At 60.7% G+C, this 55942-nt stretch carries 54 protein-coding genes, 1 other RNA gene and 2 pseudogenes (2 of these 57 cut by a window edge); 34 read left to right on the top strand and 23 right to left on the bottom strand.

The window, feature by feature from the left end:
• A protein-coding gene (locus tag ACXX83_RS23795; protein WP_458549752.1) for a sterol desaturase family protein crosses the window boundary here: on the top strand, positions 1 to 594 show its 3' end. Its footprint begins 642 nt before the window's first position; the window shows 594 of its 1236 coding nt (coding positions 643–1236); its start codon lies beyond the left edge, outside the window; the stop codon is at positions 592 to 594.
• Here ACXX83_RS23795 and ACXX83_RS23790 read toward each other — a convergent pair.
• A complete protein-coding gene (locus ACXX83_RS23790) occupies positions 575 to 1207 on the bottom strand; it encodes a DedA family protein (protein WP_015097318.1) in 633 nt (210 codons plus the stop codon). The two genes, ACXX83_RS23795 and ACXX83_RS23790, sit on opposite strands and share 20 nt — an antisense overlap.
• Positions 1208 to 1414: 207 nt before the next feature.
• On the opposite strand from ACXX83_RS23790, the gene hemB reads away from it, so the two are divergent.
• The gene (gene hemB / locus ACXX83_RS23785; RefSeq protein ID WP_458549751.1) at positions 1415 to 2428 is read left to right on the top strand and encodes a porphobilinogen synthase; all 1014 of its coding nucleotides are present in this window, start codon (positions 1415 to 1417) and stop codon (positions 2426 to 2428) included.
• An 18-nt stretch (positions 2429 to 2446) separates the two neighbouring features.
• Positions 2447 to 4669 carry a polyphosphate kinase 1 gene (gene ppk1 / locus ACXX83_RS23780; protein WP_015097316.1) on the top strand — a complete coding sequence of 741 codons (2223 nt, stop codon included), beginning with the start codon at positions 2447 to 2449 and terminating at the stop codon, positions 4667 to 4669.
• 179 nt (positions 4670 to 4848) lie between these two features.
• Here ppk1 and ppx read toward each other — a convergent pair whose 3' ends face one another.
• From ppx to ACXX83_RS23755, 5 genes are all read right to left on the bottom strand, one after another.
• On the bottom strand, positions 4849 to 6351 hold the full coding sequence (gene ppx / locus ACXX83_RS23775) for an exopolyphosphatase (protein WP_458549750.1): 1503 nt from the start codon (positions 6349 to 6351) through the stop codon (positions 4849 to 4851).
• Between the two features lie 241 nt (positions 6352 to 6592).
• The gene (locus tag ACXX83_RS23770) at positions 6593 to 7330 is read right to left on the bottom strand and encodes an amino acid ABC transporter ATP-binding protein (protein ID WP_007978870.1); all 738 of its coding nucleotides are present in this window, start codon (positions 7328 to 7330) and stop codon (positions 6593 to 6595) included.
• Entirely contained in the window at positions 7317 to 7967 is a 651-nt protein-coding gene (locus tag ACXX83_RS23765) for an amino acid ABC transporter permease (protein ID WP_102699652.1), read from the bottom strand. Before ACXX83_RS23765 ends, ACXX83_RS23770 begins: the two co-directional genes overlap by 14 nt.
• The gene (locus ACXX83_RS23760; RefSeq protein ID WP_007978873.1) at positions 7964 to 8632 is read right to left on the bottom strand and encodes an amino acid ABC transporter permease; all 669 of its coding nucleotides are present in this window, start codon (positions 8630 to 8632) and stop codon (positions 7964 to 7966) included. The genes ACXX83_RS23765 and ACXX83_RS23760 overlap by 4 nt, the downstream gene beginning before the upstream one ends.
• Before the next feature lie 22 nt (positions 8633 to 8654).
• Positions 8655 to 9440, bottom strand: coding sequence for a transporter substrate-binding domain-containing protein (locus tag ACXX83_RS23755; protein WP_407800067.1), 786 nt, complete (start codon positions 9438 to 9440; stop codon positions 8655 to 8657).
• 256 nt (positions 9441 to 9696) lie between these two features.
• Between ACXX83_RS23755 and ACXX83_RS23750 the strand changes: the two genes are divergently transcribed.
• The 6 genes from ACXX83_RS23750 (at position 9697) to ACXX83_RS23725 (ending at position 15937) form a co-directional block, all read left to right on the top strand.
• Positions 9697 to 10404, top strand: a complete 708-nt coding sequence (locus ACXX83_RS23750; RefSeq protein ID WP_102673512.1) for a FadR/GntR family transcriptional regulator — start codon at positions 9697 to 9699, stop codon at positions 10402 to 10404.
• Positions 10405 to 10525: 121 nt separating this feature from the next.
• Positions 10526 to 10855, top strand: coding sequence for a thioredoxin TrxA (gene trxA, locus ACXX83_RS23745; protein WP_003206727.1), 330 nt, complete (start codon positions 10526 to 10528; stop codon positions 10853 to 10855).
• A 247-nt stretch (positions 10856 to 11102) separates the two neighbouring features.
• Positions 11103 to 12362 carry a transcription termination factor Rho gene (rho, locus tag ACXX83_RS23740; protein ID WP_003206716.1) on the top strand — a complete coding sequence of 420 codons (1260 nt, stop codon included), beginning with the start codon at positions 11103 to 11105 and terminating at the stop codon, positions 12360 to 12362.
• A gap of 141 nt (positions 12363 to 12503) precedes the next feature.
• Positions 12504 to 13970, top strand: a complete 1467-nt coding sequence (gene ubiD / locus ACXX83_RS23735; protein WP_015097311.1) for a 4-hydroxy-3-polyprenylbenzoate decarboxylase — start codon at positions 12504 to 12506, stop codon at positions 13968 to 13970.
• Positions 13970 to 14938: a CDP-6-deoxy-delta-3,4-glucoseen reductase gene (locus ACXX83_RS23730; protein WP_015097310.1), complete on the top strand. Its 969-nt coding sequence runs from the start codon at positions 13970 to 13972 to the stop codon at positions 14936 to 14938. Before ubiD ends, ACXX83_RS23730 begins: the two co-directional genes overlap by 1 nt.
• Before the next feature lie 330 nt (positions 14939 to 15268).
• A complete protein-coding gene (locus ACXX83_RS23725; RefSeq protein WP_007978886.1) occupies positions 15269 to 15937 on the top strand; it encodes a gamma-glutamylcyclotransferase in 669 nt (222 codons plus the stop codon).
• On the opposite strand, the gene glpT is transcribed toward ACXX83_RS23725, so the two are convergent.
• Complete coding sequence (glpT, locus tag ACXX83_RS23720; RefSeq protein WP_407800065.1) at positions 15913 to 17262, bottom strand: glycerol-3-phosphate transporter; 1350 nt, start codon at positions 17260 to 17262, stop codon at positions 15913 to 15915. The two genes, ACXX83_RS23725 and glpT, sit on opposite strands and share 25 nt — an antisense overlap.
• Positions 17263 to 17589: 327 nt before the next feature.
• On the opposite strand from glpT, the gene ACXX83_RS23715 reads away from it, so the two are divergent.
• Complete coding sequence (locus ACXX83_RS23715; RefSeq protein ID WP_458550226.1) at positions 17590 to 18207, top strand: energy transducer TonB; 618 nt, start codon at positions 17590 to 17592, stop codon at positions 18205 to 18207.
• A 41-nt stretch (positions 18208 to 18248) separates the two neighbouring features.
• Here ACXX83_RS23715 and ACXX83_RS23710 read toward each other — a convergent pair whose 3' ends face one another.
• Positions 18249 to 19226, bottom strand: a complete 978-nt coding sequence (locus tag ACXX83_RS23710) for an NADPH:quinone oxidoreductase family protein (protein ID WP_095964288.1) — start codon at positions 19224 to 19226, stop codon at positions 18249 to 18251.
• Positions 19227 to 19376: 150 nt separating this feature from the next.
• Here ACXX83_RS23710 and ACXX83_RS23705 point away from each other — a divergent pair, with 150 nt between their 5' ends.
• Positions 19377 to 19784: a flagellar basal body-associated protein FliL gene (locus ACXX83_RS23705; protein ID WP_095964287.1), complete on the top strand. Its 408-nt coding sequence runs from the start codon at positions 19377 to 19379 to the stop codon at positions 19782 to 19784.
• A gap of 157 nt (positions 19785 to 19941) precedes the next feature.
• Here the strand turns inward: ACXX83_RS23705 and ACXX83_RS23700 are convergent, their stop codons facing one another.
• On the bottom strand, positions 19942 to 20394 hold the full coding sequence (locus ACXX83_RS23700; RefSeq protein WP_458549749.1) for an EVE domain-containing protein: 453 nt from the start codon (positions 20392 to 20394) through the stop codon (positions 19942 to 19944).
• A 195-nt stretch (positions 20395 to 20589) separates the two neighbouring features.
• Between ACXX83_RS23700 and ACXX83_RS23695 the strand changes: the two genes are divergently transcribed.
• Positions 20590 to 20745, top strand: a complete 156-nt coding sequence (locus ACXX83_RS23695; protein ID WP_007978897.1) for a hypothetical protein — start codon at positions 20590 to 20592, stop codon at positions 20743 to 20745.
• 35 nt (positions 20746 to 20780) lie between these two features.
• Here the strand turns inward: ACXX83_RS23695 and ACXX83_RS23690 are convergent, their stop codons facing one another.
• From ACXX83_RS23690 to ACXX83_RS23675, 4 genes are all read right to left on the bottom strand, one after another.
• Positions 20781 to 21386, bottom strand: a complete 606-nt coding sequence (locus ACXX83_RS23690; RefSeq protein ID WP_007978899.1) for a 5-formyltetrahydrofolate cyclo-ligase — start codon at positions 21384 to 21386, stop codon at positions 20781 to 20783.
• Positions 21387 to 21472: 86 nt separating this feature from the next.
• A non-coding RNA gene (gene ssrS / locus ACXX83_RS23685) (6S RNA) lies at positions 21473 to 21651 on the bottom strand.
• A gap of 30 nt (positions 21652 to 21681) precedes the next feature.
• Positions 21682 to 21999 (bottom strand): cell division protein ZapA, encoded by a 318-nt coding sequence (locus tag ACXX83_RS23680; RefSeq protein WP_007978902.1) that lies wholly within the window; start codon positions 21997 to 21999, stop codon positions 21682 to 21684.
• Positions 21996 to 22205: a TIGR02449 family protein gene (locus tag ACXX83_RS23675; RefSeq protein WP_007982902.1), complete on the bottom strand. Its 210-nt coding sequence runs from the start codon at positions 22203 to 22205 to the stop codon at positions 21996 to 21998. The genes ACXX83_RS23680 and ACXX83_RS23675 overlap by 4 nt, the downstream gene beginning before the upstream one ends.
• 194 nt (positions 22206 to 22399) lie before the next feature.
• On the opposite strand from ACXX83_RS23675, the gene ACXX83_RS23670 reads away from it, so the two are divergent.
• The 9 genes and pseudogenes from ACXX83_RS23670 to gcvH all read left to right on the top strand — a co-directional run bounded on the left by ACXX83_RS23670 (position 22400) and on the right by gcvH (position 31622).
• Positions 22400 to 22957, top strand: coding sequence for a YecA/YgfB family protein (locus tag ACXX83_RS23670; protein ID WP_015097303.1), 558 nt, complete (start codon positions 22400 to 22402; stop codon positions 22955 to 22957).
• 27 nt (positions 22958 to 22984) lie between these two features.
• A complete protein-coding gene (gene pepP / locus ACXX83_RS23665) occupies positions 22985 to 24319 on the top strand; it encodes a Xaa-Pro aminopeptidase (RefSeq protein ID WP_458549748.1) in 1335 nt (444 codons plus the stop codon).
• On the top strand, positions 24316 to 25503 hold the full coding sequence (gene ubiH / locus ACXX83_RS23660) for a 2-octaprenyl-6-methoxyphenyl hydroxylase (protein ID WP_458549747.1): 1188 nt from the start codon (positions 24316 to 24318) through the stop codon (positions 25501 to 25503). Before pepP ends, ubiH begins: the two co-directional genes overlap by 4 nt.
• Before the next feature lie 37 nt (positions 25504 to 25540).
• Positions 25541 to 25651: pseudogene (locus tag ACXX83_RS23655) on the top strand (tetrameric acyl-CoA thioesterase); the annotation flags it as partial.
• 9 nt (positions 25652 to 25660) lie between these two features.
• A complete protein-coding gene (locus ACXX83_RS23650; RefSeq protein WP_458550225.1) occupies positions 25661 to 26878 on the top strand; it encodes a 2-octaprenyl-3-methyl-6-methoxy-1,4-benzoquinol hydroxylase in 1218 nt (405 codons plus the stop codon).
• Positions 26879 to 27124: 246 nt separating this feature from the next.
• On the top strand, positions 27125 to 28129 hold the full coding sequence (locus ACXX83_RS23645; RefSeq protein WP_015097299.1) for an extracellular solute-binding protein: 1005 nt from the start codon (positions 27125 to 27127) through the stop codon (positions 28127 to 28129).
• 204 nt (positions 28130 to 28333) lie between these two features.
• Positions 28334 to 29950, top strand: a complete 1617-nt coding sequence (locus ACXX83_RS23640; protein ID WP_458549746.1) for an ABC transporter permease — start codon at positions 28334 to 28336, stop codon at positions 29948 to 29950.
• 156 nt (positions 29951 to 30106) lie between these two features.
• A complete protein-coding gene (gene gcvT, locus ACXX83_RS23635) occupies positions 30107 to 31189 on the top strand; it encodes a glycine cleavage system aminomethyltransferase GcvT (RefSeq protein WP_458549745.1) in 1083 nt (360 codons plus the stop codon).
• Positions 31190 to 31238: 49 nt separating this feature from the next.
• Positions 31239 to 31622 carry a glycine cleavage system protein GcvH gene (gene gcvH, locus ACXX83_RS23630; RefSeq protein WP_116579697.1) on the top strand — a complete coding sequence of 128 codons (384 nt, stop codon included), beginning with the start codon at positions 31239 to 31241 and terminating at the stop codon, positions 31620 to 31622.
• 131 nt (positions 31623 to 31753) lie between these two features.
• Here gcvH and ACXX83_RS23625 read toward each other — a convergent pair.
• Positions 31754 to 31891: pseudogene (locus tag ACXX83_RS23625) on the bottom strand (DegT/DnrJ/EryC1/StrS aminotransferase family protein); the annotation flags it as partial.
• 147 nt (positions 31892 to 32038) lie between these two features.
• Here ACXX83_RS23625 and gcvP point away from each other — a divergent pair.
• A complete protein-coding gene (gene gcvP / locus ACXX83_RS23620; RefSeq protein ID WP_458549744.1) occupies positions 32039 to 34912 on the top strand; it encodes an aminomethyl-transferring glycine dehydrogenase in 2874 nt (957 codons plus the stop codon).
• A gap of 174 nt (positions 34913 to 35086) precedes the next feature.
• Here gcvP and ACXX83_RS23615 read toward each other — a convergent pair whose 3' ends face one another.
• The 5 genes from ACXX83_RS23615 to ACXX83_RS23595 form a co-directional block, all read right to left on the bottom strand.
• Positions 35087 to 35404, bottom strand: coding sequence for a DUF2388 domain-containing protein (locus ACXX83_RS23615; protein ID WP_085723777.1), 318 nt, complete (start codon positions 35402 to 35404; stop codon positions 35087 to 35089).
• A 68-nt stretch (positions 35405 to 35472) separates the two neighbouring features.
• Positions 35473 to 35922: an NfeD family protein gene (locus ACXX83_RS23610; protein WP_095964278.1), complete on the bottom strand. Its 450-nt coding sequence runs from the start codon at positions 35920 to 35922 to the stop codon at positions 35473 to 35475.
• A gap of 8 nt (positions 35923 to 35930) precedes the next feature.
• Positions 35931 to 36851: an SPFH domain-containing protein gene (locus ACXX83_RS23605; RefSeq protein WP_007978923.1), complete on the bottom strand. Its 921-nt coding sequence runs from the start codon at positions 36849 to 36851 to the stop codon at positions 35931 to 35933.
• A gap of 84 nt (positions 36852 to 36935) precedes the next feature.
• Positions 36936 to 38720, bottom strand: coding sequence for a type IV pilus assembly ATPase TfpB (gene tfpB, locus ACXX83_RS23600; RefSeq protein ID WP_126048201.1), 1785 nt, complete (start codon positions 38718 to 38720; stop codon positions 36936 to 36938).
• A gap of 90 nt (positions 38721 to 38810) precedes the next feature.
• On the bottom strand, positions 38811 to 39149 hold the full coding sequence (locus ACXX83_RS23595) for an ACT-like domain-containing protein (RefSeq protein WP_458549743.1): 339 nt from the start codon (positions 39147 to 39149) through the stop codon (positions 38811 to 38813).
• A gap of 126 nt (positions 39150 to 39275) precedes the next feature.
• On the opposite strand from ACXX83_RS23595, the gene ACXX83_RS23590 reads away from it, so the two are divergent.
• A complete protein-coding gene (locus ACXX83_RS23590) occupies positions 39276 to 39740 on the top strand; it encodes an Lrp/AsnC family transcriptional regulator (protein ID WP_008015415.1) in 465 nt (154 codons plus the stop codon).
• Between the two features lie 108 nt (positions 39741 to 39848).
• Here ACXX83_RS23590 and ACXX83_RS23585 read toward each other — a convergent pair whose 3' ends face one another.
• Positions 39849 to 41216, bottom strand: coding sequence for a CYTH domain-containing protein (locus ACXX83_RS23585; RefSeq protein ID WP_015097290.1), 1368 nt, complete (start codon positions 41214 to 41216; stop codon positions 39849 to 39851).
• 157 nt (positions 41217 to 41373) lie between these two features.
• On the opposite strand from ACXX83_RS23585, the gene argE reads away from it, so the two are divergent.
• On the top strand, positions 41374 to 42543 hold the full coding sequence (gene argE, locus ACXX83_RS23580) for an acetylornithine deacetylase (RefSeq protein WP_458549742.1): 1170 nt from the start codon (positions 41374 to 41376) through the stop codon (positions 42541 to 42543).
• Between the two features lie 244 nt (positions 42544 to 42787).
• Positions 42788 to 44086: an amino-acid N-acetyltransferase gene (gene argA / locus ACXX83_RS23575; RefSeq protein WP_150716308.1), complete on the top strand. Its 1299-nt coding sequence runs from the start codon at positions 42788 to 42790 to the stop codon at positions 44084 to 44086.
• Between the two features lie 92 nt (positions 44087 to 44178).
• Here argA and tauA read toward each other — a convergent pair whose 3' ends face one another.
• Positions 44179 to 45168, bottom strand: coding sequence for a taurine ABC transporter substrate-binding protein (gene tauA / locus ACXX83_RS23570; protein WP_458549741.1), 990 nt, complete (start codon positions 45166 to 45168; stop codon positions 44179 to 44181).
• A 364-nt stretch (positions 45169 to 45532) separates the two neighbouring features.
• Here tauA and ACXX83_RS23565 point away from each other — a divergent pair, with 364 nt between their 5' ends.
• The 9 genes from ACXX83_RS23565 to ACXX83_RS23525 all read left to right on the top strand — a co-directional run bounded on the left by ACXX83_RS23565 (position 45533) and on the right by ACXX83_RS23525 (position 54560).
• The gene (locus tag ACXX83_RS23565; RefSeq protein ID WP_458549740.1) at positions 45533 to 46864 is read left to right on the top strand and encodes an OprD family porin; all 1332 of its coding nucleotides are present in this window, start codon (positions 45533 to 45535) and stop codon (positions 46862 to 46864) included.
• A 407-nt stretch (positions 46865 to 47271) separates the two neighbouring features.
• Positions 47272 to 48612, top strand: coding sequence for an OprD family porin (locus ACXX83_RS23560; RefSeq protein WP_095964269.1), 1341 nt, complete (start codon positions 47272 to 47274; stop codon positions 48610 to 48612).
• A gap of 291 nt (positions 48613 to 48903) precedes the next feature.
• Positions 48904 to 49542 carry a peroxiredoxin gene (locus ACXX83_RS23555; protein WP_015097285.1) on the top strand — a complete coding sequence of 213 codons (639 nt, stop codon included), beginning with the start codon at positions 48904 to 48906 and terminating at the stop codon, positions 49540 to 49542.
• 318 nt (positions 49543 to 49860) lie between these two features.
• Entirely contained in the window at positions 49861 to 50454 is a 594-nt protein-coding gene (ssuE, locus tag ACXX83_RS23550; protein WP_458549739.1) for an NADPH-dependent FMN reductase, read from the top strand.
• A 106-nt stretch (positions 50455 to 50560) separates the two neighbouring features.
• The gene (locus tag ACXX83_RS23545; RefSeq protein ID WP_102699625.1) at positions 50561 to 51526 is read left to right on the top strand and encodes a sulfonate ABC transporter substrate-binding protein; all 966 of its coding nucleotides are present in this window, start codon (positions 50561 to 50563) and stop codon (positions 51524 to 51526) included.
• 41 nt (positions 51527 to 51567) lie between these two features.
• Positions 51568 to 52716 carry an FMNH2-dependent alkanesulfonate monooxygenase gene (gene ssuD, locus ACXX83_RS23540; RefSeq protein WP_015097281.1) on the top strand — a complete coding sequence of 383 codons (1149 nt, stop codon included), beginning with the start codon at positions 51568 to 51570 and terminating at the stop codon, positions 52714 to 52716.
• Positions 52717 to 52725: 9 nt separating this feature from the next.
• Positions 52726 to 53508 (top strand): aliphatic sulfonate ABC transporter permease SsuC, encoded by a 783-nt coding sequence (gene ssuC, locus ACXX83_RS23535; RefSeq protein ID WP_007976348.1) that lies wholly within the window; start codon positions 52726 to 52728, stop codon positions 53506 to 53508.
• The gene (gene ssuB, locus ACXX83_RS23530) at positions 53505 to 54311 is read left to right on the top strand and encodes an aliphatic sulfonates ABC transporter ATP-binding protein (RefSeq protein ID WP_458549738.1); all 807 of its coding nucleotides are present in this window, start codon (positions 53505 to 53507) and stop codon (positions 54309 to 54311) included. Before ssuC ends, ssuB begins: the two co-directional genes overlap by 4 nt.
• Before the next feature lie 33 nt (positions 54312 to 54344).
• Entirely contained in the window at positions 54345 to 54560 is a 216-nt protein-coding gene (locus tag ACXX83_RS23525; RefSeq protein ID WP_007967989.1) for a TOBE domain-containing protein, read from the top strand.
• Positions 54561 to 54735: 175 nt separating this feature from the next.
• On the opposite strand, the gene ACXX83_RS23520 is transcribed toward ACXX83_RS23525, so the two are convergent.
• Entirely contained in the window at positions 54736 to 55374 is a 639-nt protein-coding gene (locus ACXX83_RS23520) for a TetR/AcrR family transcriptional regulator (protein WP_458549737.1), read from the bottom strand.
• A gap of 223 nt (positions 55375 to 55597) precedes the next feature.
• On the bottom strand, positions 55598 to 55942 hold the final stretch of the coding sequence (locus ACXX83_RS23515; RefSeq protein ID WP_015097275.1) for a glutamine synthetase family protein. It continues 1032 nt past the right edge of the window; the window shows 345 of its 1377 coding nt (coding positions 1033–1377); the start codon falls outside the window, past its right edge; its stop codon occupies positions 55598 to 55600.

The following is a 55942-nucleotide window of genomic DNA, read 5'->3' as shown; positions in this document are numbered from 1 at the left end:
CAGGAAGAAGACGACAACGAGCCGGTGGTCTTTGGCGTGACCACGCCGCTGGCGAGCTGGAATCCCCTGTGGGCGAACGTGCAGTTCTACGCGCAGTTGTGGGCCGATGCGCGGCGTGCCGAAAGCACCTGGGACAAGCTGCGGATCTGGTTCATGCGCACGGGCTGGCGCCCGGCGGACGTGGCGGCCAGATACCCGATGAACAAGCCGGACCTGAGCCAGTTCCGCAAATTCGAGGTGCCGCTGGACGGGCGTCTGCAGCGCTACGTCCTGTTGCAGTTCTGCGTCTATATCGCACTGGGCAGCTACTTGATGAATCTCGAACCGAAGCTGTCAGTCACCGCCCTGGTGCTGGGCTGGGGAGCGGTGGCGTTCGGTCTGTTTGTGCTGGGCGTGGCCCTGGAGAATCGCCCGTGGGCGTTGAAGCTGGAGCTGGTACGGCTGGCGTCGAATCTGCCATTGGCATGGCTGGCCCCGATGGTGGGGCTGTGGCCGGCCAGCGCCGTGGGCTGGGTCGGCCTGCTCAGTTACAGCCTGTTGAGCGGCATCGGTCTCTACTGTTGCAGAAACCGCATCACTCGGTTGGCGTCGTAGGGCCTTCGGTATTGGACCGCGCAGCTTTCAGGGCCTGCTCGTCGGCATAGACCTGCTTGGCCAGGCGGGCATTCTTGAAGCGCCGGCGCAGCCACAGCACGAGGCCCAGGACCAGCAGGGCGCCGAGCACCCAAAGTTCGTACTTCTTCACACTGCCGAGCATGCCTTCGAGCACTGCGCCAAAATGGTAAGCGGCCGCTGCCAGGGCTGCGGCCCAGATCGCCGCGCCAATGCCGTTGAGCAGCAGGTAACGGCCCGGCGGATAGCCCGACAGCCCGATGGCCACCGGCATGACCGTACGTAAACCGTAAACGAAGCGGAAGCTCAGTACCCAGATGTCCGGATGCTTGCGAATGTGCTCCAGCGCCCGATCACCCATCATCTGCCAGCGCGGCTTGCGCGCCAGCAGTTTTCGACCGTGCTTGCGTCCCAGGAAATACCACAGCTGGTCGCCGGCATAGCTGCCGAAGAAGGCCACGACCACCACCAGGTTGATGTCCATGTATCCACGGAACGCGAGGAAACCCGCGAGTACCAGGATGGTTTCGCCTTCGAAGAACGTGCCTAGAAAAAGGGCAAAGTAGCCGAAGTCATGCAGAAATTGTTGGAGCATTGTCTGGGTGCTGGCGAAATGAACGCGCAGCCTAACCCTTCGGACACATTCAGGAAAGTGTCCAAATGTGTCTCGACGTGAACATTTCCTACAACGACAATGGAATGCGGCTACACGTCGCAGGGTGCACATAACTGTCATACGTTCGTCATAATGGGCACTTATAACTGTCACGCTCGCCCGTCTGCGCGGGCTCAGGAGTCTGCCGTGAGCTTTACCCCCGCCAACCGTCTGTTCCCCGCAACCCGCCTGCGCCGCAACCGTCGTGACGACTTCTCGCGTCGACTGGTCCGTGAAAACGTCCTGACCGTCGACGACCTGATCCTGCCGGTGTTCGTTCTGGACGGTGAAAACCGTCGCGAAGCGGTGGCTTCGATGCCGGGCGTCGAACGCCTGACCATCGACCTGTTGCTGGAAGAGGCGGCCAAGTGGGTCGAACTGGGGATTCCGGCGCTGGCGCTGTTCCCGGTGACGCCTTCGCAACTCAAGTCTCTGGATGCTGAGGAGGCCTGGAACCCCGAGGGCATCGCCCAGCGCGCCACCCGTGCGCTGCGTGCGCAATTCCCTGAGCTGGGCGTGATCACCGACGTCGCCCTGGATCCGTTCACCACCCACGGCCAGGACGGCATTCTTGATGAAGAAGGCTACGTGCAGAACGACATCACCGTCGACGCACTGGTCAGGCAAGCCCTGTCCCACGCCGAAGCCGGCGCTCAGGTCGTGGCCCCATCGGACATGATGGACGGTCGCATCCAGGCGATCCGCGAAGCCCTTGAAGTGGCCGGTCACGTCAATGTGCGGATCATGGCCTACTCGGCCAAGTACGCCAGCGCCTATTACGGCCCGTTCCGCGATGCGGTCGGTTCGGCGCTGAACCTGGGCAAGGCCAACAAGGCCTCCTATCAGATGGACCCGGCCAACAGCAACGAAGCCCTGCACGAAGTCGCGGCGGACTTGTCAGAAGGCGCGGACATGGTCATGGTCAAGCCAGGCATGCCGTACCTCGACATCCTGTGCCGGGTCAAAGAAGAATTCAAAGTGCCGACGTTTGTCTATCAAGTCAGCGGCGAATATGCCATGCACATGGCGGCAATCCAGAATGGCTGGTTGAGCGAAGGGGTTATCCTCGAGTCGCTGACCGCTTTCAAACGTGCAGGTGCCGATGGCATCCTGACGTACTTTGCCGTTCGTGCCGCTCAATTGTTACGAGAGCAAAAATAGCCCTCCCAGGAACATTCGATGAATACCGAAGTACTCACTGAAGTTGCCGTAAAAGACGCTCAACCGGTGGTGGAGCAAGTCGACGAGACCCCGCCGGAGCTGGAGCCAGCTCCGCCCGCGGCGGTCGTCGAACCCGCTGCGACAGCACCGGCGGTGGCCATTCCCGGTCTGGATGACAGTAGCCTGTACATCCACCGCGAACTGTCGCAACTGCAGTTCAACATCCGCGTGCTGGAGCAGGCGCTGGACGAGTCCTACCCATTGCTGGAGCGGCTGAAGTTTCTGCTGATCTTCTCCAGCAACCTGGACGAGTTCTTCGAAATTCGCGTTGCCGGCCTGAAGAAGCAGATCACCTTCGCACGTGAACAGGCAGGCGCCGATGGTCTGCAACCGCATCAGGCATTGGCGCGCATCAGCGAACTGGTACACGGTCACGTCGACCGTCAGTACGCGATCCTCAACGACATTCTGTTGCCGGAGCTGGAGAAACATCAGGTCCGCTTCATACGTCGCCGCAATTGGACGACCAAGCTCAAGACCTGGGTGCGCCGCTATTTCCGCGACGAGATCGCACCGATCATCACCCCTATCGGCCTCGACCCTACGCACCCGTTCCCCTTGCTGGTGAACAAGAGCCTGAACTTCATCGTCGAGCTCGAAGGTATCGACGCCTTCGGTCGCGACTCCGGTTTGGCGATCATCCCGGCACCGCGCCTGCTGCCGCGCATCATCAAGGTGCCGGAAGAAGTCGGCGGCGCTGGCGACAACTATGTATTCCTGTCGTCGATGATCCACGCTCACGCCGATGACCTGTTCCAGGGCATGAAGGTCAAGGGTTGCTACCAGTTCCGCCTGACCCGCAACGCCGACCTCGCGCTGGACTCCGAAGACGTCGAAGACCTGGCCCGCGCCTTGCGCGGCGAGCTGTTCTCCCGCCGCTACGGTGACGCGGTACGCCTGGAAGTGGCCGACACTTGCCCGAAACACCTGTCCGACTACCTGCTCAAGCAGTTCAACCTGAGCGAGACCGAGTTGTACCAGGTCAACGGTCCGGTGAACCTGACACGGCTGTTCAGCATCACCGGCCTGGACAGCCAGCGCGAGTTGCAATACCTGCCGTTCACCCCGCAGATCCCGAAACTGCTGCAGAACAGCGAGAACATTTTCAGTGTGATCAGCAAGCAGGACATCCTGCTGCTGCACCCGTTCGAGTCGTTCACCCCGGTGGTCGACCTGCTGCGCCAGGCCGCCAAGGACCCACACGTACTGGCGGTGCGCCAGACCCTGTACCGCTCCGGCGCCAACTCGGAAATCGTCGATGCGCTGGTGGATGCGGCGCGTAACGGCAAGGAGGTCACGGCGGTCATCGAATTGCGTGCGCGGTTCGACGAAGAATCCAACCTGCAACTGGCCAGCCGACTGCAAGCGGCCGGTGCGGTGGTGATCTACGGCGTAGTCGGCTTCAAGACCCACGCCAAGATGATGCTGATCCTGCGTCGCGAAGCGGGCGAGATCGTGCGTTATGCGCACCTCGGCACCGGCAACTACCACGCCGGCAACGCCCGCCTGTACACCGACTACAGCCTGCTGACCTCCGACGACGCCTTGTGCGAAGACGTCGGCAAATTGTTCAGCCAGTTGATCGGCATGGGTAAGACGCTGCGCATGAAGAAGTTGTTGCACGCACCGTTCACCCTGAAAAAGGGCATGCTCGACATGATTGCCCGGGAAACCCAGTTCGCCCTCGACGGCAAACCGGCGCACATCATCGCCAAGTTCAACTCGCTGACCGATCCGAAGATCATCCGCGCGCTGTACAAGGCCAGCCAGTCAGGCGTGCGCATTGATCTGGTGGTGCGTGGCATGTGCTGCCTGCGGCCGGGCATCGCCGGGGTTTCCCACAACATCCATGTGCGTTCGATCATTGGCCGTTTCCTGGAGCACACCCGGGTCTTCTACTTCCTCAACGGCGGCGATGAGCAGATGTTCCTCTCCAGTGCCGACTGGATGGAGCGCAACCTCGACAAGCGCGTCGAGACTTGCTTCCCGGTGGAAGGCAAGAAACTGATCATGCGGGTCAAGAAAGAGCTGGAGCTGTATCTGACCGATAACACCCACAGCTGGAGCCTGCAGCCGGACGGTCGTTACGTCCGTAACACACCGACCGGTAACCAGAACCCGCGCAGCGCCCAAGCGACATTGCTGGAGCGTTTGGGCAGTCCGATTCTGGCGGTGCGGTAACGGGACTAGCGGGTGAAAAAAGGGCGATCCATGTGGATCGCCCTTTTTTGTATCGGCTGTCCGTTCCCTGTAGGAGCGAGCTTGCTCGCGATGGACGTGAACGATGATGCGTACTGCCTGGATAAACGCGTTGCCTTCAGGTTTTTCGCGAGCAAGCTCGCTCCTACAGGGGCGGCGGTTTAGCGAGCGGTCAACACGATGTCGACCCGGGTCAGCCATTGCGCTTCAATTTCAAAGTCGGCCTGGGTCAGCTGGTTTTCGTCCAGCCAGTTCTCCGGGAACACCACTTCCAGGCTGTTGCCATAGGCGTTCAGTTCCACCTGGGGCATTTGCTGGGTGCCGCGGATGTGGTGGAACAGGATCGCAAAACGCAGTAGCACGCACAGACGAATCAATTTGACGCCGTCGTCGCCGAAATCGGCGAACTTGTCCTTTGGAATGTTGCGACGGTGGCCGCGTACCAGCAGCGCGAGCATCAACTGGTCTTCGCGGGAGAACCCGGCGAGGTCCGAGTGCTCGATCAGGTAGGCGCCGTGCTTGTGGTACTGGTAGTGAGCGATGTCCAGGCCCACTTCATGGACCTTGGCCGCCCAGCCCAGCAGTTCGCGCCAGACGCCGTCTTCCAGGTCCCAGTCTTCGGCCACCTGGTCAAACGCATGCAGCGCCTTGCGCTCGACCCTTGCCGCCTGATCCTGATCGACGTGGTAGCGCTCCATCAACGAAGTGAGGGTACGTTCGCGCACGTCCTCGTGATGGTGGCGGCCCAGCAAGTCATAGAGCACGCCTTCGCGCAGGGCGCCTTCGCAGTGATCCATGCGTTGCAGTTCGAGGGAGTCGAAGATCGCTTCGAGTATCGCAAGGCCCGCCGGGAAGATCGCCCGGCGATCCGGTTTGATACCTTCGAAATCGATTTTTTCGACATCGCCCAGCTTGATCAGTTTGCGCTTGAGCCAGGCCAGGCCTTCGGCGTTGACCTCGCCGGTGCCGTGGCCGCCAGCCTTCAGCGCCAGACCGATGGCGCGGATGGTGCCCGAGGAGCCGATGGCTTCATCCCAGGTCAGGCGGTGCAGGGCGTGCTCGATGCTCATGATCTCCAGCCGCGCCGCCGTGTACGCCTGGGCGTAGCGGGCCGGGGTGATCTTGCCGTCCTTGAAATAGCGCTGGGTGTAGCTGACGCAACCCATCTGCAGGCTTTCGCGCAGCAGTGGTTCGAAGCGCTGGCCAATGATGAATTCGGTACTGCCGCCGCCGATGTCGGCCACCAGGCGCTTGCCCGGGGTGTCGGCGAGGGTATGGGACACGCCGAGGTAGATCAGGCGCGCTTCTTCGCGGCCGGAAATGACTTCCACCGGGTGGCCGAGAATTTCTTCGGCGCGATGGATGAATTCGGCGCGGTTGCGGGCTTCACGCAGGGCGTTGGTGCCGACGATGCGCACGGCCCCCGTGGGCATACCGTTGATCAGTTGGGCGAAGCGCTTGAGGCAATCGAGCCCGCGCTGCATCGATTCTTCGTTGAGATGGCGTTCTTCGTCGATGCCGGCGGCCAGCTGAACCTTCTCCCCGAGACGCTCGAGAATACGGATTTCGCCGTTCTGGGCCTTGGCCACGACCATGTGAAAGCTGTTGGAGCCCAGGTCGATTGCGGCGATCAGGGACAGATTCTTGGCTTGGGATTGCGGCATGGTCGGGGGTCTCGGTCGATAACCTCGACATCGTGCCACGATCAAAGGCTGCCGCCAACGCGTAGGAGCTGCCGAAGGCTGCGATCTTTTACCACGGGGCTCTAGTGGCGCGGCCACTGGCCTCTTCGCGGGCAAGCCCGCTCCCACAGGTTTTTGCAGCGAATACGCAATCGTATTTCAGCACAAGACCCTGTGGGAGCGGGCTTGCCCGCGAAGACGGCGTCAATAGCACCGCAGATCTTCAGACCGCCGCTTCAACCATCCCAATGAAGTTCGCCAGCTCCGCCGTCTGCGGATTGGCGAACAAAACTTTCGGATCCCCCACCTCATGCACCTTGCCTTGGTGCATGAACACCAACTTGTCCCCAACCTCCCGGGCGAAGCGCATTTCGTGAGTGACCATGATCAGTGTCATGCCTTCCCTGGCCAGTTGCCGGACCACGCTCAGCACTTCATTGACCAGCTCCGGGTCCAGGGCCGAGGTGATTTCATCGCACAGCAACACTTTCGGCGACATCGCCAGGGCGCGGGCAATCGCCACCCGCTGTTGCTGGCCGCCGGACAGCCGATCCGGAAAAGCATCGAACTTTTCACCCAGGCCTACCCGCTCCAGCATCTGTCGCGCCAATTCGGCAGCCTTGGCCTTTGGCACCTTCTGCACCACTTGCGGCGCCAGCATGACGTTCTCACCCACGGTCAGGTGCGGGAACAGGTTGAACTGCTGGAACACCATGCCGACTTTCTGTCGCAGGCTGCGCAGGTCGGCGCGGGCGGCGTCGAGGTATTCGCCGTCAACTTCGATCACACCGTCGTTGATCGACTCCAGGCCGTTGAGGGTGCGCAGCAAGGTGGATTTGCCCGAGCCACTGCGGCCGATGATCGCCACCACCTGGCCTTCCTCGATGCTCAGGTCGATGCCTTTGAGCACATGATGGTCGCCGTAGTATTTATGCAGGGCGGAAATTCTAAGCAGAGGCATGCAGTCTCCTTTCCAGGTAGCGCGCACTGAGCGACAGGGGGTAGCAGAGCAGGAAATAACCGAGGGCGACGAGGCCATAGACCATGAAGGGTTCGAAGGTCGCGTTGGCGAGCATGCCGCCGGTCTTGGTCAGTTCGGTGAAGCCGATGATCGAGGTGACGGCGGTGCCCTTGACCACTTGCACCGAGAAGCCCACGGTCGGTGCCACGGCGATGCGCAGTGCCTGGGGCAGGATCACGTGGCGCAATTGTTCCAGCGGGTTCAGCGCCAGGCTCGCCGAGGCTTCCCACTGGCCGTTGGGGATTGACTCGACGCAGCCGCGCCAGATCTCCGCCAGGTAGGCGCTGGTGAATAGCGTCAGGGCGATCGCCGCCGCCATCCACGGCGAAATCTCCAGTCCGGCCAGGGCCACGCCGAAAAACACCAGGAACAGCTGCATCAGTAGCGGCGTGCCCTGGAACAATTCGATGTAGGTGCGGGCAAAGCTGCGCGGCAGGGATTTGCCCGAGATGCGCATGACCATGATCAGCAAGCCGATCAGCCCGCCGCCAATGAACGCCACCAGCGACAGCGCCAGCGTCCATTGCAGGCCGGTGAGCAGGTTGCGCACGATGTCCCAGAAAGTGAAATCACTCATCGGCTGCTCCTTGCGATGAACCGTTGGCCTATCCAGTTCAGCAACTGGCGGATCAGTAGCGCCATGCACAGATAGAGCAAGGTCGTCAGGGCGTAGGTTTCAAAGGCGCGGAAGTTGCGCGACTGAATGAAGTTGGCGGCGAAGCTCAACTCTTCGGTGGCGATCTGCGAGCACACCGCCGAGCCGAGCATGACGATAATGATCTGGCTGCTCAGGGCCGGCCAGACTTTGCCCAGTGCCGGCAGCAGCACCACATGGCGGAACGCTTCGAAGCGCGTCATCGCCAGTGCCGCCGCAGCTTCCAGCTGACCCCGGGGGATCGCCTGGATGCCGGCGCGGATGATCTCGGTCGAATAGGCGCCGAGGTTGATCACCATCGCCAGCACCGCCGCCTGCCATTCGGAAATCTGCACGCCCAGGGACGGCAAGCCGAAAAAGATGAAAAACAGCTGCACCAGGAAGGGCGTATTGCGGATCAACTCGACGTAGACCGCGAAAATCCCCGCGAAAGGCCGGATGTTCCACGCCCGCACCAGCGCCCCGACGATGCCCAGACCCACGCCGAGCACAGCGCCGATGGCGGTCAGCTCAAGGGTGAACAACGCACCGCGCAGCAACAGATCGGTGTTGTTCACCACCGGCAAGAAGTCGAACTGATAAGCCATAACGTCTCTCCTGCGCGCGAGATCAGAGGTCGGCCGGCAGTGGTTCTTTCAGCCAGGTCAGGGCGTTTTTCTCCAGTGCACCGTCGCTCTTGGCGGTGACGAGAATCTGGTTGACCTTGTCCAGCAGCGCCGGCTCGTTCTTGTTCACACCGACGTAGACCGGCGAATCCTTGAGCTTCACTTTCAGCGCCGGCACGCGTTTCGGGCTTTTCTCGCTGATCGCGACCATCACCACGTTGCCGCTGGCGATCAGGTCGACCTGGCCCGCCAGGTACGCGGCGATGGTCGAGTTGTTGTCTTCGAAGCGCTTGATGGTCACGCCTTCGGGGGCGACCTTGGTCAGCTCGATGTCTTCGATGGCGCCGCGGGTGACGCTGATGGTCTTGCCCTTGAGGTCGTCCAGGGTCTTGATGTCGGCGTCTGGCGGACCGAATACGGCGAGGTAGAAGGGCGCGTAGGCGCGGGAGAAGTCGATGACCTTCTCGCGCTCCGGGTTCTTGCCGAGGCTGGAAATCACCAGGTCGACCTTGCCGGTGGTGAGAAACGGGATGCGGTTGGTGCTGTTGACCGGGGTCAGTTCGAGTTTGACCTTGAGCTGGTCGGCCAGCAGTTTCGCGGTGTCGATATCGAGGCCACGGGGCTTCATATCCGGCCCGACCGAGCCGAAGGGCGGGAAGTCCTGGGGCACGGCCACCTTGAGGACGCCGCGCTTGACCACATCCTCCAGACCGTCGGCGTGGGCGGGTGCCTGGGTCATCATCAGGCTGGCAAACAGGGCTGCGAGGAGGGCGCTGAAACGCTGGGTCATGGCAAATCTCCAAATCGGCAAGAAGTGATTTCTGCCGATCGACAGAGCATGGGCCATGCCAACATAGGGTCTTGGGGGCGCCAGAGCGCGGTTTTGCTGGTGCCGAACGGTCTTACTGGTCTGAACAGTCAGGTTGTGTTTCGCACCCCGATGGCGCAGCCGGGGAAATCGCCGAACCCCCATGGGGCACGACTTGCCGGGCGTCGCGAATAGCTTTACAACTGAGCGCACATTGGCCTGGTTCGTCTGGAAAACCATGAACTCGATCTCCCGCGCCGTACCCGAAGTGGCGCTGCAAGCCATCCGCAAACTGATTACCGAACAGGGCTTCGGGCCGGGGGATGCCTTGCCCTCGCAACGGGACCTGGCGGTACAGCTGGGCGTAAGCCGGGCTTCTTTGCGCGAGGCGTTGTCGTCCCTGAGTGCGCTGGGTGTCATCAGCATCCAGCCGGGCAAAGGCGTGTTCGTACAGGCGCCGGTGGAGTTGCCGCGAGGCGAGGCCGCACCGGGCTGGCCGTTTGCGGCGCAGGCTTCGCCGCTGGATATCTTCCAGTTGCGCTACGCGCTGGAGGGGTTTGCCGCGGGGCTGGCGGCCGTGACCTTGAGCACCGAGGAACTCGATGCGCTGGAAGACAATGTCGCCGCCATGCGCAACGAACTCAAAGCCGCTGATTTCGAAGCGGCGGCGCGCCTGGACTTCGAATTCCACCGGCGCATCCTGCTGGCCAGCGGCAATCAGGCAATGTTGAGTATCCTCACCGCCAGCGCCGATATCTTCCTGGAAAGCCAGAAACTACCGTTCATCCGGGCCGAGCGGGCCATGGAAACCTGGCAGGAGCACCGCAAGATCCTTCGCGCGCTGGCCCGCCGTGCCTCTGGCGCCGCGCAAAAAGCCATGCACGAGCACGTGCGCAACGCGGCGTTGCGCACCGGAATCGCCTTCATCGCTCCCGCTACGGTGTGACCCGGGCTATACCCAAACTCATGGAACACCATAGCGAGACTCAATCATATGCAGCTTCCTGAACGAGGGAAGGGCAGCTATGATGGGCCACGTTTTTTTGCTTACAACCCTGGAGAATTCCATGAGCAGCGATCTTATCAAACACGTTAGCGACGCTAGCTTCGAGGCCGACGTACTCAAGGCTGAAGGCGCTGTACTGGTCGATTACTGGGCTGAGTGGTGCGGTCCTTGCAAAATGATCGCTCCTGTTCTGGACGAAATTGCCGAGACCTACAAAGGCAAGCTGACCGTCGCCAAACTGAACATCGACGAAAACCAGGAAACCCCGGCCAAGCATGGCGTGCGTGGTATCCCGACCCTGATGCTGTTCAAGAACGGCAACGTTGAAGCGACCAAGGTCGGCGCACTGTCGAAGTCGCAACTGGCTGCCTTCCTCGACGCCAACATCTAAGCGTCGTTGCAAAGTGTCCTGAAAAAGCCCCGCAAATAGCGGGGCTTTTTGCGTATTCAGGGCTAGACGCTCCTAAACTCAGGTGGTACATTCGGCCCCGCACTGGTTTCTCCATTGCCCCCTGCTAGCCGTCGCCGACGCACTCCTTTTCGAATAAGTACGCGATCCTGTCGCCTTCTCTGCGGCGCGGCCTCATTAAGCCAAAAGCTTAATTTCCCCCCTCCATAAATGATTACGTCATTCCTATATGAATCTGACTGAACTCAAGCAAAAGCCGATTACCGAACTGCTCGAATTGGCCGAACAGATGGGCATAGAAAATATGGCCCGTTCGCGCAAGCAGGACGTGATTTTCTCCCTGCTCAAGAAGCACGCGAAAAGCGGTGAGGAAATCTCCGGTGATGGCGTGCTGGAGATTCTCCAGGACGGCTTCGGCTTCCTGCGCTCCGCTGACGCTTCCTATCTCGCCGGTCCAGACGATATCTACGTCTCGCCGAGCCAGATCCGTCGTTTCAACTTGCGCACCGGTGACACCATCGTTGGCAAGATCCGCCCTCCAAAGGAAGGCGAGCGTTATTTCGCGCTGCTCAAGGTCGACACGATCAACTTCGACCGTCCGGAAAACGCGAAAAACAAGATTCTCTTCGAGAACCTGACCCCGCTGTTCCCGACCGTGCGCATGAAGATGGAAGCCGGTAACGGTTCCACCGAAGACTTGACCGGTCGCGTCATCGACCTGTGCGCCCCGATCGGCAAAGGCCAGCGCGGTCTGATCGTTGCTCCGCCGAAAGCGGGCAAGACGATCATGCTGCAGAACATTGCCGCGAACATCGCGCGTAACAACCCTGAAGTTCACCTGATCGTGCTGCTGATCGATGAACGTCCGGAAGAAGTAACCGAAATGCAGCGCACCGTGCGCGGCGAAGTGGTTGCCTCGACGTTCGACGAGCCGCCAACCCGCCACGTGCAGGTTGCCGAAATGGTGATCGAGAAGGCCAAGCGCCTGGTCGAGCACAAGAAAGACGTGGTGATCCTGCTCGACTCCATCACCCGTCTGGCCCGTGCCTACAACACCGTGATCCCGAGCTCCGGCAAGGTACTGACCGGTGGTGTCGATGCCCACGCCCTGGAAAAACCGAAACGTTTCTTCGGCGCCGCGCGGAACATCGAAGAAGGCGGCTCGCTGACCATCATCGCCACCGCGCTGGTTGAAACCGGCTCGAAGATGGACGAAGTGATCTACGAGGAATTCAAAGGCACCGGCAACATGGAGCTGCCTCTGGATCGCCGCATCGCTGAAAAGCGCGTGTTCCCGGCCATCAACATCAACCGTTCCGGCACCCGCCGCGAAGAGTTGCTGACCGCCGACGACGAGCTGCAGCGCATGTGGATCCTGCGCAAGCTGCTGCATCCGATGGATGAAGTGGCTGCCATCGAGTTCCTGGTCGACAAGCTGAAAACGACCAAGACCAACGATGAGTTCTTCCTGTCGATGAAACGCAAGTAAGTCGAGCAGGCACAAAAAGCCGGGGAAACCCGGCTTTTTGCTATCCGATTTTTGATCAGGTGGCAGTTCGTGGTTCTGAACCGAAGGGTTCGGCGCTAAACTGCCTGCCCCGAACGCCACGGCCAAACACGAGGCTTACGCATGCAGTATCGCGACTTGCGCGACTTTATCAGCGGGCTGGAACAGCGCGGCGAACTCAAGCGCATTCAGGTTCCGGTGTCCCCAGTACTGGAAATGACCGAGATCTGCGACCGCACCTTGCGCGCCAAAGGCCCGGCCCTGCTTTTCGAAAAGCCCACGGGTTTTGACATTCCTGTGCTCGGCAACCTGTTCGGTACACCTGAGCGCGTAGCACTGGGCATGGGCGCGGAAGCGGTGAGTGAACTGCGCGAGATCGGCAAACTGCTGGCGTTCCTCAAGGAGCCCGAGCCGCCGAAAGGCCTGAAGGATGCCTGGTCCAAGCTGCCGATCTTCCGCAAGATCATCTCGATGGCGCCCAAGGTGGTCAAAGATGCGATCTGCCAGGAAGTGGTCATCGAAGGCGACGACGTCGACCTCGCGAAGTTGCCGGTGCAGACCTGCTGGCCAGGCGACGTCGCGCCGCTGATCACCTGGGGCCTGACCGTCACCAAGGGGCCGAACAAGGACCGACAGAACCTCGGTATCTACCGTCAACAGGTGATTGGCCGCAATAAAGTCATCATGCGCTGGCTGAGCCACCGTGGCGGTGCACTGGACTATCGCGAGTGGTGCGAAAAGCATCCGGGCCAACCTTTTCCTGTTGCCGTTGCATTGGGTGCAGACCCGGCGACCATCCTCGGCGCCGTTACCCCGGTGCCCGACAGCCTTTCCGAATACGCCTTCGCCGGCCTGTTGCGCGGTAACCGCACTGAGCTGGTGAAATGCCGCGGCAACGACCTGCAAGTGCCGGCCACCGCCGAAATCATCCTTGAAGGCGTGATCCATCCGGGCGAGATGGCCGATGAAGGCCCGTACGGCGACCACACCGGTTACTACAACGAAGTCGACAGCTTCCCGGTGTTCACCGTCGAGCGCATCACCCACCGGATCAAGCCGATCTACCACAGCACCTACACCGGCCGCCCGCCGGATGAGCCGGCGATCCTCGGCGTCGCGCTGAACGAAGTGTTCGTGCCGATCCTGCAGAAGCAGTTCCCGGAGATCACCGATTTCTACCTGCCACCCGAAGGTTGCTCGTACCGCATGGCCATCGTGACCATGAAAAAGTCGTATCCGGGCCATGCCAAGCGGGTAATGCTAGGTGTCTGGTCGTTTTTGCGACAGTTCATGTACACCAAGTTCGTTATCGTCACCGACGACGATATCAACGCCCGGGACTGGAATGACGTGATCTGGGCCATCACCACGCGCATGGACCCCAAGCGTGACACGGTGATGATCGACAACACACCGATCGACTACCTGGACTTCGCTTCGCCGGTGTCCGGCCTGGGGTCGAAAATGGGCCTTGATGCCACGCATAAATGGCCGGGCGAAACCACCCGTGAGTGGGGCCGTGTCATCGTCAAGGACGATGCGGTGACCCAGCGGATCGATGCCATCTGGAATCAGTTAGGAATAGATTGATGCGTGTAACCTTGCAGCCCTCCGGAGCAGTGCTTGAGATATTGCCCGGCGAGCGGATTCTCGATGGCGCGCGGCGACTGGGCTACGAATGCCCGCAAAGTTGCCGCAACGGCAATTGCCACGTGTGCGCGGCGCTGCTGGTGGAAGGTCGGGTCGAGCAGGCCGGCAATGTGCGTGATCATGGCGAGTTCTACACTTGCATAGCGGAGCCGCTGGAAGACTGCATCGTGCTGTGGGATGGCGTGCTCGCCTTGGGAGAACTGCCGGTGCGCAGCGTGTCGTGTCAGGTCATTGAGTGCAAGGACGTGGGCGGCGATACCTGGCGCGTGCGTCTGCGGGCTCCGGCCGGCAAACCGCCGCGCTACCACGCCGGGCAGTACCTGATGATCGAGCGCGAGAACGGCGAAAAGTCCGCCTTCTCCCTCGCCTCTGCACCGCATGCGGGGCGCGACCTGGAAATCCACGTACTGGCGCGCGAATCCAGTGCGCTGAGCCTGATCGAGCAGCTCCAGCGCAACAGCATGGTGCGGGTCGAGTTGCCGTTTGGCGATACCCACCTGGAAGAGTTGCCGGACGGTCCTCTCGTGCTGATTGCCGCCGGTACCGGCATGGGCCAGGTTCACGGCCTGATCGAACATTGCCGGGCCACGGGTTTCAAGCATCCGGTGCATTTGTATTGGGGCGTGCGTCGTCCAGAAGACTTTTATCAAGTCGAGCACTGGAACGAATGGCTGAAATTGCCCAACCTGTTCCTGCACAAGGTCGTCAGCGATCAATGCGGTTGGGAAGGGCGCTGCGGCATGTTGCATGAAGCGGTCTGTGAAGACTTTCCCGATCTCAAGGCCCTGCATGTCTACGCCAGTGGCTCGCCGGCCATGGTCTACGGCACCCTGGATGCGTTGGTCGAGGCGGGGATGGACGCCCATCAGATGCGCGCCGACGTATTTGCCTACGCACCTAGATCCTGATCCTACACCCTCCCGTAGGAGCGAGCCTGCTCGCGATGGTCGTTAACGATTACGCGGGAAGTCAGGCTGCCCGCAGCGTTCTTGAGTCCATCGTCGGAACGCCGCCCGGAGCAAGCTCGCTCCTACAGGGTTATAGGTTTATAACCTGCTATATAGCCCATCGGTATTTATAACTTTATATAAATGCCGGTAGGTTATATTCCAGTCAGGCAATTAATTAAGAACTGTGCCATGGCATTCAAATTGCCTTAAAACATATGTGCCTTATTGTTACAGCTGTGCGTTCTATTAAGTAATTCTTCACCCGCGGGGAGCTGAACGCTATTCGCCATGAGCGCCATCGAATCTGCTTTTTTGAATCTGGCTTACCCTCCGCGGCTCGATCTGGGGCCGCAGCTCACTCACGAACAATTGCTCAGCTCGATGCAGTCGACCATGGCCCGTCACAAGGGTGGGCCGGTGTGGCTGTTTGCCTACGGCTCGCTGATCTGGCGGCCTGAATGCACGGCGGTTGAACGGGTTCGCGGCCGGGTGCATGGCTACCATCGCGGGTTGTACCTGTGGTCCCACGAACATCGCGGCACCCCGGAAATGCCCGGCCTGGTGTTCGGACTGGATCGCGGTGGCTCTTGCAGCGGTTTCGCCTATCGCTTGCCCGAAGAGCAACTCGAAGCGTCGCTGTACGCACTTTGGCAGCGCGAGATGCCATTTCCTTCCTACCGCCCGCACTGGCTTAACTGCCGACTCGAAGATGGCAGCCAGGTTCAGGCCTTGGGGTTTGTGCTGGAGCGACATCTGCCCAGCTATGCCGGCAACCTGCCGGACCATGTGTTGAGCCATGTGTTCGAAAACGCTTGCGGGCGTTACGGCACCACTCGCGATTATGTCGAGCAGACCGCGCACGCCCTGCGTAGCCACGCCATGCCAGACCGGAATCTGGAGGCGCGGCTCAAGCGCTGTAAATCAAAGGCCGATCAAGCGAGTGCTTCGCGGCCCTGACTGGCGACTTGTTTGTGACGCAGTGTCGGGGCCAGGAAGGCCATCGCCAGCAGGCAGGCGCCCACCAGCAGCACGAAACCGCCGTCCCAACCGAAATGGTCCACGGTGTAGCCCATCGCTGCACTGGCCGCGACCGAACCGCCCAGGTAACCGAACAGGCCGGTGAAGCCCGCCGCCGTACCGGCCGCTTTCTTCGGTGCAAGCTCCAGCGCCTGCAGGCCGATCAGCATGACCGGGCCGTAGATCAGGAAGCCGATGGAAAGCAGCGCAATCATGTCGATCATCGGGTTGCCGGCCGGGTTGAGCCAGTAAACCAGCGTCGCGACCGTCACCAGCGCCATGAACACCATGCCGGTCAGGCCGCGGTTGCCACGGAAGATCTTGTCCGACATCCAGCCGCACAGCAGGGTGCCCGGGATACCTGCCCACTCGTAGAAGAAATACGCCCACGAGGTTTTATCCACGGTGAAGCCCTTGGCTTCCTTGAGGTAGGTCGGTGCCCAGTCCAGTACGCCGTAGCGCAGCAGATAGACAAAGACGTTGGCCAGGGCGATGTACCAGAGCATTTTGTTGCGCAGCACGTATTTGACGAAGATTTCCTTGGCGCTGAATTCCTCTTCGTGGCTGGCATCGTAGCCTTCCGGGTAGTCGTTCTTGTACCGCTCGATCGGCGGCAGGCCAACCGATTGCGGGGTGTCGCGCATGGTCACAAAGGCAAACACCGCTACCGCCAGTGCCACCGCTGCCGGCACGTAGAACGCCGCATGCCAGTCATTGAACAGGCCCATGCCGATCAGGAACAGCGGGCCGATCAGGCCGCCGCCGACGTTGTGCGCCACGTTCCACACGGACACCACGCCGCCACGCTCCTTCTGTGACCACCAGTGCACCATGGTCCGGCCGCTCGGCGGCCAACCCATGCCCTGCGCCCAGCCGTTAATGAACAGCAGAATGAACATCATGGTCACGCTGGACGTTGCCCATGGCGCGAAACCGAAAATGAACATCACACCAGCCGACACCAACAGACCGAATGGCAGGAAGAAACGCGGGTTGGAACGGTCGGACACCAGGCCCATGAGAAACTTCGACAGCCCGTAGGCAATGGCGATGGCGGACATCGCCAGCCCCAGCTGACCGCGGGAGTAACCCTCGTCGATCAGGTACGGCATGGCCAGGGAGAAGTTCTTGCGCAGCAGGTAGTAACCGGCATAGCCAATGAAGATGCCGGCGAAGATCTGCCAGCGCAGGCGTCGGTAGGTGCTGTCTATTTTTTCTTCAGGCAATGGAGCCTGATGTGCGGCAGGACGAAAGAAAGCAAACATTCAAGAGCTCCAGATTTCTTGTTTTGACTGCGGTTGCGAATGTTACAGTTTCGTTACCGAAAATAGCACCGGTTCTCATCGGCAAAACAGCGGAAATGTTGGATATCGCGCATTCCTTTATGAACATGTCGCTCAGGTGAAAGTGAAGGGCGTTGTAGGAAGCGTTACCCACCCATGCTTTACGCGACTGATCCGTCCCGGGTAGGGCAATTCTTTGGGAAATGTCCTGCTCTGTTACCGGAAGCCGTGACCTTCAGTGCAGCACCCTTGAGCTTTAACCTTGGCCGTACAGCCAACTGTGGCGTTTCAGGTGCGGGGGAGAGGAGGATGCGGTGGTTTGTGTTCGTGGTGCTGCTGTTTGTCTGGTCTGTTGCAAGCAACGCAGGTGAGGTGTTCCTGATACCGGAAAACAACCCCAAGCCGATTTACCCACCGGCGCTGCAACGGGCTGGAATCACCGGTAATGTCCGGGTCAGGTTCATGGCACATGCCAATGGCTCGATCAGCAAGGTGAGCATTTTGCAAAGCGATCACCCTGATTTCGCCGAGGCGGCCCGGGTCGCCATAGCGCAGTGGCGGTTCAAGCCATGGACCGTTGAGGGTGGCAAGCCTGAGGAGCAGGAAGTCATTGCGCCGATGATATTCGGGTTCGATGTGTATCTACCGTTGCATCTCAATCAGCGGCTCAAGGCATTGAGATGTCGCGATCTCAATGCGGCGCTGGCGCGTGCCCCGGAGTACCAGTGGATCGATTCCGCCGCGTTCCATTATGTCCGGGCTTATCTGTCGAGCGCGTTTTCCACGGCAACACTGCCGACCGAACGACGTCTGTCATTGATCGCGGATATGAACAGGAAGGTGCCGATCATTATCAGGCAATGCTCGAACAACCCGGGTTCCAGGTATGTAAGGTTTTTGCCGGAAGATATCCGCCAGTTACTGTAGGGAAAGAACCTGGACCCAGAGGTCCGGGCCCTTTGCCGGGTTCAGCGAACCTGCACTACCACTTTCCCGACTGCTTTACGCTGGCCAAGATCATTGATCGCCTGCGCCGCATTGCCCAGTGGATACACCTGCGACACCAGCGGCTTCAGCTTGCCTTCGGCAAACCAGCCAAACAGCTGCTGGAAATTCGCCGCGTTGTCCTGCGGCTGGCGTTGGGCGAATGAGCCCCAGAATACGCCGAGCACCGCCGCGCCCTTGAGCAGCGCCAGGTTGACCGGCAATTCGGGGATGCGCCCGCTGGCGAAGCCGACCACCAGCAGACGACCGTTCCAGGCGATGGCACGGATGGCCTGGTCGAACAGGTCGCCGCCCACCGGGTCGTAGATCACGTCGGCGCCCTGGCCATCGGTCAGGCGCTTGATTTCGTCCTTGAGGCTGGTTTCGCTGTAGTTGATCAGTTCATCGGCGCCGGCGGCCTTGGCCACGGCGAGTTTTTCCGCGCTGCTGGCCGCGGCAATCACCCGGGCGCCCATGGCTTTGCCGATTTCCACCGCCGCCAGGCCGACACCGCCGGAGGCACCCAGCACCAGCAGGGTTTCGCCCGGTTGCAGGTTGCCGCGCTGCTTGAGGGCGTGCATCGAGGTACCGTAGGTCATGCTGAAGGCCGCGGCGGTGTTGAAATCCATGGATGGCGGAATGGGCAACACGTTGTAGCCCGGCACGGCGACCTGTTCGGCAAAGCTGCCCCAGCCGGTCAGGGCCATGACCCGGTCACCGACTTTCAGGTGGCTGACCTTCTCGCCGACTTCGCGGACCACGCCGGCCGCTTCGCCACCCGGAGAAAACGGGAAGGGCGGCTTGAACTGGTACTTGCCCTCGATGATCAGCGTGTCGGGGAAATTGACCCCGGCGGCGTGCACCTCCAGCAGGATTTCATTCTTCTTCGCGACAGGACTGGCGACGTCTTCCAGCACCAGCGATTCGGCAGGGCCGAAGGCTTTGCACAGCACGGCTTTCATCAGGGCTATTCCTTTGGGAGTGATGGCCGATAAGTGTAGGTGTGTGGGTCGAAGGGTCAACGAGCATGCCCGGCCCTGATAGTCAGCCATAAGCTTGTGCTTGCATGGCGGGTCGTTATGCTAGGCCGCAAACCGGATAAGGAGTGAATTGTGAAAGCGTGGATCATGTTGTTGCTGGCCCTGTCCCTGCCTGTGGCAGCGGTGGCCGAGGAAGCCAAAGAAGATACCGCTCCGAAGGTCAGTTACATCACCCTGAGCCCGCCGTTCGTGGGCAACTACGGCCTGGATGGCACGCCGAAACTGAAAGTCTACAAGGCTGATGTGGCGTTGCGGGTGACCGGTGACGAGGCTGCCAAGGCGGTGAAGGCCAATGAACCGTTGATTCGCAATCAATTGGTCGCGCTGTTCGCCCAGCAGACCACCGAGACGATGAACAATGTCGAGGCCAAGGAAAAGCTGCGTCAGGAAGCCCTGAAACAGACCCAGCAGGTGATGAGCGACGAAACCGGCAAGCCGGTGGTTGAGGATTTGTTGTTCAACAATCTGATCATTCAGTAAGTCTTTTAGCGCCTGTACCGGCCTCTTCGCGAGCAAGTCGAATCGTCGCACCGCCGCTCCCACAGTGGTTTTGTGTTGAAGCACAATCACATGTCCACCTCAGAACCCTGTGGGAGCGGGCTTGCTCGCGAAGAGGCCAGTCCAGGCGATGAACAACTCAAGGCTTTAAAGCGATCACCGCCGCCCACTGCTCCGGCGTCACCGGCATCACCGACAGTCGCGAACCTTTCTGCACCAGCGGCAATTCGGCCAGCGCCGTCTGCTGCTTCAGGTAATCGAGCTTCAGCACCCTGGCAAACGTCTCGACATGGGCGACATCGATCGCGCTCCAGGCGTTTTTCTCCGCCGTTGCCTTCGGGTCGTAGTAATGACTTTCAGGTTCCAGCGCCGTCGGGTCCGGATACGCGGCTTCGACAATCTTGCCGATACCGGCGATGCCCGGCTCCGGGCAGCTGGAATGATAGAAAAAGAACTCATCCCCTGCGGCCATGGCCCGCAGGAAGTTGCGTGCCTGATAGTTGCGAACCCCGTCCCAGCGCGCTTTGCCGAGCTTTTCCAGCCCTTTGATCGAGAGTTCGTCGGGCTCGGATTTCATCAGCCAATAGGCCATGTCTTTTGCTCCTTGCGTGGTGATTGAGCAACTTGTCGGCAATTTTATGACAAACCGACAGTCGGTTGACGTCAGCATTTGCGCAGCGGTTCACGTTGTCGCAAAATGCCGGCCTTTAAAGCTTGACGCTGCTGCACGGCCTACAAACGGAAACCGCTGCTGTCATCGTGTAGATCTGCCTTTGGGGGGCAATCGATGAAACGCAAACCGGATTTACTATGGATTTTGGTCATTTTGTTTGGCCTTGGCGTCGTGACCACCGGCTATGCCCAAAGCCTGTGGGCCAGCAAGACCGATGCACCGGTCGAGCTCGCCCAGTTGCAGCAACAGTCGACCGCCTTCAAGCGCTGATCCTGTTGTCCCGGCGTCGCTGATCGAAGTGGCGCCTAGCCTGCGTAATACCAGGCTTTGTCTGTCACCGTTCCCTGCAGCGGCACATCCCAGCTCGCCTGAGCCAATCGCTCCACCTTCTGACACTCATGTGCCAGCCCCAACAGCGTCGGCTTGCGCCAGTCATTGCGGCGCGCCAGATAGGCCAGGCTCCGATCGTAGAAGCCGCCGCCCATCCCCAGGCGTCCGCCAACATCGTCAAACCCCACCAATGGCAACAACACCAGGTCCAGCGCCCAGATTCTGCGTTGCCGGGCGAGGTTGGCCCGAGGTTCGAGAATGCGGAAGCGGTTGGGTTTGAGTTTTTCCCCGGGCCGGATGCGCTGGAATACCATTTTGGTTCGCGGCCAGGCACTCAGCACCGGCAGATACGTGGCTTTGCCCCGGCGCTGTGCGGCACGCAGCAACAGGCGCGGATCGATTTCACCGTCGGTCGGCAGATAAAGCGAGATGTGTCTGGCGCGGCGGAACAGCGGTTGCTGGGCCAATTGCTTGTACAGCCCGCGAGCGGCCTGGCGCTGCTGACTGGGTGTCAGTGCGCGGCGGGCCTTGCGCAGCATGCGTCGAAGTTGCGGGCGGGGAAGCAGCGCAGGTTCGGTCATGGATTCGGACTTCGGCAGGACGGATACACAAAGCGTACCCGCAAAAACGCCAATGCCGGTATTTAAACCGGCATTGGACTGGAATCAGGCTCCCCGAATGTGTCGCTGTCGACTTAGCCCTTGAACCCGAAAGTTCAAGGTGGAAGATGCAGTAGGCTTTAAGGCTTTCCGTCTAGCGGACATGCACACCAGCCCAACGTGCAACCTCCAGGGTATAGCAAATCGGCTCAGGGACATCGCCAACTGGCAAACACCCCAGGGAGTGAGTGCAGTATACCGCAAGCGGCGACGCGAATCAGCCTTTGGTGACGTCCGGATCGGTCGCCAGGACCAGATCGACGCGATCGAGCAGGTCGCGAACCTGCTCACGGGTCGAGCCGCTGACCTGAACGTCCGGGCGATCTTCCTTGTGCAGCAGGTCGTGGGTGATGTTCAGCGCAGCCATCACGGCGATACGGTCGGCGCCGATGACTTTGCCGCTGCTGCGGATCTCGCGCATCTTGCCGTCCAGATAACGGGCGGCGCTGACCAGGTTACTGCGCTCTTCCTGAGGGCAGATGATCGAATACTCTTTGTCGAGAATCTGCACGGTGACGCTATTGCTTGAACTCATGAGTCTTGCTCCAGGGCCTTGAGGCGCGAAATCATCGACTCGACCTTACGCCGGGCGATTTCGTTTTTTTCAATGAGATGCGCGCGTTCCTCGCGCCAGGTCTTTTCCTGAGCTAGTAAGAGTCCATTTTGACTCTTAAGTTGCTCGACTCGGGTAATCAGCAATTCGAGTCTGGCCATCAGCGCTTGCAGGTCGGTGTCTTCCATTGTCTTCACTGTCTGATGGGTGTTGGACTGTAGGAGCGAGCTTGCTCGCGATGGTCGCCAACGATAACGCTGGATCCCTGACAACCCGCGGCGTTCTCGGGTTCATCGCGAGCAAGCTCGCTCCTACAGGGGTAGTCGATGTAGGATACAAGGCCTTCATTCTAGACATAGCGCCGTCTGGCGCCTAGCTGCCCATGACCATTCAGAATTCCCCGTACCAAGGCTTCGCCACCCTGCTGACTTCCAGCGGTTACAACGTCTCGCCTGCTGAACTGCACGGCCTGTTGCTCGGCCGCAGCTGCGCCGGCGCCGGTTTCGACGCCGAAGGCTGGCTGATCGACGCCGCCGAATTGCTCGAAAGCGAGCCGCAGGACAACGTTCGCAACGCCCTGATCGGCCTGCAAGAGATGGTAAAAGGCGAGCTCACCGGCGATGACGTGACCGTCGTTCTGCTGTTGCCGACAGACGACGCCCCGCTCACCGAGCGTGCCGCCGCCCTGGGCCAATGGTGCCAGGGTTTCCTCAGCGGTTTCGGCCTGAACTGCCGTGACAGCAGCGCCCTGAGCACCGAGGCCACCGAAGTGCTGCAGGATCTGGCGGCCATCTCCCAGGTGCAAGATGCGCTGGAAGAGTCCGACGACGGCGAAAACGACTATATGGAGGTCATGGAGTACCTGCGCGTCGCGCCGCTGCTGCTGTTCTCCGAGACCAAGAAAGACGTGCCGGCCGCCGCCAAACCGTCGCTGCACTAATCGTTTGCCAGGGAACGCCATCTGCCCATGATCCACATCCCGAAATCGGAATACAGCCGTCGCCGCAAGGCCCTGATGGCGCAGATGGAACCCAACAGCATCGCCATCCTGCCCGCCGCCGCGGTGGCCATTCGTAACCGCGACGTCGAGCACGTCTATCGCCAGGACAGCGACTTCCAGTACCTCAGCGGCTTCCCTGAGCCCCAGGCGGTATTGGTGCTGATGCCGGGGCGTGTGCATGGCGAATACATCCTGTTCTGCCGCGAACGCAACGCCGAGCGCGAATTGTGGGATGGCCTGCGTGCCGGGCAGGAAGGCGCGATTCGCGACTTCGGCGCTGACGACGCCTTTCCCATCACCGATATCGACGACATCCTGCCGGGCCTGATCGAAGGCCGTGACCGGGTGTATTCGGCCATGGGCAGCAACCCCGAATTCGACCGCCACCTGATGGAATGGATCAACGTGATCCGCTCCAAGGCCAACCTCGGTGCCCAGCCGCCGAACGAATTCGTTGCCCTAGATCATCTGCTGCACGACATGCGCCTGTATAAATCGGCGGCAGAAGTGAAAGTGATGCGCGAGGCGGCGCGGATTTCCGCCCAGGCGCACGTACGGGCAATGCAGGCCTGTCGCGCCGGGTTGCACGAATTCAGCCTGGAAGCCGAGCTCGATTACGAATTCCGCAAGGGCGGGGCGAAGATGCCGGCCTACGGGTCGATCGTCGCGGCTGGGCGCAACAGTTGCATCCTGCATTACCAGCAGAATGACGCGCTGCTCAAGGACGGTGACCTGGTGCTGATCGACGCCGGGTGCGAGATCGACTGTTACGCCAGCGACATCACTCGGACCTTTCCGGTCAGCGGCAAGTATTCAGCGGAACAGAAAGCGATTTACGAATTGGTGCTGGCCTCCCAGGAAGCCGCCTTTGCCGAAATCGCCCCGAACAAACACTGGAACCAGGCGCACGAGGCCACGGTCCGGGTCATCACGGCCGGGCTGGTCAAGCTGGGTTTGCTTCAGGGTGACGTTGACGAACTGATCGCCAGCGAAGCCTACAAGGCGTTTTACATGCACCGCGCCGGCCATTGGCTGGGCATGGATGTACACGATGTCGGCGAATACAAGGTCGGCGGCGAGTGGCGCGTACTGGAGGTCGGCATGGCGTTGACCGTGGAGCCGGGGATCTACATTGCTCCGGATAACCAGAGCGTGGCGAAGAAATGGCGCGGTATTGGCGTGCGCATCGAGGACGACGTAGTGGTTACCAGAACCGGCTGTGAAATATTGACGGGCGGCGTGCCGAAAACCGTCAGCGAAATCGAGGCCCTGATGGAGCAAGCACGGACACAAGCGGCATGAGTCGAGTCAACCTGGCAATCATCGGTGGCGGGCTGGTCGGTGCGAGTCTGGCGCTGGCCTTGCAGGCCGGCGCCAAGGCCCGAGGATGGAAGATCGTGCTGATCGAGCCGTTCGCCCCGGGGGATACGTATCAACCGAGTTACGACGCTCGTTCTTCGGCGCTGTCCTTTGGCTCGCGGCAGATTTACCAACGCCTGGGCGTCTGGCAGGAAGTCTCCCGCCGCGCCGAGCCGATCAAGCAGATTCATGTTTCCGACCGTGGTCGATTCTCGACGGCGCGCTTGTCGGCGATGGAAGAGGGTGTTCCGGCGCTGGGTTATGTCGTTGAAAACGCCTGGCTCGGCCAATGCCTGTGGCAAGGCCTGGACAAGGACGTGATCAGCTGGCGTTGCCCGGCGGAAGTCACCCGCATGGAGCCGCTGACCGATGGCTATCGCCTGACCCTCAATGATGAAACCACCCTTGAGTGCGACCTCGCGGTGCTCGCTGACGGCGGCCGCTCCGGCCTGCGCGAGCAACTGGGGATCGGCATCCGCAAGCGTCCGTACAACCAGAGCGCGCTGATCGCCAATATCACCCCGAGCGAGGCCCACAACGGCATGGCCTTCGAGCGTTTCACCGACGAAGGCCCGATGGCGTTACTGCCGCTGCCGGAAAACCGCTGTGCACTGGTCTGGACCCGCCTGGGCATGGACGCGCAACGCCTGGCAGCCCTCGATGAGCGCAGTTTCCTCAGTGAATTGCAGGGTGTCTTCGGTTATCGCCTCGGTACGTTGAAGCAGGTCGGTGCACGACATCTGTATCCGCTGACACTGGTCGAGGCCGAAGAACAGGTGCGCCCGCATCTGGCGGTGCTCGGCAACGCGGCGCACAGCCTGCATCCGATTGCCGGTCAGGGGTTCAACCTGTCCCTGCGCGATGCCCAGGCCCTGGCCGATGCCTTGCTCGCCAGCGATAAACCCTTGGGCGACTTCGCTACCTTGCAGGCCTATCGCGAATGTCAGCGTCTGGACCAGGACCTCACCGTGGGCTTCTCCGATCAGGTCACGCGCCTGTTCGGCAGTACCCAGCCGCTGGTGTCCCTGGGTCGCAACATCGGCTTGCTCGGCCTCGACCTGCTGCCACCGGCCAAACGCTGGTTTGCCCGACAGGCGATGGGGCTGGGGACGCGACCGGATGCGTAGCTGGTTGGTCCGCCGATTTGGCAAGGCACGATTGATAAAAAACCTGCCGTATTTGCAGGTCGACATTCATGACGGCGTCGGCCACCTGGTGGCGCGGGTCGGGAAAACCCTTTACGTGCGGCTCAAGCCGCAAGAGAGACAGGCTTAAAGCATGGAAATGCGCGCAGATCTGCTGATTGTCGGGGCCGGAATGGTCGGCAGCGCCCTGGCGCTGGCGTTGCAGAACAGCGGGCTGGAAGTCCTGCTGCTGGACGGCAGCCCCATGAGTGTCAAACCCTTCAACACTCAGGCCGCTTTTGAGCCGCGCGTGAGCGCCTTGTCGGCCGCCAGCCAACGGATTCTCGAACGCCTTGGCGTCTGGGACGGCATCGCCGGGCGGCGCAGCAGCCCCTACACCGACATGCAGGTCTGGGATGGCAGCGGCACCGGGCAAATTCACTTCTCGGCGGCCAGCGTGCATGCCGAGGTGCTGGGGCATATCGTCGAAAACCGAGTGGTCCAGGATGCCTTGCTCGAGCGCCTGCACGACTGTGACCTGGGGTTGCTGGCCAATGCACGGCTGGAACAGATGCGCCGCTCCGGCGATGACTGGCTGCTGACCCTGGCCGATGGCCGCACCCTGCGCGCACCGCTGGTGATCGCAGCGGATGGCGCCAACTCGGCCGTGCGGCGCCTGGCCGGGGTCGCGACCCGCGAATGGGATTATCTGCACCATGCCATCGTCACCAGCGTGCGTTGCGCCAAGCCGCACCAGATGACGGCCTGGCAGCGCTTCACCGACAATGGTCCGTTGGCGTTTCTGCCACTGGAGCGCGACGGCGAACAGGATTGGTGCTCGATCGTCTGGTCGACCACACCCGGCGAAGCCGAACGCTTGATGGCGATGGATGACCAGGGTTTCTGCAAGGAACTGGAGCGAGCCTTTGAGGGGCGGCTCGGTGAAGTGCTCAGCGCCGACCCGCGCCTGTGTGTGCCTCTGCGCCAGCGGCATGCCAAGCGTTATGTGGCCGAAGGCCTGGCGTTGATCGGCGACGCGGCCCACACCATTCACCCGTTGGCCGGGCAGGGTGTGAACCTCGGATTCCTCGATGCCGCCGTGTTGGCCGAAGTGTTGCTGCAAGCGGCAACCCGTGGCGAACGCCTGGCGGATGTGAAAGTCCTCAGCCGTTACGAGCGTCGGCGCATGCCCCACAACCTGGCACTGATGGCGGCGATGGAGGGCTTCGAGCGCTTGTTCCAGGCGGATCCGTTACCGGTGCGCTGGTTGCGTAATACCGGGTTGAAAATGGTTGAGAAGATGCCCGAGGCCAAGGCCTTGTTCGTGCGTGAAGCGCTGGGGTTGACCGGGGATTTGCCGGCGCTGGCCAAGCCCTGAGTTCTGCATAGAGGCTACTGGCCTCTTCGCGGGCAAGCCCGCTCCCACAGGTATCGCTTTGGGCACGGGATTTGTGAACGACACCGGCCACTGTGGGAGCGGGCTTGCCCGCGAAGGCGTCAGCACAAGCACCAAAAATTCCAGGCGTCGCAACATCCAGTAACGCCTCCGCGATCAGCTTCGATTGAGAAGCTAAATGTGAGTCCTTATCATTTGCCCTCATTTTCCAATCGAGAGACCGCTCCCATGTTGGCACCGAAGCGTCTACTGACTGCACTGGCCCTGACCCTGATTGGCAGCACCGCCGCCCAGGCTGCTGACGAGGTGGTGGTCTACTCCTCGCGTATCGACGAGCTGATCAAGCCAGTATTCGATGCCTACACCGCCAAGACTGGCGTGAAGGTGAAGTTCATCACCGACAAGGAAGCGCCGCTGATGCAGCGGCTCAAGGCCGAGGGCGCGAATACGCCGGCCGACCTGCTGCTGACCGTCGATGCCGGCAACCTCTGGCAAGCCGAGCAGATGGGCATCCTCCAGCCGTTCACCTCGAAAACCATCGACGCCAACATTCCGCTGCAGTACCGGGCAGCCTCCCACGCCTGGACCGGCTTGAGCCTGCGGGCGCGGACCATTGCCTACTCCACTGACCGTGTGAAGCCGGGCGAACTGACCACCTATGAAGCACTGGCCGACAAGCAATGGGAAGGCCGCCTGTGCCTGCGTTCGGCGAAGAAGGTCTACAACCAGTCCCTGACCGCGACCATGATCGAAGTGCACGGCGCCGGCAAGACCGAGGAAATCCTCAAGGGCTGGGTCAAGAACCTGTCTACTGACGTATTCTCCGACGACACTGCCGTGCTCGAAGCGATCAATGCCGGCCAGTGCGATGTCGGCATCGTCAACACCTACTACTACGGCCGCCTGCACAAGCAGAAGCCGGATCTGCCGGTGAAACTGTTCTGGCCGAACCAGGCCGACCGTGGCGTACACATCAACCTGTCGGGTATCGGCCTGACCCAACACGCGCCACACCCGGAAGCGGCCAAGGCCCTGGTGGAGTGGATGACCACGCCTGAAGCGCAGAAAATCTTTGCCGACGTGAACCAGGAGTTCCCGGCCAACCCGGCCGTACAGCCATCGGCTGAAGTCGCCGCATGGGGCAAGTTCATCGCTGATACCTTGCCTGTGGAAATCGCCGGCAAGCGCCAGGCTGAGGCGATTCGCCTGATGGACAAGGCTGGCTGGAACTAAATCGACCGTTATACTGCGCCCCGCCCATGCGGGGCGTTTTGTTTGAGTGCCCCGTGCTTTTGACTCTGCAGGAGCGAGCTTGCTCGCGATGAACGTCAGGGCACCGCGGACCGTCAGGCTCCCTGCGTTATCGTTGACGTTTTTCGCGAGCAAGCTCGCTCCTACAGTGTCGATTTCACCCATTAATAGTAGAGAACCAAGCCTGTGGCCCACCCCGCCCAACGCCGCTGGTATCCCGTCGTCTTCGCCATCGCTGCGCTGGTCCTGTTGCCCCTGAGCGTCCTGCTGCTTTCCTGGCAAACCATCGATCAACAGATCTGGTCCCATTTATGGGACACACAGATGCCGCGCTTGCTGGGCAATACCCTGACCCTGGTGCTAGGCGTCGGTGTCGGCGTGACAGTCCTGGGTGTAAGCCTGGCCTGGCTGACCAGCCTTTGCGAATTCCCCGGCCGGCGCTGGCTGGACTGGGCGCTGATGCTGCCCTTCGCGATTCCGGCCTATGTGCTGGCCTTCGTCTTCGTCGGCCTGCTGGATTTTGCCGGGCCCGTGCAAACCCTGCTGCGCGAATGGTTCGGCAGCGGTCTGCGACTGCCGCGCGTGCGCTCCACGGGCGGGGTGATTGTGGTGCTGGTGCTGGTTTTCTATCCCTATGTGTATCTGCTCGCCCGCACGGCCTTCCTCGCCCAGGGCAAAGGCCTGATGGAAGCGGCGCGGGTCCTGGGTCAATCGCCCTGGCAAGCGTTCTGGCGCGTGGCATTGCCCATGGCGCGGCCAGCCATCGGTGCGGGTGTGGCATTGGCGCTGATGGAAACCCTGGCGGATTTCGGCGCCGTGTCGGTGTTCAACTTCGATACCTTCACTACGGCCATCTACAAGACCTGGTACGGTTTTTTCAGTCTGTCTTCCGCCGCGCAACTGGCCAGCTTGTTGCTGCTGGTGGTGATGCTCGTGCTCTACGGCGAACGGCGTGCTCGCGGGGCCAACCGGGCGGGCAACGAGCGGCCACGGGTCAAGGCGCTGTACCACCTGCGGGGCTTGAAGGCTCTGGCGGCCTCGACCTGGTGCGGTCTGGTGTTTGCCTGCGCTTTCGTTATCCCGATGCTGCAATTGGCGGTGTGGTTCTGGCAGCGCGGGCGCTTCGATCTCGACGAGCGCTACACCGGGTTGATCGTCCATACCTTGTACCTGGGGGCGATGGCGGCGTTGATCACCGTCAGCGTCGCCTTGTTGCTGGCGTTTGCCCGACGCCTGGCGCCCACCCGGGTCATTCGTTCCGGGGTCAGTCTGGCCAACCTGGGTTACGCCTTGCCAGGCTCGGTGCTGGCTGTGTCGATCATGCTGGCGTTCAGTTACCTGGATCGCGAGCTGGTGATTCCGCTCTCGAGCTGGCTCGGTGGCGCGGGCAAGCCGCTGCTGCTGGGCAGTCTGTCAGCGTTGTTGCTGGCCTATCTGGTGCGCTTCATTGCTGTGGCTTACGGGCCACTGGAAAGCAGTCTGGCGCGTATACGGCCATCTTTGCCCGAAGCGGCACGTAGCCTTGGCGTCAGTGGGCCACGACTGTTTTTCAAAGTGTATCTACCGTTGTTGTTGCCCGGCACCTTGAGCGCGGCGCTGCTGGTGTTCGTCGACGTGCTCAAGGAAATGCCCGCGACCCTGCTGATGCGCCCCTTTGGCTGGGACACGCTGGCGGTGCGGATCTTTGAAATGACCAGCGAAGGAGAATGGGCGAGGGCATCTTTGCCAGCGTTGACCCTGGTGCTGGTCGGGCTGCTGCCGGTCATCGGATTGATCCGGCGCTCAGCGCATCGAAACAGCTAGGTGTCAGTCCTACACCTTGCGGCTACAATGCGCGGCATTCGGTGCGGTCCGTCTGACAGACCAGGTAGCTGAAATCGGCTAAAGGCCTTTTGTTTCAAGGCATTCAGTCCGTGCAGCACTTGCCCGCACCTTCGCCACGCCCGGAAGGAGAAACCCATGGGACAGCGTACGCCTCTGTATGACCTTCATCTCGCGCTCGGCGCAAAGATGGTCGATTTTGGCGGTTGGGACATGCCTTTGCATTATGGATCGCAGGTCGAGGAACACCATCAGGTGCGCCGCGATTGCGGTGTCTTCGATGTATCCCACATGACCGTTATCGACGTCGGCGGCCCCCAGGCCAAAGCCTGGCTTCAGCATTTGCTGGCCAATGATGTCGAACGCCTGCACAGCTCCGGCCGTGCGTTATACAGCACCATGCTCAACGAGCAGGGCGGCATCGTCGACGACATGATCGTCTACCGTCTCGACGAGGGCTATCGCCTGGTGGTCAATGCCTCCACCCGCGATCAGGACATGGCCTGGATGCAAGCGCATCTCGACGGTTTCGACGTGCAGCTTCGCGAGCGTTCCGAGTTGGCGATGCTGGCCATCCAGGGGCCTCACGCCCGGCAAAAAATTGCCGAGCTGGTCAACCAGTCCCGCGGCAACCTGATCCAGCTCCTCAAGCCCTTCGAAGGCCTGCCCGATGGTGACTGGTTCATCGCGCGCACCGGTTATACCGGCGAAGACGGCCTGGAAATCATTCTGCCGGCGGATCAGGCACCAGGGTTTTTCAACGATCTGGTCGGCGCCGGGATTTCTCCCATCGGTCTTGGCGCGCGGGATACCTTGCGGGTCGAAGCCGGCATGAACCTTTACGGTCAGGATATCCAGCAGGATGTTTCACCCCTGGCCTCCAATATGGCCTGGACCATCGCCTGGGAACCTGCCACCCGGCAGTTCATCGGGCGCAAGGCTCTGGAAACCGAGCAAGCCGCTGGTGTACAGCACAAACTGGTCGGTCTGGTCCTTGAGGAGCGCGGTGTTTTACGCGCTCATCAGGTCGTGCGCATCGCCGATGTTGGCGAAGGGGAGATCACCAGTGGTAGTTTCTCTCCTACGCTTAGCAAGTCGATAGCACTGGCGCGCGTGCCGATGGCAACTGCAGACCGCGCTGAAGTGGAAATTCGTGGCAAGTGGTACCCGGTCCGGGTGGTCAAACCGACCTTCGTACGCCACGGCAAAACCTTGATCTAATCTTTTCCAGCGGTTAACGACCGCTGACAATTTCCTGAGGACACAGAACATGAGCAATATCCCTGCCGACCTGCGTTTTGCCGAAAGTCACGAATGGGCACGTCTGGAAGCCGATGGCACCGTCACCGTGGGCATCAGCGATCACGCGCAGGAAGCGCTGGGTGATGTGGTGTTCGTCGAGTTGACCGAAGTCGGCAACGTGTTTGCTGCCGGTGATCAGTCGGGTGTCGTTGAATCGGTTAAAGCCGCTTCCGATATCTACTCCCCGATTGCCGGTGAGGTGATCGCGGTCAACGAAGCGCTGAGTGCTGAGCCTGAGCTGCTCAACTCCGATCCGTACGGCGCGTGGATCTTCAAGCTCAAGCCAAGCAACACCGCCGATCTGGAAAAACTGCTGGATGCCGCCGGCTACAAGGCCGCCATCGGCGAGTAATACTCGCCCCCCGTAGGAGCTGCCGCAGGCTGCGATCTTTTGCCTTTGTTTTTAAAATCAAAAGATCGCAACCTGCGGCAGCTCCTGCAATGGCTGAGTCAAGACCGCAAGACGGCTTTGCTCATCGCCGTGAACATGCCCTCCTTAAAACCGCGCTCGCGGTAAAGGCTCAACAGGTGAATCGGTGAGTAGTGATAGCCGATCCCGATCCAGACCCCCAATGCCTGCATCTGCGCCATGAAAGTCGCCCGTGCCTGGGCCGCATCCTTTGCGCGTCACCGGGTCTATGTCGGCAAACACCGGGGTGGCGGAGCCGGATTGGCTGACGACGCCACGCCATCCACGCGAAGATCGACTGCTATGCTGGTTTGACCGTGTTGCATCGACGCTGAGCGCCAGTCAAGAGAGAGCCCGTCATGTCCCAGTTGCCGTCCCTGAGCCAGTTACACGACCCCAATGCCTTTCTGCGCCGCCACCTAGGACCCGATGCCGCCGAGCAACAGGCGATGCTCGACAGCCTTGGCCTGGGCAGCCGGGTCGAATTGATCGAGCAAACGGTGCCGCCGGGCATCCGCCTCAACCGGGCGCTGGACCTGCCCCCGGCCCTCGATGAAGAGGCCGCGCTGGCCAAGCTGCGTGGGTATGCCGAGCAAAACCAGGTCTGGACCAGCCTGATCGGCATGGGCTACAACGGTACCCTCACACCGGCGGTCATTCTGCGTAACGTGCTGGAAAATCCCGGCTGGTACACCGCGTACACACCCTATCAACCGGAGATCGCCCAAGGGCGGCTCGAAGCGCTGCTGAACTTCCAGCAAATGACCATCGATCTGACCGGTCTGGAACTGGCCAACGCCTCGCTGCTCGATGAGGCCACCGCCGCGGCGGAAGCGATGGCCCTGGCCAAGCGGGTCGCCAAGTCCAAAAGCAATCTGTTCTTTGTCGACGAAAACTGCCACCCGCAAACCATTTCCGTGGTGCAGACCCGCGCCGAAGGTTTCGGCTTCGAGCTGATCGTCGACGCTGTGGATAACTTGAAGCAGCACCAGGTGTTCGGCGCGTTGCTGCAATACCCTGACACCCACGGCGAGATCCACGACCTGCGGCCGCTGATCGATCACCTGCACGCGCAGCAGGCCCTGGCCTGTGTCGCCACGGATTTGCTGAGCCTGTTGTTGCTGACCCCGCCGGGTGAACTGGGCGCCGATGTGGTGTTCGGCTCTTCCCAGCGGTTTGGCGTGCCCATGGGCTACGGCGGGCCACATGCGGCATTTTTTGCCAGTCGCGATGAGTACAAACGGGCGATTCCCGGGCGCATCATCGGTGTTTCGAAAGATGCGCGAGGCAACACCGCCCTGCGCATGGCCCTGCAAACCCGCGAGCAACACATCCGCCGGGAGAAGGCCAACTCCAACATCTGCACGGCCCAGGTGCTGCTGGCCAATATCGCCAGTTTCTATGCGGTCTACCACGGCCCGGAAGGGCTCAAGCGTATCGCCCAGCGGGTTCACCGGCTGACCTGCATCCTGGCCGCCGGGCTTGAGCGCAAGGGTATCACCCGGGTCAACCGGCACTTCTTCGACACCCTGACGCTGGAAGTCGGCGGAACCCAGACCGCGATCATCGAAAGTGCCCGGGCCGCGCAGATCAACCTGCGCATTCTCGGGCGCGGCCAATTGGGCTTGAGCCTCGACGAGGCCTGCGACGAAACTACCGTGGCGAAGCTGTTCGACGTGTTTCTGGGGGCCGACCACGGGCTCAGTATCGAGGACCTGGATGCCGAAGTCCTGCCTGGCGGAATTCCCCAAGGGTTGGTGCGAACTTCGCCTTATCTGCGCCATCCGGTATTCAGCGCCCATCACAGCGAAACCGAGATGCTGCGCTACCTCAAGCAACTGGAAAACAAGGACCTGGCGCTCAATCAATCGATGATCCCGCTGGGCTCCTGCACCATGAAGCTCAACGCCACCAGCGAGATGATCCCGATCACCTGGCCGCAGTTTGCCAACCTGCACCCGTTCGTGCCGAAAGAGCAGGCCGCCGGATACGGGCTGATGATCGAGGAACTGGAGCGCTGGTTGTGCGCGATCACCGGTTTCGATGCAATTTGCATGCAGCCCAACTCCGGTGCCCAAGGCGAATACGCCGGCCTGCTGGCGATCCGCAAATACCATGAGAGCCGGCAACAGGGCGGCCGCGATATCTGCCTGATTCCTTCGTCAGCGCACGGCACCAATCCCGCGTCGGCGCAAATGGCCGGGATGCGCGTGGTGATCGTCGAGTGTGACGAGGCGGGCAACGTCGACCTGGATGACCTCAAGGAAAAAGCCGCGCAGGCCGCCGACAATCTCGCCTGCCTGATGGCGACCTATCCTTCGACCCATGGCGTGTATGAGGAAGGCATCAGCGAAATTTGCGAAGTGATCCACCAGCATGGCGGTCAGGTGTACATGGATGGCGCCAACCTCAACGCCCAGGTCGGGCTGGCGCGGCCGGCGGATATTGGCGCCGATGTCTCGCACATGAACCTGCACAAGACCTTCTGCATTCCCCATGGTGGCGGCGGTCCGGGCATGGGGCCGATCGGAGTACGGGCGCATCTGGCGCCGTTCGTGGCCAACCATCCGGTGGTGCCGATTGACGGGCCGCAGCCGCAGAATGGCGCCGTCAGTGCGGCGCCCTGGGGCAGTGCAAGCATTCTGCCGATCAGCTGGATGTACATCGCCATGATGGGGCCGCAACTGGCGGACGCCAGCGAAGTGGCGATCCTTGCTGCGAATTACCTGGCGCGGCATTTGTCCGGTGCCTTTCCGGTGCTCTACACCGGGCGTAATGAACGGGTAGCCCACGAATGCATCCTCGACCTGCGACCGCTCAAGGCGTTGACCGGCATCACCGAAGAGGACGTCGCCAAGCGCCTGATGGACTACGGCTTCCACGCCCCGACCATGTCGTTCCCGGTGCCGGGGACGCTGATGGTCGAACCGACCGAAAGTGAATCGAAGGCGGAGCTGGACAGGTTTATCGGCGCAATGCTGAGCATCCGCGCGGAAATCAACGAGGTGCAGAACGGTAACTGGCCGGCGGAAGAAAACCCGTTGAAAGGTGCGCCGCATACGCTGGCCGATATCACCGGCGTGTGGGAGCGACCGTACAGCATCGAGCAAGCCGTCACGCCGGACGCGCATACCAAGGCTCACAAATACTGGCCGGTGGTGAACCGGGTGGACAATGTATATGGAGATCGGAACCTGTTTTGTGCGTGTGTGCCGGTTGACGACTACCGCTGACCTCCCAGGCAATACATAACCCCTGTGGGAGCGGGCTTGCTCGCGAAGGCGGCCTGACAGTCAGCAAAGATGTTGGATGTGCCGGCCTCATCGCGGGCAAGCCCGCTCCCACAGGGTTTTGTGTTGGGCAAAAAAATGCCGCTCAACTGAGCGGCATTTTGCTGTTCTCGACTGTTACTCCGAAGCCACGGCATTCTTCGCCAGGATCGCGTTCGCCAACTCCATGTCCGTGGCTTGCAGGCCCGGGTTGTCGGCGCGGACTTTCTGCATGGCCGCTTCCAGGTACGGGCCGCGGATACCGCCATCGCTGGCGACGAAGCTGCTGGCATCGTCCTGGGCCGCGACCACCAGCTTGTGATCCTTGGATGTCAGATAGCTCGAACCGGTGGTTGCACCGGACGTAAGAACGTTACGCCAAAAAGTATCGGCCATCGCCGAACCGACAGGCAGGGACAACAGCGCGACGGTAGCGACAGCAAGTTTGAAACGCATGACAGGGTGACTCCACTGGGTTGACTACGCGGTTGGATTGCCAACCCCCAATCGAGTTCCGTGGCTGCCTATTCCGTCGTTTCGACCAGCAGGATCGCGCCTTGCTGGCCGACCACTCGCACGCGGCTGCCAATGGCAGCGTCCGGCCCGCGGGCCATCCACACGCCGTCGGCCACCTTGATTTTGCCGCGACCGTCGACAATTGCTTCATGCACCACGAAGGTCTTGCCGATCAGTTCCTGGCCACGCAAGTTCAGGTGCGGCTGATCGCTCAGGCGAGTCGCCGTGCGCTGACGTCGCCACCAGTACAAGGCGGTGGCGATCGACAACAGGCCGAACAACAGGAACTGCCATTCCCACGACAGGCCCGGCAGGAAGAAGGTCAGGACGCCCACGGCAGCTGCTGCCATACCGATCCACAGCAGGTAGCCGCCGGCGCCGAACACTTCAAGAATCAACAACACCGTGCCCAGCGCCAACCAGTCCCAGAACGAAAGATGCTGCAAAAATGCCCACATGGCGCGCCTCAGGCTTTCTTGTTATCGAAAGTGGCTTTGACGATTTCGCCAATGCCGCCCACCGCTCCGATCATCGAACTGGCCTCCAGCGGCATCAGGATCACTTTGCTGTTGTTGGCCGAAGCCAGCTTGCCCAGCGCGTCGATGTACTTCTGCGCCACGAAGTAGTTGACCGCTTGCACGTTACCGCTGGCGATCGCTTCGGACACCACCTTGGTGGCCTGGGCTTCTGCCGCGGCTTGCCGCTCCCGGGCTTCGGACTCCAGGAAGGCGGCCTGCCGGCTGCCTTCGGCTTCGAGGATCTGCGCCTGCTTCTTGCCTTCGGCGGTCAGGATCGCTGCGGCACGCAGGCCTTCGGCTTCGAGGATCTGTGCACGCTTGATCCGTTCGGCCTTCATCTGCCCACTCATCGCCGCCATCAGGTCGGCGGGTGGGCTGATGTCCTTGATCTCGATCCGGGTGATCTTGATGCCCCACGGCGCGGTCGCTTCATCGACGGTGCGCAGCAGTTTTTCGTTGATGCCGTCGCGCTGGCTGAGCATGGCGTCGAGTTCCATCGAGCCGAGCACCGTGCGGATGTTGGTTTGCAACAGGTTACGAATGGCGTGCTCGAGGTTGTTCACCTCGTAGGCAGCCTGGGCCGTGTTGACCACCTGGAAGAAGCACACGGCGTCGATTTGCACCGTGGCGTTGTCAGCGGTGATGACTTCCTGTGGTGGAATATCCAGCACGCTTTCCATCACATTCATCTTGCGCCCGATGCGGTCCATGACCGGAACGATGACGTTCAGCCCCGGCTTGAGCGTGTTGGTGTAGCGCCCGAAACGCTCGACGGTCCATTCAAAACCCTGGGGCACGACCTTGAAGCCCATGAACAGAATGGCGACCACCAGGCCGACAAAAAGCAAAAGCACACTACCGATCTGCATAACGATTCCTTGTTGATGTGTGGATCTGTGGAGTAGCAATCGTTGGAGTGTAGCGGTGCCGATGGCGGATAAGAACAGCCGGGCTCAGTTCTGCTCGCTCTGGGGCGTCACGCGCAGCACCTCCTCGATGGTCGTCATCCCGGCGGCGACCTTTTGCGCCCCTGACAGTCGCAGGCTGCGCATGCCTTCCTTGAATGCCTGGCGCCGCACGGCCAGCAGATCGGTATCAGGACTGATCAACGCCTTGATGCCATCGCTCAGTTGCATGATTTCGTAGACTCCGGCACGGCCGCGATAACCGGTATCGCGGCATTCCACGCAACCGACGGCGCGCTGGGCATTGCCTGGCAGCGGTGCCTGCCAGGGGCGGGTCAGGGTTTGCCAATCGTCTTCGCCCAGCGCCAGCGGCGCCTTGCAGTGCGGGCACAGGGTTCGCACCAGTCGCTGGGCCATGACGCCAAGCACCGTGGCCTTGATCAGGTAATGCGGCACGCCGAGTTCCAGCAGGCGGCTGATGGCGCCGGGCGCATCGTTGGTATGCAGGGTCGACAGCACCAGGTGCCCGGTGAGCGCCGCCTGGATCGCCATCTCCGCGGTTTCGAGGTCGCGGATTTCGCCGATCATGATGATGTCCGGGTCTTGTCGCATCAGCGCACGCACGCCGGCGGCGAAGGTCAGGTCGATGTTGTGCTGTACCTGCATCTGGTTGAAGGCCGGCTCGACCATTTCAATCGGATCTTCGATGGTGCAGAGGTTGACTTCCGGCGTCGCCAGTTTTTTCAGGGTGGTGTAGAGGGTGGTGGTCTTGCCCGACCCCGTCGGCCCGGTGACGAGGATGATGCCGTGGGGCTGGCGGGTCATGTCCTGCCAGCGGCGCAGGTCGTCGGTGGAGAAACCGAGCTGGTCGAAGTCCTTGAGCAGGACGTCCGGGTCGAAGATCCGCATGACCATTTTTTCGCCGAAGGCGGTGGGCAGTGTCGACAAGCGCAATTCAACTTCACCGCCGTCCGGGGTCTTGGTTTTCACCCGGCCGTCCTGGGGTTTGCGTTTCTCCGCGACGTTCATGCGCCCCAGGGTTTTCAGGCGACTGACGATGGCCATGGTGACCTGGGGCGGGAATTGGTAGACGTTGTGCAGCACGCCGTCGATGCGAAAGCGCACCGTGCCTTGTTCGCGACGGGGCTCGATGTGGATGTCGCTGGCGCGTTGCTGGAACGCGTACTGGAACAGCCAGTCGACGATGTTGACGATGTGGGCATCGTTGGCGTCCGGCTCCTGGTCGCTGGCGCCGAGGTTGAGCAACTGTTCGAAATTGCCGAGAGTGCTGACGTGCGGGTCGGCGCTGTTGGCCCCGGTGACCGATTTGGCCAGACGGAAAAATTCGACGCTCAAGCGCTGGATGTCCACCGGGTTGGCCACCACGCGCTTGATCGGCAATTTGAGCACGTGGGTCAGGTCAGCCTCCCAGCCGCTGACATAAGGCTGGGCGCTAGCCACGGTCACCGCATCACGGTCGATCGCTACCGCGAGGATCTTGTGGCGCTGGGCGAAGGCATAGGACATCAGCGGGGTCACGGCCGCGACGTTGATTTTCAACGGATCGATGCGCAGATAAGGCTGTCCGGCCTGCCGGGACAGCCACAGGGTCAGGCTTTCCAGGTCCAGCAGTTTGCCGGGGCGGCTGAGGTCGCCCAACTGTTGGCTGGCAATGAACTCCAGCGGATGCATTTGGCCATGGGTGGCGTTGCGGCGGCGGGCATTGAGCGCGTGTTCGGCCGAATCCTGGCTGATAAAGCCCTGGGCGACCAGTTCGCGCAGCACATCATTGAGATCCAGCCAGCGGTCCTGAAAGGCGAGTTGTACGGACATGCGGGCTCCTTTTGAACGACAGTGCGCAAAGGATAGCCGTGGCCCGGCTGACCGCTGGGCCACTACCCGACGAAGCCGTTTCGGCGTTTTTCAGCCCGCCGCCTGTATCGTGTCGGCCCAGGCAGAGTCAGCTTCCTGCAGCTCAACCGAGCAGACGCAGATCAGGTTACGAAGTTTTTCCGCGATCACTTGCGCGCGATGCCAGCTCAAACCGTCGATGACGATCTCGATGGTCAGCCAGTCGTCCTGGCGCTGCACGTTGACCTGTTCCGGCGTGAGCAATTGCAAGGCGAACAGATTGAGGGCGCGACACAGCAGGTCCGGTTCGGCCTCGGCCAGCATTTGATAGTGAACACGGCAATGGGCATTGCTGACGTTCCAGACATCGGCGCGGGCAGGTGGGGTGTTCACGGCTTCGAGATACGGCATGCTCAGGCTCCAGAATTACTGGGGAAATATTTACATCCTGTGCCGGGTATTTCTTCTCTATGATTGGCCAGATGGCAGGAATACAGACTTAATCAATTCACATATCAAGAGATTGAAGGTTTTTTTATGCAGAGCGAACTGGACAGCTATGACCGCAAGATCCTCGCCTTATTGCAAGAGGATGCTTCGCTCTCCAGCGCGCAGATCGCCGAGCAGGTGGGGCTCTCGCAATCGCCTTGCTGGCGACGTATTCAGCGGATGAAGGAGGAGGGCATCATTCGCGGCCAGGTGACCTTGCTCGACCGCAAGAAAATCGGCCTGAACACGCAGATCTTCGCGGAGGTGAAACTCAATGCCCACGGGCGTTCGAACTTCACCGAATTCACCGAGGCGATTCGCGGTTTTCCGGAGGTGCTGGAGTGTTATGTGCTGATGGGGGCGGTGGATTTTCTGCTGCGGATTGTCACGGCGGACATCGAGGCGTACGAGCGCTTCTTCTTCGAGAAGTTGTCGATGGTGCCGGGGATTCAGGAGGTCAACTCGATCGTGGCGTTGTCGGAGATCAAGTCCACGACGAGTTTGCCGGTCTGATGTTTTGTGGTGAATGTACGGGCCTCTTCGCGGGCAAGCCCGCTCCCACAGGGGATTTGTGTCGATCACAGATCCAGTGTGGGAGCGGGCTTGCTCGCGAAGGCGGTATTACAGACGCAGCAACATCTTCCAGGCACGGTTCTGATACACCGCAATCGCCTGCTGCTTGCGCGCATCCAGGACTTCGTCGGTGATCGATTCGTTGGCCAGTTGCGCCAGTTTATTGAGTTCACCGTACAGGCGATCCATTTCCGGGATCTCCAGCACGTTACGCGCATGGTGCAGCCAGACCTGGATGCGTTCGATGCGCGGCAGTTGCTCGGCCAGGTCTTCCGGCTGTTGCTGGTAACGCTGCAGTTGCAACGAAGTGGCTTCTTCGCCCAGCAGGCGCGGCAACCAGCTGCCCAGTTGCGCAGCACCCTGGCGATTGCCACGGGTGTTGCGGTCGGCAGCCCAGGTGCGGGCCAGCAGCCAGCGTGAGGTCGTCAGTGAGAACAGGCCCCAGCGCGGGTCTTCGAGTTCTTCAAGGAACTGCTCGGGCGCGGCTTTGCGCACGTCTTCATCGTCCAGGCCGGCCTGGACCAGCGGGCGCCAGTCTTCCAGCAAGGCATCAAGGGCAATGCGCAGGTCGTGAGTTGACTGGCGTGGTGCGGCTTGACCCAGGCTGCTGATCAGCGCGCGCATTTCGGCCAGGCACTCGACCCAGTCCTGCAGCAGGCGCCAGTGACCGTTGAAGCGATACTGCTCGGCCAGGCGCTGGCTGCTGCCGAGCAAGTGCCAGCTCAGTGCGGCGAACGCGTCGTCCAGCGGTGTTTCGGCCGTGATCTGCGGCGCCGGCAGGCTCAATGAATAGCTGTGGGCGTCGTACAGGCGATAACCGCGCTCGGCCTTGCTGATATCGCATGGCATCAGCGCCAGTTTCTCGGCCAGCTCGGCGGCCAGCTCCAGCAATGCGGCCGGCTCGCCTTCACGCAGCTCCAGCTCCAGCTCGCAGATTTCTTCTTTCTGCTTGCCGACCACTACGTGACCAAGGTCCAGGGCGGCTTCGATGACCACTTTGGTCTTGCCGCGGCCCCAGGCGATTTCCGCGCGTTCGCGGACGAAGTCGGTGGTGAAGATCGGCTTCAGGGTTTTCTTGTCCAGTGTGGCCAGTTCCTCGGGCCAGCATTCGCCGTCGAGTTTCTTCAGGTCGAGCTTGGCTTTGGGCAGATTCCAGTCGTACTCGTTACGCACCGACAGGCCGGCGACGCTCTGGCCGCGGGTCTTGAGGGTCTGGATCACTTCTTCGCCATCCTTGCGCAGGCGCAGGGCGACTTTGGCCTGGGCCAGGTCGCGCTCGGGCGTGTCGAAGTACTGATTCATCAACTCACGGCGTTCCCAGCCACTTTTGTTGCGTTTTTTCAGTAAAGGGTGCTCGCGCAGGGCGGCGAGGGTTTCGCGGCTGACGCGGAGTTTGATTTCGGTTTCTTTCTGCATGGCCGGAAAATCCAGGATCGGGAGCGCAGCCGGGGGAATGTGTGGCTGCCAAGGTCGTGCAGTGTACAGGACTCGAGGTTGGTACGCGCCGAGACGGTTTATTCCTGTCATCGGTTGGTTCTATGATGAACCTCAATTCGGGTGCCGGGAGTCAGCGATGCCATTGCCGTCGATGAAAGAACAGTTCGCTGCGCTGATCGCCGCGCCGTCCGTCAGTTGTACCCAACCCAGACTCGATCAAAGCAACCGCCCGGTCATCGATCTGTTGGCGACGTGGCTCGGTGAGCTGGGTTTTACCTGCGAGATCCAGCAGGTCAACCCCGGCAAGTTCAACCTGCTGGCCAGTTTCGGCTCAGGCTCCGGCGGCCTGGTGCTGGCCGGGCACAGCGATACCGTGCCGTTCGACGGTGCGCTGTGGCAAACCGACCCGCTGAAGCTGACGGAAGTCGACGGTCGTTGGGTCGGTCTGGGCAGTTGTGACATGAAGGGCTTTTTCGCCCTGGCGATCGAGGCGGTCATCCCGCTGCTCGATCAGCCGTTCAAACAGCCACTGCTGATTCTCGCCACCTGCGATGAAGAAAGCTCGATGTCCGGTGCCCGTGCGCTGGCCGAAGCGGGGCGGCCGCTGGGGCGGGCGGCGGTGATCGGCGAGCCGACCGGGCTCAAGCCGATCCGTATGCACAAAGGCATCATGATGGAACGCATCGACATCCTCGGGCAGAGCGGTCACTCTTCCGACCCGCGCCTGGGCCACAGCGCCCTTGAGGCCATGCACGATGCCATCGGCGAACTGCGTGGTCTGCGCTTGTTATGGCAGCGCGAATTCCGCAATCCACAGTTTGGCGTGCCGATGCCAACGATGAACTTCGGCTGCATCCATGGCGGCGACAATCCCAACCGCATCTGCGGCCAGTGTTCGCTGGAATTCGATTTGCGACCGCTGCCCGGCATGGACCCCAAGGTCCTGCGTGCCGAGATCCTGCAGAAGCTCAAGCCGGTTGCCGAGCGGCATCAGGTCAAGATCGATTACGCGCCGTTGTTCCCCGACGTGCCGTCGTTCGAGCAGGCCGAGGACGCAGAACTGGTGCGTATTGCCGAAAAGCTCACCGGACACAGCGCCGAAGCAGTGGCGTTCGGCACCGAAGCACCTTATCTTCAGCGCCTTGGTTGTGAAACGCTGGTGCTTGGCCCGGGTGATATCGCTTGCGCCCATCAGCCGGGGGAATACCTCGAAATGTCACGTTTGCAGCCTACGGTGCATCTATTAAGGCAACTGATCGAACACTATTGCCTGACACCGGCCCAAGCCGCGGTGTCAACCACTTGAACGCAACACTTGTAGGAGCTGCCGAAGGCTGCGATCTTTTGATCTTTGGTTTTAGAATCAAGAGCAAAAGATCGCAGCCTTCGGCAGCTCCTACTGGGGGCGCGATTAAATTGCCAGTTTCCAAACCCGTATTCATGAGGAGAGCGCGCGTGTCGCCAAGCCTGTTCCGACGATAACCATCAGCCCGCTGTGCGTTTTCAGTTTCGCCCTTTTTTCGGCTGCTATTTATTACAGGCCCAGGTTCATGCCCGAATACGTCAATTGGCTTCGTCACGCTTCGCCTTACATCAACGCCCACCGCGATTGCACCTTTGTCGTCATGCTGCCCGGCGACGGAGTTGAACACCCGAACTTCGGCAATATCGTCCACGACCTGGTGCTGTTGCACAGCCTGGGCGTGCGCCTGGTGCTGGTTCACGGCTCCCGGCCGCAAATCGAAGCGCGCCTCGCGGCCCGTGGCCTGACCCCGCATTACCATCACGGCATGCGTATCACCGATGCCGCGACCCTGGAGTGCGTGATCGACGCGGTGGGCCAGTTGCGCATTGCCATTGAGGCTCGCCTGTCGATGGACATGGCTTCGTCGCCCATGCAGGGCTCGCGCCTGCGGGTGGCCAGCGGCAACCTGGTGACGGCACGGCCGATCGGCGTGCTTGAAGGCGTCGACTATCACCACACCGGCGAAGTGCGCCGGGTCGACCGCAAGGGCATCAACCGTCTGCTGGACGAGCGCTCCATCGTGCTTTTGTCGCCGCTGGGTTATTCACCGACCGGTGAGATTTTCAACCTGGCCTGCGAAGACGTCGCCACCCGCGCGGCCATCGACCTGGGCGCGGACAAGCTGCTGCTGTTCGGTGCCGACCTGGGTCTGATCGACGAACACGGGCGCCTGGTGCGCGAACTGCGTCCGCAGCAAGTGCCGGCGCATCTGCAACGGTTGGGCAGCAACTATCAGGCAGAATTGCTGGATGCCGCGGCCGAAGCTTGCCGTGGCGGCGTGGCCCGCAGCCATATCGTCAGTTACGCCGAAGACGGTGCGTTGCTGACCGAGCTGTTCACCCGCGACGGTGGCGGCACTCTTGTGGCCCAGGAACAGTTCGAAGTGGTACGCGAAGCCGCCATTGAAGACGTCGGTGGTTTGCTGGATCTGATCAGTCCGCTGGAAGAGCAGGGCATCCTGGTGCGCCGTTCCCGCGAGGTGCTGGAGCGCGAAATCGAGCAGTTCAGTGTGGTTGAACGCGAAGGCATGATCATCGCCTGTGCGGCGCTGTATCAGATCGCCGATTCGGACACGGGTGAACTCGCGTGTCTGGCGGTGAATCCGGAGTACCGCCATGGCGGTCGCGGTGATGAGCTGCTGGAGCGTATTGAAACCCGCGCGCGAGCTCAGGGATTGAAAACCTTGTTCGTCCTCACCACCCGCACCGCGCACTGGTTCCGCGAGCGTGGTTTCGAACCCAGCAGTGTCGACCGGCTGCCGTCGGCGCGGGCGTCGCTGTACAACTATCAGCGTAATTCGAAGATCTTCGAAAAAGCCCTTTGAGGTTGTAGGAGCTGCAGCAGGCTGCGATCTTTTGATGTTGCTTTTCAGGATCAAAAGATCGCAGCCTGCGGCAGCTCCTACAGGAACCTTGTTTACTCCTGGACAAACTTCGCGCTGACATACGGCGAATAATCCGGCAGCACCGTCTCCACCTTCCCTTGCTCCTTCAGGAATTTCGCCGTCTCGCCAATGGCCTTGGCCGTGCCGCCGTCCAGCAGCGCGGTGCTCTGTTGCGCCTTGGCATCGGGGAATGCGGAACCGGCCAGTAACTCCGGCACATCGGCGGCGTTAGCACCGGTCAGTTTGGCGATTTTCTGGACGGGCACCGAATCAACGGTCCATTGGTCCTTATGGGCGGCGTAGTCGGCGAACGAATCCAGGGTGACCTTGGCGAATTTGGCCACCACATCTGGGTGCTTCTCTGCGTAATCCTTGCGCGCCACCCAGACCTCAAAGGTTGGCGCGCCCCATTGGCCGACCTGCGCAGCGTCGGTCAGGGTCTTGCCAGTCTTGCGGATTTCCCCCAGTGCGGGCGACCAGACAAACGCGCCGTCAATATCTCCACGCTTCCAGGCTGCCGCGATTTCCGCCGGCTGCAGGTTCACCACTTTGACTTTCGAACCGTCCAGGCCCCAGTGCTTCAGCGCACCGAGCAGGCTGTAGTGGGAGGTTGAAACGAAAGGCGTGGCTATGGTCTTTCCGATCAGATCTTGCGGTTTTTCGATGCCGCTGCCGTTACGTACCACCAGCGCTTCAGCGGCATTGATCTGGGCCGAGACGATGAACGCGACAATCGGCAGGTTGCGCGAGGCGGCAGCGGCCAGCGGACTGGAGCCGAGATTGCCGATTTGCACATCGCCCGAGGCAATCGCCGTGACCACTTCCGGGCCGCTGTTGAAGCGCCGCCAGTCGATGGGCTGGCCGATGGTTTTTTCATAAAGGCCATCGGCCTGGGGCACTTTGCTGGGGTCGATTCCGGTTTGATAACCGACGGTGAGGTTCACCGCCTGAGCGGTGAAAGAAAATGCGAGAGATACACAAGCTGTAACAATTGGTCCGGATAGTGCGCGTTTGGTCGTCATGGGGCCGCCTTTCGGTAAAGGATTTGTTTCCGAATTGCGTCAAAAACTAAACGATATAAAAAAGTAAAAATAAATACCAATTAGGAATTAGCTTATGAGCCAAACCCTCTATTCAGGGGGGTTCTCGAAATTGGGAGCTAAATTCCTAAACGGTATTAGAAAAGAATCGAGTAATTCTTTTCAGGTTCATGACAAGTTCATGACCCTGCAGGGACCAAAAAACCGGGGGTTAGACTATGGTCGTAGACACACATGGTTACGATTGACTTGTGGGTCACGGTCTGGCGCTAATCGCGCATCTTAGGATTTCGGGCGACGACTCGAGACCAGGAATACAAGAATTAGAATCGAGAGGAGCTTCACAATGAACAAGTCCACCTTGGCTTTGGCCGTGGCCGTAGGGGTAGTGGCGCAGCAGGCAGGCGCAGCAGGTTTCCTGGAAGACAGCAAGGCGTCCATCAGTTCCCGGACCATGTATTACAACAACGATAACCGTGAAGGCGGTGCGGATCAGAGAGAGTCCGCAGAAGGCCTGAAATTCGATTATCTGTCCGGCTTCACCCAAGGCACAGTCGGTTTCGGTATCGACGCCCAGGCACTGCTGGGTATCCACCTGGACGGCGGCAAGGGTCACCACCCAGACAACAACACCTTCTTCCCAAGCGACAGCGATGGTTCGGCCGTGTCCGAATGGAGCCGTGCAGCCGCTAACGTCAAGGCGCGCTTCTCGAAGACCGAAGCCCACCTGGGTGGCGCTCTGGCACCCAACTTGCCGATCCTGGTCGCGAACGACAGCCGTCTGCTGCCACAGACCTTTGACGGCGGCACCATCACTTCGAAAGAAATCGACAACGTGACCTTCAACGCAGGTCAGTTGGAGCATTCGGCAGGTCGCGCCTCCTCGAACTCCACCGGCCTGGCCGTGGCTGGCGGTACAGAGGGCAGCAACAAGTTCTACTACGGTGGTGCTGACTGGAAGGTCACCAAGGACCTGACCCTGCAGTACTACCACTCGAATCTGAAGGACTACTACAAGCAGGATTTCCTGGGCTTGATCCACGTGCTACCGATCAGCGCCAACCAGTCCTTCAAGACGGATATTCGTTACTTCGACAGCAGCTCCGACGGCAGGAACGGTGATCCGGGTTTCCGTTTCAACAACAACAACGGTTTCGCCAAGAATCCGGGCGAGGTCGATAACAAGACCTGGAGCGCCATGTTCACCTACACCCTGGGTGGCAACGCTTTCCTGCTCGGTCATCAGCGCGTCAGCGATGACGGTGGTTTTGTCTACCTGAACCAGGGCAACGTGGTCGATGGCAATGGCCGTCCGGAAGGGAACGGCGGCGCCAGCTTCTACCTGTTCACCGACTCCATGATCAACGGATTTGTTCGTGCCGGTGAAAACACTACTTTCGGCCAGTACTCCTATGACTTCGCAGCGCTGGGTGTGCCGGGCCTGAAAACTTCGATCGCCTACCTGCACGGCGATGACATCAAGGCGACCAACGGCAGAGGTCCTGACAGCTCCGAGTGGGAGCGCGACATGCGGATCGACTACACCATCCAGCAGGGTGCTCTCAAAGGTTTCGGCGTAACGCTGCGTAATGGCGTCTACCGTGGCAGTGAAGTCTCCAACAACCCTGACGTTGACCAGACTCGTGTGATCTTCAACTACACCTACAGCTTCCTGTAACAAGCCTTGTGAAAAAGCCTCGTCTGTTGACGAGGTTTTTTTTGAGCTGATTTTTATATTCCATAATGATCTTTATTGATTATTTATTATTCTTTTTGGTTTTTATCCATCCCGCTTAAAGTGCGTCTGTCCGACACTCATCCCTGAGCTCGGATTCGCAATTTCGTCCCTCGACAATCAGTTTCAGGAATCGGCCTTGCCGCCGATACCTCGATTCTGCCGTGGGAAGCCATATTCCACAGTGCTATTAAAAACACTTAAACAATTCTTTCTGGCTTTAAGGCCATGTATCCTGCGGCCCGCCAAACGACCGGCCTAGACGGTTTGCCGCGAATTTATGCATTCAGGATCCCGGGCAATCGATTCGGGACCAGGAACGTCAGAACTAGAAACGAGAGGAGCGAAACATGAACAAATCCACCTTGGCCATGGCTGTGGCCGTCGGGGTATTGGCCCAGCAGGCAAACGCCGCGGGTTTCATCGAAGACAGCAAGGCAACGTTGGGGCTGCGTAACTTCTACATCAACACCGACTACCGCGACGGTACCGGTCCCAACAAAAACGAAGAGTGGGGCCAAGGCTTCGACCTGCGTTTCATTTCCGGTTACACCCAGGGCACCGTCGGTTTCGGTATCGATGCGATCGGCCTGTTGGGCGTCAAGCTGGATTCGGGCGGCGGTACCAACGGCGCCACGGCGACTTCTTACGGCGGCACGGTTTTCCCGAGCAAATCCAATGGCGAGGCGGTAGATGATTTCTCCAGCCTGGGCCTGACCGCCAAAGCCAAGGTTTCCCAGACTGAACTGAAACTGGGCACCCTGCAGCCGAAAAACCCGGTGATCGTGACCAACGATGGTCGTCTGCTGCCGCAAACCTGGCAGGGTGGCCAGATCACTTCCGCCGAGATCAAGGACCTGTCGCTGGTCGGTGGTCAGATCGAAGCCGTTAAAGGCCGTAACTCCAGCAACAACGATCAAATGTCGATTTCCGGTGCGAACACTCGCGGTACCAAGTTCCGCGACAGCAACAAGTTCATCTATGCCGGTGGCGACTACAAGATCACCAAGGACCTGACAGCCCAGTACTACTACGGCAAGCTGGAAGAGTTCTACAAGCAACACTTCCTGGGCCTGGTTCACAACTGGGCAATCGGCCCGGGCGTGTTGAAGTCGGATTTCCGTTATTTCAACAGCTCTGATGATGGTGCCAACGGTCACGACCCGCTGTACTACACCACTGGCAACTACAACGCGCCAAACGGTAAAGGCAAGGTCGACAACAACCTGTACAGCGGCCTGTTCCTGTATTCGGTTGCCGGCCATACCTTCGGTGGCGGTTACCAGGTCAGCAACGGCAGCAGCGACTTCCCTTGGCTGAACCAGGGTGACGGTTCGTCGAACTACACCATCACCGATTCGCAAATCCAGAAGTTCGGCCGTGCCGGCGAGAAAACCTGGCAAGCACGTTACTCGTTCGACTTCGCCAAGGTCGGCGTGCCTGGCCTGACCGCGGGTCTGGTGTACCTGCACGGCGACAGCATCGATACCGTCAACGCCAAGGGTGGCCAGGCGGCCAACGGTGCTTCCGAGTGGGAGCGTGACCTGAGTGTTGCCTACGTGGTGCAGGAAGGTCCGTTGAAGAACCTGGGCCTGGCGTGGAAAAACGCTACCTGGCGCACCGACCTGCCGAACACCCGTTCGCAGGACGAAAATCGCCTGATCGTCAGCTACTCGATCCCGCTGTTGTAATAGCGCTCGCGTAACCGATGCAAAAAAGCCCCGCCCGGTATTGCACCGGGCGGGGCTTTTACATGTTCAGGACGGGTTCACCCCCGTAATCCCGCCCTGAAGTTCCCTCTTTGCAGCAACTCAAGGCCTTCTCGAACCTCGTGGCCGATGTTCGGCGGGTTGCGCGTGCACGTCCAGTGAACAGATCTTTAATATTCCTTAATGATCTAAATAAATCGATATTTATTCTTTTTAATAGATAAAAAACACAGGCACAGTTGAACCCATCAAGCACTCACAAGGAGCAGCACCATGGGTCTCAGACTTGGCGATATCGCCCCCGATTTCGAACAGAACTCCAGCGCCGGCATCATCCGTTTCCACCAGTGGCTGGGCGATAGCTGGGGCGTGCTGTTTTCCCATCCGGCGGATTTCACGCCGGTATGCACCACCGAACTGGGTTTCACCGCCAGGCTCAAGGATGAGTTCGCGGCACGCGGTGTCAAGGCAATCGCACTGTCCGTGGACCCTGTGGAGTCGCATCACAGATGGATCGAGGACATCAATGAGACGCAGAGTACCGTGGTCAACTTTCCGATCCTGGACGACGCCGACCGCAAGGTCTCGGACCTCTACGACCTGATCCATCCCAACGCCAACGACACCCTGACCGTGCGTTCGCTGTTCGTGATCGATCCGAACAAAAAGGTTCGGTTGACGATTACCTACCCGGCGAGCACCGGGCGCAATTTCAACGAAATCCTGCGGGTGATCGACTCGCTGCAACTCACCGACAACTACAAGGTGGCCACGCCGGCCAACTGGCAGGACGGTGATGAAGTGGTGATCGTGCCGTCGCTCAAGGATGAAGAGGAAATCAAACAGCGCTTTCCCAAGGGCTATCGGGCGGTCAAGCCTTACTTGCGCCTGACGCCACAGCCGAACCGGTAAGTCATCAATATTTGTGGTGTGGCTGATGCCGCCTTCGCGAGCAAGCCCGCTCCCACAGGGTGCACGCGGTCAACTGTGGGAGCGGGCTTGCTCGCGAAGGCGTCGGGTCAGACACCACAAGCACCCACAAAGCAGGGGACTTCAGGCCGTTTCGACGGCCTTTTTTTTTGCCCGAATGAAGTTGTTTTTTATATTTCTATAACGAATAACCAAATGAATAAATATGATTTATGGATATATGAATCAGCTGTTAAGGTCACTCCATCCAAGCGAGATCGCAAACCGCGAATCGCCAACACCGCTCAAGGAATCGTCTGAATGTTGGTCGTCTCACTCGGAGGCAGTCCCAGTCAGCGCTCCCGTTCCGGGGTGCTACTGGACCGCTCCAAGAGTTGGTTGCAAGAACAGGGCGTGGAGGTGGTGAGTTATCAGGTACGGGACTTCCCGGCCGAAGACTTGCTGCATGCACGCTTCGACAGCCCGAAGGTCATTGACCTGCTGCAACAGATTGAAAACGCCGATGGCCTGCTGATCGCTACGCCGGTGTACAAGGCTTCGTTCTCCGGCGCATTGAAAACCGTGCTGGATCTATTGCCCGAACGCGCCCTGAGCCACAAGGTGGTGTTGCCGATGGCAACTGGCGGCAGCATCGCCCACATGCTGGCGGTGGACTACGCGCTCAAGCCGGTGCTGTCGGCGTTGAAAGCCCAGGAAATGCTCCACGGGATTTTCGCCGTCGACAGCCAGATCGCTTACGGCGAAGGCAGCGCCCTGGCGCAGTTGGCGCCCGAGCTGGAACAGCGCCTGGACGAATCGCTGGAGCTTTTTCTCAGCGCCATGGCACGACGGCCCAAGCCGCTCGATCCGAACCTGTTGAATGAACGTTTGTTGAGTGCTCGCTGGAGCATATGAGCTCCACCGAACATTAGCCCCACCGGAAAATTGAAGTACTGGCCTTACTCGCCCGCCAACGGGCAAGCAGGTGCAGCCAAAACCCAACTGCAAAAAGGAGAGCGCCATGCGCCCTGTCATTTTGCGTCGTGGTCTGGTCGCTCTGTTTGCTGCGGCTGTCACCTTCGGCGCCATTACTCAAGCCCAGGCCGAGACGTTACGAATCGGCTATCAGAAATACGGAACCCTGGTGCTGCTCAAAGCCAAGGGCACCCTGGAAAAACGCCTCGCCGCCCAAGGCGTGGACGTGCAATGGACTGAATTCCCCGGTGGCCCGCAACTGCTTGAAGGCTTGAACGTCGGCTCCATCGACTTCGGCGTTACCGGCGAAACCCCTCCCGTGTTCGCCCAAGCGGCCGGCGCTGATCTGCTTTACGTCGCCTACGAACCGCCAGCGCCGCACAGTGAGGCGATCCTGGTGCCGAAGGGCTCGCCGATCAAGTCGGTGGCAGAGCTCAAGGGCAAGAAGGTCGTGCTCAACAAGGGCTCCAACGTGCACTACCTGCTGGTGCGTGCGCTGGAAGACGCCGGCCTCAAATACACCGATATCCAGACCGTATTCCTGCCGCCGGCCGATGCCCGTGCTGCGTTCGAGCGTGGCAGTGTCGACGCTTGGGTCATCTGGGACCCATACCAGGCCGCCGCCGAACAACAGCTGCAAGCTCGCACCCTGCGCGATGGCCAGGGCATCGTCGACAACCATCAGTTCTACCTGGCGACCAAACCCTACGCGCAAAAAAATCCCGAGGTGATCAAGACTCTGGTGGAAGAAGTGCGCGCGGTGGGCGAGTGGTCCAGGGCCAATCCTGAGGACGTGACCCAGCAAGTCTCGCCACTGCTCGGCCTGTCGGCAGACATCACCCGCACTTCGGTGAAACGCCAGGGCTACGGAGCCTTGTTCCTGACTCCGGAAGTGGTCGCGGCGCAGCAGAAAATCGCCGACACCTTCTACCAGCTCAAGCTGATTCCAAAGCAACTGAGCATCAAAGACGTGATCTGGACGCCGCCGGCAGCCGTTGCCAAAGCTCAGTAATGAAAGCCCAGTAAATCGATTTCCCAAGGAGACCACTCCACATGAGCCTCAATATCTTCTGGTTCCTGCCTACCCACGGCGACGGCCATTACCTTGGCACCGCCGAAGGCGCGCGCGCCGTTGACCACGGTTACCTGCAACAAGTCGCGCAAGCGGCGGACCGACTGGGTTTCGGTGGCGTGCTGATTCCCACCGGCCGCTCCTGCGAAGACTCCTGGTTGGTGGCGGCGTCGCTGATTCCGGTGACCCAGCGCTTGAAGTTTCTGGTTGCCCTGCGCCCCGGGATCATTTCCCCGACGGTGGCGGCGCGTCAGGCCGCGACCCTGGATCGGCTGTCCGGCGGTCGTGCGCTGTTCAACCTGGTGACGGGCGGTGATCCGGAAGAGTTGGCGGGCGATGGTCTGTTCCTCAGCCACGAAGAGCGCTACCAGGCTTCTGTGGAGTTCACCCGTATCTGGCGTCGCGTGCTGGAAGGTGAAACCGTTGATTACGACGGCCAGCACATCAGCGTGAAGGGCGCGAAACTGCTCTATCCACCGATCCAGCAGCCGCGCCCGCCGCTGTACTTCGGCGGCTCTTCGGATGCCGCGCAAGACCTGGCTGCCGAACAGGTGGAAATGGTCCTGACCTGGGGCGAGCCGCCGGCCGCCGTGGCGGAAAAAATCGAACAGGTCCGCGCCAAGGCCGCGAAGCTCGGACGCACCGTGCGCTTTGGCATTCGCCTGCACGTGATTGTGCGCGAAACCAACGATGAAGCCTGGAAAGCCGCGGATCGACTGATCTCCCATCTCGACGACGACACCATCGCTCGTGCCCAGGCGTCGCTGGCGCGCTTCGATTCGGTCGGTCAGCAGCGCATGGCCGCATTGCATGGCGGCAGCCGCGACAACCTGGAAGTCAGCCCGAACCTGTGGGCCGGTGTCGGCCTGGTGCGTGGCGGTGCCGGTACGGCGCTGGTGGGCGATGGCCCGACCGTGGCCGCCCGCGTGAAGGAGTACGCGGACCTCGGCATCGACACCTTTATTTTCTCCGGTTATCCACACCTGGAAGAGTCGTACCGAGTCGCCGAACTGCTGTTCCCGCACCTCGATGTCGAGCGTCCTGAACTGCCGAAAAGTGCGGGCTACGTGAGTCCGTTCGGCGAGATGGTCGCCAACGACATTCTGCCCAAAGCCGCGTCCCAGAGCTGAGGCGCAGTCATGAAGAAAATCATCCACAGTCTCGCGCCCTGGGCGTTGCCGGTGTTGCTGCTGGCGGTGTGGCAGTTGAGTGTGTCGGCGGGCTGGTTGTCGACACGGATTCTGCCGGCGCCGGTTGCCGTGATCGAAGCTGGCGTGAGCCTGGTGCGCAGCGGCGAAATCTGGACGCACCTGGCGATCAGTGGTTGGCGTGCCGCGCTGGGCTTCACTATCGGCGGCGGCATCGGCCTGACGCTCGGCTTCATCACCGGCCTGTCGAAGTGGGGCGAACGCCTGCTCGACAGTTCGGTGCAGATGATCCGCAACGTGCCGCACCTGGCGCTGATTCCGCTGGTGATCCTGTGGTTCGGCATCGACGAGTCGGCGAAGATTTTTCTGGTGGCGCTGGGCACGTTGTTCCCGATTTACCTCAACACCTATCACGGCATCCGCAACGTCGACCCGGCGCTGGTGGAGATGGCGCGCAGCTATGGCCTGACCGGCTTCAGCCTGTTCTGGCAGGTGATCCTGCCGGGGGCGCTGCCTTCGATTCTGGTTGGCGTGCGCTTCGCCCTGGGCTTCATGTGGTTGACGTTGATCGTCGCGGAAACCATCTCCGCCAGTTCCGGTATCGGTTATCTGGCGATGAATGCCCGGGAGTTCTTGCAGACCGACGTGGTGGTGCTGGCGATTCTGCTGTACGCGGTGCTCGGCAAACTGGCCGACCTCGCGGCCCGTGGACTTGAGCGTGTGTGGCTGCGCTGGCACCCGGCGTATCAGGTTGCCAAGGGAGGTGCGGCATGATCGCGGAACAACCTCCACGCCTGCTGCGCGGCATTCCGCTGGCGGTGCGCAAGCTGCAAAAAACCTTTGGCTCGCGGCAGGTGCTGCGCGAGATCGACCTGCACATTCCGGCGGGCCAGTTTGTCGCCGTGGTGGGGCGTAGCGGTTGCGGCAAAAGTACCTTGCTGCGATTGCTCGCCGGCCTTGACCGGCCCACCGGTGGTGAATTGCTCGCCGGTGCCGCCCCATTGAGCGATGCGCGGGAAGACACGCGGATGATGTTCCAGGAAGCGCGTTTGCTGCCGTGGAAAAAGATCATCGACAACGTCGGTCTGGGCCTCAAGGGCAACTGGCGGCCGCAAGCGCTTGAAGCCTTGGACGCGGTGGGCCTGGCCGACCGCGCCAACGAGTGGCCGGCAGCGTTGTCCGGTGGACAGAAGCAACGCGTGGCTTTGGCCCGTGCGTTGATTCATCAGCCGCGCCTGCTGTTGCTCGACGAACCCCTGGGTGCGCTGGATGCCCTGACCCGAATTGAAATGCAGCAACTGATCGAACGGCTCTGGCAGCAGCACGGCTTCACGGTGTTGCTGGTGACCCATGACGTCAGTGAAGCGGTGGCGATTGCCGATCGGGTGATCCTGATCGAAGACGGTGAAGTCGGCCTCGACCTGCAGGTGGAACTGCCGCGCCCTCGAGTGCGCGGTTCCCATCGGCTGGCGGCGCTGGAAACCGAAGTCCTCAATCGCGTGCTGGCGCTGCCCGGCCAACCACCGGAGCCGGAACCTGTTTCACCCTTGCCTACGCAATTGCGCTGGGCTCAATAACTCAAGTCTTACCCAACGACAGGAATCAACATCATGACTATCAAGGCCATCAACGTTCGCAACCAGTTCAAAGGCTCCATCAAGGAAATCGTCCTCGGCGACGTGCTGTCGGAAATCGACGTGCAGACCGCTTCTGGCATCGTCACTTCGGTGATCACCACGCGCTCGGTGAAAGAGCTGGAACTGGCGGTGGGCAGTGAAGTGATCGCGTTTGTGAAATCCACCGAGGTGTCGATCGCCAAGTTGTAAGTCACATGCGAAAACAACAACCCCGAAGGGATTGAGCCCTTCGGGGTTTTTGTGCATGTGTATCAGCGGTATTCGCGGCGCGGCCGTCGCGAGCAAGCCCGCTCTCACATCTGGAATGCATTCCCCTGTGGGAGCGGGCTTGCTCGCGAAGAGGTCGGCGTGACCAATAAAAATCTCAGGATGGAATGCCGCGCTTGGGCAGGTATGGCGGCAGATAAAGCCCCACATAAGCATCAAACACCCGCATCCCTTCCTCGGCCATGCGCGGCGTAATCTGCCCGTGCTGCTGCACCGAGCGCGCATACACCCGGTCGCCAAGCTCCATGGCCAGGGCGAACACATCGACATCATCCGGTAGCGTCGGTAGTTCGAAGTGGTGATCGAACAGCTTGTGCATCAGCTCGCCCAGTTCGAGGTCGTGCTGGCGGTCAGCCTGAGTGACTTCGGTCAGGCCGTGCTGGGCGAGGATCAGTTGGCGGGCGGCGGCGTCCTCTGCGTAGATGTCCAGCATGCGTTGTTCCACCAGGCGCGACAGATCGCGCCAGCTGCCGAGGGCGTGATGATTGATGGGTGCTTGCAGGCACGCGCGGAAGGCCGCATGGACGTCGGCGGTCAAGGCTTCGAGCAACGCCGGGACGCTGGCGAAAAAGTGGTAGACCGAGGAGGGCGGGATCTCCGCGCGCTCGGCGACGCTGTAGATCGACAGACTGGCCACGCCCTCGGCCGCCAGCAATGTGCGGGCCGCATCGAGTATCGAATCGATCCGCGCCTGGCTGCGGGCACGGGGTTTGCGGGGGGTGGCTACGCGTGTCATTGGAGTCTCCTGCGGGGCAGGGGGCATTGTACGAGTCGGGTTGTGTGTTGTCTGCCCGGACACCTTCGCGGGCAAGCCCGCTCCCACAGGGATTGGTTTCGTACACCCGATTTGTGGTCGACAACGAACCCTGTGGGAGCTGGCTTGCCAGCGATCCGCCGCAGGCGGCCATAAAAAAACGCCGCAGGCTGTGAAGCCGGCGGCGTCTTTTTACTGCACCCGATTAAACGGTATGCAGGTACCAGTTGTACTCGAGGTCGGAGATGGAGTGTTCGAACTCCTCCAGCTCGCTCTCTTTACAGGCCACGAAGATATCGATGTATTTCGGATCGATGTACTTGGCCATGACTTCGCTGTCGTCCAGCTCGCGCAGCGCATCACGCAGGTTGTTCGGCAGGCTTTGCTCATTTTGCTCGTAGCTGTTGCCTTCGACCGGAGCGCCAGGCTCGATCTTGTTGACCAGACCGTGGTGCACGCCTGCCAGGACCGAAGCCATCAGCAGGTACGGGTTGGCATCGGCGCCGGCCACACGGTGTTCGATGCGCACGGCATCGGCAGAACCGGTAGG

The organism is Pseudomonas sp. GNP012 (genome assembly GCF_054343835.1).
Note: the sequence above shows the minus strand (reverse complement) of the source record. Positions and strands in the feature narration are given on the sequence as shown.

Bases quoted from the DNA above. Each gene is read 5' to 3' on its own strand.
- ACXX83_RS23730 (WP_015097310.1), top strand. From the start codon at position 13,970: ATGCGTGTAACCTTGCAGCCCTCCGGAGCAGTGCTTGAGATATTGCCC.
- gcvP (WP_458549744.1), top strand. From the start codon at position 32,039: ATGTCCCAGTTGCCGTCCCTGAGCCAGTTACACGACCCCAATGCCTTT.
- ACXX83_RS23790 (WP_015097318.1), bottom strand. From the start codon at position 1,207: ATGCTCCAACAATTTCTGCATGACTTCGGCTACTTTGCCCTTTTTCTA.
- tauA (WP_458549741.1), bottom strand. From the start codon at position 45,168: ATGACGACCAAACGCGCACTATCCGGACCAATTGTTACAGCTTGTGTA.
- ACXX83_RS23755 (WP_407800067.1), bottom strand. From the start codon at position 9,440: ATGACCCAGCGTTTCAGCGCCCTCCTCGCAGCCCTGTTTGCCAGCCTG.
- ACXX83_RS23670 (WP_015097303.1), top strand. From the start codon at position 22,400: ATGACCATTCAGAATTCCCCGTACCAAGGCTTCGCCACCCTGCTGACT.
- ACXX83_RS23760 (WP_007978873.1), bottom strand. From the start codon at position 8,632: ATGGCTTATCAGTTCGACTTCTTGCCGGTGGTGAACAACACCGATCTG.
- ACXX83_RS23520 (WP_458549737.1), bottom strand. From the start codon at position 55,374: ATGACACGCGTAGCCACCCCCCGCAAACCCCGTGCCCGCAGCCAGGCG.
- ACXX83_RS23555 (WP_015097285.1), top strand. From the start codon at position 48,904: ATGGGTCTCAGACTTGGCGATATCGCCCCCGATTTCGAACAGAACTCC.
- ACXX83_RS23560 (WP_095964269.1), top strand. From the start codon at position 47,272: ATGAACAAATCCACCTTGGCCATGGCTGTGGCCGTCGGGGTATTGGCC.
- argA (WP_150716308.1), top strand. From the start codon at position 42,788: ATGCCCGAATACGTCAATTGGCTTCGTCACGCTTCGCCTTACATCAAC.
- ubiD (WP_015097311.1), top strand. From the start codon at position 12,504: ATGCAGTATCGCGACTTGCGCGACTTTATCAGCGGGCTGGAACAGCGC.
- ACXX83_RS23750 (WP_102673512.1), top strand. From the start codon at position 9,697: ATGAACTCGATCTCCCGCGCCGTACCCGAAGTGGCGCTGCAAGCCATC.
- pepP (WP_458549748.1), top strand. From the start codon at position 22,985: ATGATCCACATCCCGAAATCGGAATACAGCCGTCGCCGCAAGGCCCTG.
- ACXX83_RS23690 (WP_007978899.1), bottom strand. From the start codon at position 21,386: ATGACCGAACCTGCGCTGCTTCCCCGCCCGCAACTTCGACGCATGCTG.
- gcvT (WP_458549745.1), top strand. From the start codon at position 30,107: ATGGGACAGCGTACGCCTCTGTATGACCTTCATCTCGCGCTCGGCGCA.
- ACXX83_RS23615 (WP_085723777.1), bottom strand. From the start codon at position 35,404: ATGCGTTTCAAACTTGCTGTCGCTACCGTCGCGCTGTTGTCCCTGCCT.
- rho (WP_003206716.1), top strand. From the start codon at position 11,103: ATGAATCTGACTGAACTCAAGCAAAAGCCGATTACCGAACTGCTCGAA.
- gcvH (WP_116579697.1), top strand. From the start codon at position 31,239: ATGAGCAATATCCCTGCCGACCTGCGTTTTGCCGAAAGTCACGAATGG.
- ACXX83_RS23765 (WP_102699652.1), bottom strand. From the start codon at position 7,967: ATGAGTGATTTCACTTTCTGGGACATCGTGCGCAACCTGCTCACCGGC.
- ACXX83_RS23565 (WP_458549740.1), top strand. From the start codon at position 45,533: ATGAACAAGTCCACCTTGGCTTTGGCCGTGGCCGTAGGGGTAGTGGCG.
- ACXX83_RS23645 (WP_015097299.1), top strand. From the start codon at position 27,125: ATGTTGGCACCGAAGCGTCTACTGACTGCACTGGCCCTGACCCTGATT.
- ubiH (WP_458549747.1), top strand. From the start codon at position 24,316: ATGAGTCGAGTCAACCTGGCAATCATCGGTGGCGGGCTGGTCGGTGCG.
- argE (WP_458549742.1), top strand. From the start codon at position 41,374: ATGCCATTGCCGTCGATGAAAGAACAGTTCGCTGCGCTGATCGCCGCG.
- glpT (WP_407800065.1), bottom strand. From the start codon at position 17,262: ATGTTTGCTTTCTTTCGTCCTGCCGCACATCAGGCTCCATTGCCTGAA.
- ACXX83_RS23700 (WP_458549749.1), bottom strand. From the start codon at position 20,394: ATGGCCTATTGGCTGATGAAATCCGAGCCCGACGAACTCTCGATCAAA.
- ACXX83_RS23715 (WP_458550226.1), top strand. From the start codon at position 17,590: ATGCGGTGGTTTGTGTTCGTGGTGCTGCTGTTTGTCTGGTCTGTTGCA.
- ssuE (WP_458549739.1), top strand. From the start codon at position 49,861: ATGTTGGTCGTCTCACTCGGAGGCAGTCCCAGTCAGCGCTCCCGTTCC.
- ppk1 (WP_015097316.1), top strand. From the start codon at position 2,447: ATGAATACCGAAGTACTCACTGAAGTTGCCGTAAAAGACGCTCAACCG.
- ssuB (WP_458549738.1), top strand. From the start codon at position 53,505: ATGATCGCGGAACAACCTCCACGCCTGCTGCGCGGCATTCCGCTGGCG.
- ACXX83_RS23675 (WP_007982902.1), bottom strand. From the start codon at position 22,205: ATGGAAGACACCGACCTGCAAGCGCTGATGGCCAGACTCGAATTGCTG.
- ACXX83_RS23710 (WP_095964288.1), bottom strand. From the start codon at position 19,226: ATGAAAGCCGTGCTGTGCAAAGCCTTCGGCCCTGCCGAATCGCTGGTG.
- ppx (WP_458549750.1), bottom strand. From the start codon at position 6,351: ATGCCGCAATCCCAAGCCAAGAATCTGTCCCTGATCGCCGCAATCGAC.
- ACXX83_RS23595 (WP_458549743.1), bottom strand. From the start codon at position 39,149: ATGCCGTATCTCGAAGCCGTGAACACCCCACCTGCCCGCGCCGATGTC.
- ACXX83_RS23770 (WP_007978870.1), bottom strand. From the start codon at position 7,330: ATGCCTCTGCTTAGAATTTCCGCCCTGCATAAATACTACGGCGACCAT.
- ssuD (WP_015097281.1), top strand. From the start codon at position 51,568: ATGAGCCTCAATATCTTCTGGTTCCTGCCTACCCACGGCGACGGCCAT.
- tfpB (WP_126048201.1), bottom strand. From the start codon at position 38,720: ATGTCCGTACAACTCGCCTTTCAGGACCGCTGGCTGGATCTCAATGAT.
- trxA (WP_003206727.1), top strand. From the start codon at position 10,526: ATGAGCAGCGATCTTATCAAACACGTTAGCGACGCTAGCTTCGAGGCC.
- ACXX83_RS23650 (WP_458550225.1), top strand. From the start codon at position 25,661: ATGCGCGCAGATCTGCTGATTGTCGGGGCCGGAATGGTCGGCAGCGCC.
- ACXX83_RS23585 (WP_015097290.1), bottom strand. From the start codon at position 41,216: ATGCAGAAAGAAACCGAAATCAAACTCCGCGTCAGCCGCGAAACCCTC.
- ssuC (WP_007976348.1), top strand. From the start codon at position 52,726: ATGAAGAAAATCATCCACAGTCTCGCGCCCTGGGCGTTGCCGGTGTTG.
- ACXX83_RS23680 (WP_007978902.1), bottom strand. From the start codon at position 21,999: ATGAGTTCAAGCAATAGCGTCACCGTGCAGATTCTCGACAAAGAGTAT.
- ACXX83_RS23605 (WP_007978923.1), bottom strand. From the start codon at position 36,851: ATGCAGATCGGTAGTGTGCTTTTGCTTTTTGTCGGCCTGGTGGTCGCC.
- ACXX83_RS23590 (WP_008015415.1), top strand. From the start codon at position 39,276: ATGCAGAGCGAACTGGACAGCTATGACCGCAAGATCCTCGCCTTATTG.
- ACXX83_RS23525 (WP_007967989.1), top strand. From the start codon at position 54,345: ATGACTATCAAGGCCATCAACGTTCGCAACCAGTTCAAAGGCTCCATC.
- ACXX83_RS23545 (WP_102699625.1), top strand. From the start codon at position 50,561: ATGCGCCCTGTCATTTTGCGTCGTGGTCTGGTCGCTCTGTTTGCTGCG.
- ACXX83_RS23610 (WP_095964278.1), bottom strand. From the start codon at position 35,922: ATGTGGGCATTTTTGCAGCATCTTTCGTTCTGGGACTGGTTGGCGCTG.
- ACXX83_RS23695 (WP_007978897.1), top strand. From the start codon at position 20,590: ATGAAACGCAAACCGGATTTACTATGGATTTTGGTCATTTTGTTTGGC.
- ACXX83_RS23725 (WP_007978886.1), top strand. From the start codon at position 15,269: ATGAGCGCCATCGAATCTGCTTTTTTGAATCTGGCTTACCCTCCGCGG.